Below are 57,671 nucleotides of genomic sequence, written 5' to 3'. Positions count from 1 at the left end.
CCTGCGTAAAAGCCACCCATTTCCCTTCTTCCGAAAAAACAGCGTTTTGCGCTTCTTCCGGGAGTTCGATGGAATATATCAGTGATTTTTCATTTGCATTTACCACGAAATAAGTACCGGAAGCCTGTACCAGCAAAGAGCCGTCTTTCAACCAATTGAAAGCAGGAAAATAACGCAACGAAGCATTGGTGATTTCTTGCAGTTCATTCGTCGTAAGCAGGCATTTTTCCTGGCCTGTTTTTGCATGGATGACCACCAGCGAATCGCTTTTTATCCGGGTGTAGTTTTCATCATCCTGCCACGAAAGTCCCCTGACCGATGCCGGGTTTAAATGAGTATAACGCCCCATTATGGCATCTTCGAGGCTCATTTGTTTGGTTTGGGCAACTACCGATAATTGTGCAAACAATAGAAATAAAAATACAATCCGATACATTTTCTGTGTTTTAATTTGGGCGACGAATGTACTAAAAGTTACGGACAGGGGCGATGAGAAATGGCAGGGATTCTGTTGTCCAACAACCACTGAACAAATCCCTGCCTTGAGATAAATCACGAAAGATTACTCTTTTTCTTCGGCCAGTAATTGCAGGTCATCCACCATTTTTACCAATTGGATAAACTCCGAACGATAGCCCTCCTCGTCTTCACCTTTTGCATCGCGTGCCAATTTCAGAACAGACTCGGTGCTGGCATTTCCGGCAAATTCGGAACGGCGCAACAACATTCCAAATTCGGCCACAGCTGCCGAGAAACGGAAATTATCCGAGGTATTTTCCTGCAAATTAGTTGCAACCGGAATTTCCAGCAGTTTGCTTTTGCCACCTTCGGGAGCTTTGTAGCGCAGCTTAACCGTCAGTAACTCCTCGCCCACCTGGCCCGAAACAGTTTTGGAAGTCTGGTATTTCAGCGGATCCACCAAAGGCTTGCGATCGTTATCAGCTGAGGTGGCCGGCACTATTTCGTACAACGCCGTTACCGTATGACCGGCTCCCATTTCGCCCGCGTCTTTTTTATCGTCGTTAAAATCCTCATCATTCAGCAAGCGGTTTTCGTAGCCCACCAAACGGTACGATCTTACCTGCTTTGGATTAAACTCCAGCTGAAATTTTACGTCTTTGGCAATCGTGAAAAGTGTTCCGCCAAATTCGGTGATGAAGACTTTCCGCGCTTCCTGAATATTGTCGATGTAGGCATAATTCCCGTTGCCCTTGTCGGCGATCGTTTCCATTTTATCGTCTTTTATATTGCCGCTTCCAAAACCCAGCACCGTCATAAACACGCCGTTTTCGCGTTCTTTTTCCACCAGCCGCTCCATTTCCGAAGTACTGGAAACACCTACATTAAAATCGCCGTCGGTAGCCAGGATGATCCGGTTGTTGCCTCCTTTAATAAAGTTTTCCCCGGCTATTTTGTAGGCCAGTTTCAGTCCTTCTCCTCCCGCAGTCGAACCTCCGGCATTCAGACGCTCCAGTGCATCCAGAATTGTTTTCTTTTTATTTCCGGGAGTGGAATCCAACACTTTGCCTGCGGCTCCGGCATACACCACAATGGCCACGCGGTCTTCGGGGCGCAATTCATTCACCAGCATACTAAAAGCGCGTTTTACCAGCGGAAGTTTGTCCGGCGACTCCATCGATCCCGAAACATCGAGCAGGAAAACCAGGTTCGAGGCCGGCAGGTTTGTTTTATCGATGTGCTTTCCCTGCAAACCAATGTGCATCAGGTAATGTTTCGGATTCCACGGGCAGGTTGAAACTTCGGTGCTCACACTAAACGGATGTTCTCCGCCGGGCGCGGGATAATCGTAATCAAAATAATTGATCATTTCCTCCACTTTCACGGCATCCACAGGCGGCAAATTTCCCTGATTGATATAGCGGCGCACGTTGGAATAAGCCGCCCTGTCAACATCAATCGAAAAAGTGGAAAGCGGATTGGCTTTCACATCCTTAAAACCGTTTTCGCGAATGGTTGAATAATTTTCGGTGTTGCAATCCGCGACTGCCCAAATATGGTTGGTGCCCCTTACTCTTGATACAGCACTGCAAAGATTGGCCTTTTTCTGCACCCCGTAACCTACTACCACTACTTCCTCCAAGCCCAGTTCTGAAGATTGCAGTACCACATTGAGCGTATTGTCCAGTGGTATTTTGATCTTCTGCGTATCCATTCCGACAAACGAAAATACCAGTCTTTTATCTCCGGGATTGACCGTAATCTTATAAAAACCGTTTGGATCACTTACCGTTCCCCGGCTGGTATTTTCAACAACAACCGTTACTCCGGGAAGCACAGCTCCCGATTCATCGGTGATTGTTCCGGAAATCTCTCTGCTTTCGTTTGAAAAAGCCATGGCAACAAAGCTTAGCGCCATCATCAGGATTAAAAATATTCGTTTCATAATTTTGAGTTTTAAATTTGCATTCACTAACAGGATGCACACACGAACTCAATTCCATAAAAAATTTTAAAGTTTTCTGAATTATTCTACTTTTAGGAGATTTTCACACCAGCATGAAGCTCATCTACAACCGCCACCGAAATTCAAAAAGCGATGAAGAATTGCTTGCTCTTTTTATTGAAGAAGGGCGTGTGGGTGCATTGGGTGAACTTTATGAACGGCACATTCACCTGGTTTTCGGATTGTGTCTGAAATACATGAAAAACACTCACCAGGCCAAAGATGCGGTGATCTCGATCTACGAAAAGGTTCAGACTGAGATAGATCGCCACACCATCAGGAACTTTAAAAGCTGGCTGTACGTAGTTAGCAAAAACCATTGTTTAATGGAATTGCGCAAGGCAAAACCGGGACAGGTTGTTTCATTAACCGAAGCGGAAAAGAGCGATTCGTTTATGGAATACGACGCCGAAATGCATCCTATTGACGGGGAACAAACCGAAGAAATGGAAAAAGCGTTACAGGAATGCATCGAACATTTAAAAACAGAACAACAAAAAAGCATTCGCTTGTTTTATTTCAGCAATAAATGTTACCGCGAAATTGCCGGGTTGATGCAAACGGATGAAAAAAAAGTAAAAAGCTATATTCAGAATGCAAAACGAAATTTGAAGATTTGTCTGGATAAAAAGAAATGAAGAAAGGGGAAAAACATATCGGGTTGAATGATTTCAGCAGGTACCGTGCCAACGAAATGACAGCGGACGAACGGAATGCGTTTGAAAAAGAACTGCAAAAAGATCCGTTTATGGCCGATGCATTGGAAGGTATGGAACAGCTTTCCCCGGAGGAAATAGCTCAGCACGTCAATGAGCTTTCTGCCCGGATTTCCAAACCCAAAAAAAGCCGGAAAATCAGGTTTATTGCTGCGGCGGCCTCCATTCTTATTCTTGTTTCGATAGGTATTTTATGGCTACAGATCAACCAGCACAACCCTGTTCCTGAAGTAACTCAAACCAAAAAAATGGAGCTCCCTCCCGAAGTACAGAAAAAGGGAGACTTGTCACCTCTAACAGATACAGATCTCTCAATCAACGAAATAGAAATAGAGCCACAACTGGATGAACCGGAAATAACAGCAACCGACATAGTACCTATTGTATCCAAACCGGAAAAAGCGGCCCGGGTTATGGCTCCGATTGAAAAGAAAGAGCCGAAAATGCTTGCGGAGGCTTTTGACAAACAAAAAAACCAGCCGGTTGAAATGTTAACGGGGCGTGTTGCGGGAGTAACTGTCCAGCGAAAAGATACCCCGAAAATAAGAGGTATCGTCAGTCATGTGGCAACGGAAGATAACATAAAGATAAGAGGTTATGCCACCATCGCAGCGCAACGCCCCCCGGCAAGGGGCAAAACACTACGCGGCCAGGTTATTTCGGGCACCGATAAATTGCCTTTGCCCGGCGTTTCACTTACTGAAAAAGGCACTGCCAACGGCACGCTTACCGATATCGATGGCAATTTTGTATTGCCCTTGAAAGACAGCCTTTCAACCGTAACGGTCAGTTTTATTGGAATGGTAAGCAAGGAAATTTCTCCGGCCGACAGCCTGAATGCAATCATTGAACTGGAAGAAGATGTTTTGGCCCTGGACGAAGTGGTGGTAGTAGGATACGGTACGCAAAAGAAACAAAACCTAACCAGCAGTGTTACCGAGGTAAGTCCTGCTTCCCAATCTCAAAAGCTGACGGCAGAACCTGTTCCCGGCTACAAGGCTTACCGCGAATACTTAAACACAGAAGCCATTTTACCACCCAATTACCCGGAAGATAAAGTGGTGATAAAGCTCCTCATCAATTTAAACAGAAACGGCGCCATTCAATCGATCGAAAACCTGAACCAGGCTGATGAAACGCTGTTTGAAAAAGCCAAACAAATCATCGCGGACGGACCTGCCTGGAATCCGGAACTGGTTGATGGGAAGAAAACAGATTCAAGTGTAAGACTGCGGATCGTATTCAGAAAGGAAAAGTAAAATCGACTAAAAACTCAATTTTCCGCACTCGAATGGTCGCTGATAATTTTCCATTCGCCTTCAATTTTCTGAATCACCAGGGTAAAATGCCCCGCAACATCACCAATCTCCCGCGTTAACTCAAAACGGCCAATCATCAACACGGTTTTTACATCAATTTGCGAGAGATTCAACACCTTCAAATCAAGGTGCCCCATGGCTTTTTTGTCGGGATAGCCTTTTTTGTAATTGTCCAGTGTTGCCTGCCAGCCGTACGTTGGGCCGCGGCTTCCGACAAACGAAAGCCTGTCCGATTTCCAGTAAGTTTCCATGAACTTCTCCAGGTTGCCTTCGTTCCAGGCATCCACCTGTTGTTGAATCAGTTTCCGAATATTGGTCTCGTCTTTTTCACTCAAACGATTTTCAGCCATTGCCCAAAAACCTAAAAAAAAGGTCATCAGAAGAATTATTGATTTTTGCATATTCAATTTTGAATGTTCCTTGCTAAATTAGCAAACCTGCCGTTACAGGAAGTATAAATTCAATTCTATGACAAAGAAATCGCTGGTAAAACTCTTTTTTGTTGTATGCCTGATTGGTTTTAGCCAGGCAGCAAAATCGCAAATTCAATTGGGAGTATTTGCCGATTGCCAGTATTGCGACTGCGACACCAAAGGCACGCGTTTTTACCGAAACTCGCTTCAGAAACTACACGATTGTATCGAACATTTCAATAGCCACAAGGTGGACTTTGTTGTTGGACTGGGAGACCTGATCGACAAGAATTTTTCCAGTTACGACAGCGTTTATCCGATCCTGGAACAATCAAAAGCAGAAATTTTCCAGGTAATAGGCAACCACGATCTATCGGTTAAAAGCGAATATTTTGAGCAGGTACCGCAAAAACTAAAGCTCGAAAAGAGCTGGTATTCGTTTGTACAGAAAGGGTGGCGTTTTATTTTTCTGAACGGAAATGATCTGACTTTTCAATCGAACGATCCGGAAACCGTAGAAAAAGCCAAGACGCTTACGTCAAAGTTGAAAGACGAAGGCAAACCCAATTACCACGAATGGAACGGAGGAATTGGAAAAGAACAACTTCAATGGATGGAACACGAGCTTCAGGAAGCACAAGCCGCCCGGCAAAAAGTAATTTTGTTTTGTCATTATCCGCTGCTCCCCTTCGAAGCACATGCGCTTTGGAATGCCGAAGAAGTGGTTGATATCCTGAAAAAATACGATGCGGTAAAGTGCTGGATGAATGGGCACAATCATGCGGGCAACTATACATTTTTGGATGGCATCCATTTTTTAAACATGAAAGGCATGGTTGAAACAGAAGCTATCAACTCATTCGCCATCATAAAACTTAGTGAGACTGCAATTGAAGTTACAGGTTTTGGAAACGAGCCACAACGTATTTTACCGCTCAATTAGTGGCCCGTGCAGCCATAACTTCTTCATCATTACTCTTTGTCAAACTCGTTAAAAGTCTTTTCCCCGATTGAACAAAAACGTTCTTGTTCAGGTTTTTATGGAAAATACTTTTCCATGAAACACCTAAAAAAAGAACAACTCGATCAGGGCGTATTTGACCTGTACGACGAGTACGCCCACAACAAGATCGATCGCCGGCAATTTATGGAACGACTTTCAGCCTACGCGGTGGGCGGATTGACGGTTTCGTCGCTGATGAGTTTTATAATGCCCGATTACCAGGAAAAAATCCAGGTAAAGGCCGATGACAGCCGTTTAAAAACTGAGACCATCGAATATACTTCATCCAAAGGTGGAGGAAAAATCAAAGGACAGCTTTCGAGACCTGCCGGTCATGCGAAAAAACTACCCGGAATTGTGGTGGTTCATGAAAACCGGGGTCTGAATCCACACATTGCCGATGTGGGACGACGCGCCGCTTTGGAAGGATTCATTTCGCTTTCGCCGGATGCTTTAACACCGCTGGGTGGTTACCCGGGCAACGACGATGATGGGCGTGAACTGCAAAGCAAACGCGACCGAAATGAGATGCTGGAGGATTTTATAGCTGCGTTCGAAACCCTCAAAAATCACCCCGAATGTGATGGAAACGTTGGCGTAGTTGGTTTCTGCTTTGGCGGCTGGATCTCGAACATGATGGCGGTGCGGGTACCGGATTTAAAGGCGGCCGTTCCGTTTTACGGAGGACAGCCGGAAGCCGGGGATGTTCCTCAAATAAAGGCCCCTCTCCTGCTCCATTTTGCATCGCTCGACCAACGGGTAAATGCAGGCTGGCCCGCCTACGAAGCGGCATTAAAAGCCAACGGTAAAAAATATACTGCCTACATGTACGAAGGCGTAAATCACGGCTTTCACAACGATACCACACCCCGCTACGACGAAGCTGCCGCCAAACTGGCCTGGCAACGAACCATCGACTTTTTTAAAGCAAATTTATCGTAAAACACCGCAGGCTTCATTTTCCAACGAAAAATAGAAAGGTCGTAAACAAATCAACAGCATCAACGTGAGTCAGCTAACTTCTGGCATTTATTTTGTATCCCTGCTGAGCCAGAACAGAAAACATACAACACAAATTATTAAAAAGTAAGTCATGAAAAAGATCCTATTAGTACTTGCTGTTATAAGTATTACAGCAACATCGTTTGCGCAGTCGGCGGCAACAGGCGCCCAAATGGCGGTGGAAGGAAAATCATCGGTTAAGCTGATGCCCGAAGATTTGTCGTTTACAGTGAACCTGAGCGTAAAAGACAACAACTATACAAAGTGTGCCGAAATGGCGGTTGAAAAAATGGATAACATAAAGAAACTCTTTGTAAAAAACGGCATCGACAAAGATTTGATTAAAGCCAATAATTATTCAATCCGCGAAATCCAGAAATACGATCCGGAACTGCGGCAGTCTGTTTTTGATGGTTACGAAGCCAATATTCCGGTGACGATCCGAACCAAACGGGATTACAAAAAGAACGATAAGATCTTTGAGTTGATAAAAGACAACCTGGAATCGAACTTCAACCTCAATTTTTCGCTTTCCGAAGAACAAATGGAAACAGTAAAAGAAAAGCTGATTTCGCTGGCAGTGCAGGATGCCCGTCAGAAAGCCGAATGGATTGCCAAAGCTTCGGGTGCCTCGCTCGGAAAAATCAAAAACATTCAGTACGGGGAACCCCAAAGACCTATTGGGCCGGTACAACCCGAACTGCGGATGTTTGCCATGATGGATCAGGAGGAAGCTGCAGCCAAAATTACGGATGTACTCAACCCGGATGAAGTGGAAATGCACACCAATATTTTTATTTCGTGGGAAATTAACCAATAATCAGCCACACAACAGATAAGAACGAAGGGGACCCGCAAAGTCCCCTTTTTATTTGTCGTTTCAACCACAACGCTTTCTTTTAACTGATAATTAAATTTTTACGCTGGCTTCATAAGGCAAGGTACTTCTCAGCGGCTTCTGTTACCTTTGCCGGCAAATAATTAAACATGGGAATAACAGTTCATCCGGAGGCAAAAGCCCTGATCTTTGATTTGGACGGGACACTGTCCGATTCACTTCCGGTCCACCTGAAAACCTGGGAGATGATTGCCGAACAATTCGGATTTAATTTCGATCCTCAGATTCTTTACGAATTAACAGGCCGGCCCACCATCGATTTTGCAAAGCGCGTGGTAGAAAAATACGGAGTAAACGAAGCACCTGAAAAAATTGTCAGGATGAAACAGGAATTGTTTTGGGAGCACGCTTCGCTGCTAAAGCCTCACAAACCGGTGCTTGATCTGGTATTTGAACACCACGGAAAGCTCCCGATGGCCATTGGAACAGGCGCCAGCCGGCGAAGTGCTGAAGTTCAGCTGGAAGCACTCGGATTAAACAAGTACTTTGAAGCCGTGGTAAGTGCTGACGATGTTACCCGTCACAAACCACAACCCGAAACATTTTTAAAATGTGCGGAATTAATGGGCGTTCAGGCACACGAGTGCCAGGTTTTTGAAGACGGCGTATTGGGGATCGAAGCCGCCAAAACTGCCGGTATGTTTATAACCGACGTTCGTCCGTACACCTACTAATCAGGCCTTTCATCACACAACTCGTTATGAAAGTATTTAAACAACTTTTTATTATTCTGGGGATTAACCTGGCGGGCGACTTGCTGAGCCGCTACCTCCACCTCCCCATTCCGGGATCAATTACCGGCATGATCTTACTCCTGGTTTTGCTGCTTACCGGCGTTCTGAAAGAAAAGCACATCCGCGAAACTGCCGACTTTATGATCCAAAATATGGGCTTCTTTTTTATTCCGGCAACCGTAGGTGTTCTGGTCTCTTACCACGCTTTAGACGGGTACTATTTTCAAACCGCGCTGGTGGTGGTTTTGTCAACAGTTATCGTTTTGTCGGTTACGGCCTTGTCTACCCAGCTCTTAATCAATCTGAAAGAAAAATGGAAACGATAACCAACGCACACCTTTTCGGTATTTTCCTGACAGTAGGCTGCTTTTATCTTATTTCGCTTGTCCGACGAAAATCGGGTTTTAACTGGCTCAATCCGCTTTTGTTATCGACCGTTATCATTATCTGCATCCTTGTTTTGGGCGAAATTCCTTACGAACATTATATGAAAGGCGGAGGAGTTATCCACGCGCTTTTGGGGCCGGTTACGGTTGTTTTGGCCCTGCCCTTGTATCGCCATCGCAGACTCCTGGTAGAACACAAATATTCGATCATCGGAGGCATTGTTTCCGGAGTTGTTTCGGCCATTGTTTCGGTGATTGTACTAAGTCGTTTACTGGGGATGAACGAATTTCTGGAGCGTTCCCTCATTGGCCATTCGGTTACCACACCCATCGGGATCGGGCTGAGCGATATGTTACAGGCAAACGAAGGAATCACCATCATTTCGATCATGATTACCGGCTTACTGGGCGCGTCCATCGCTCCTTTTATGCTGAAATTACTACGTGTAACACATCCGGTGGCAAAAGGACTGAGTATTGGAACCTCGTCGCATGCACTGGGAACCACCAAAGCCATTGAAATGGGTGAAACAGAAGGTGCCATGAGCGGACTGGCAATCGGAGTAGCTGCTTTAACAACTGTTCTGATAGTAATTTTACTGCAATTTATGGGTTGGTATTAATCCATTCCGAAACAAAACATTAAAACTGAATACCTTCCAGCTTCCCGATAAAAACGACTTTGCTTTCTCCCGGTTCAAGTACCAAATCTCCTTCTGTTAGTTCGAAGTTGCCACCTATTCCCTGCAAAATATATTCAAATGGTTCGTTCTCGAAATAGAGTATTCCTTTGGTTCGGTATATCAGACGCTTGTTTACATCCATTAAATAAGAAAACCAGCGTAGAAATTCGTTCTTGTTGATGGGCTTGTCGAATTCCATCAGCCTGGTTTCAATATGGCTGTGTCCTGTTCCGAAAGAGGCAAAGTCAAACGCTGTTCGCTTTTTTCGCTGAATGTTGTTTAGATCAATCTCGGCAGCGCTGCCATAATCCGAAAACATGATCCTGGTAAAAGGATTAAACGCCGCAATTCCGGTACGTTTTTGCTCTTTTTCATCATCGTTTAATCCCTCCGATTTGTTGACCAGCACGAGATCGGCCACCGCCAGTTGCTTCAGGCTAATCTCCTTTTCAGGTTGATTGTCAAAATGAAGAGCATCGTACAAACAAATGGTTCCGTTGTACGAATAGAGTTCCTTCAGGTTCTCGTCAGCAAAAAAAGGCTGAATAACAGGCGCCGGATCGGCCACACCTGTGGTTTCGATCAGTAAATGCTCCACCTCTGGAAAACGATCGGCCAATTCCTGTAACACCAGCTCGTATTCATCGGTAATGGTACAGCAAATGCATCCTTGCTTTAGTTCGAACATTTGACTGGCATCCACCCCTTTTATGAGTTGGGTATCAATCGCCACTTCGCCAAATTCATTTTCCACCAAAGCAAACTTGTTTTCAGCACATTGTTTTAGCAGCTGATTGATAAAGGTAGTTTTCCCGGCTCCCAAAAAGCCGGTGATAACAGTAACCGGTATTTTAGTCTTTTCCTTCAATTCGAAACTGTATTTAAAAGGTAATCACCCCTTCCCTTCGGGTATTCCCCTCAGAGAGGGGAAATTGTTCTTTTTCCAATAATACATTTTGCTCGAGGCTCACAGCTCATAGCTTTATTTTCCAAACACCCCAAACAAATTTAAAATCACAATAACCATGGCCAGAATCAATACATAGCGCACATATTTTGCCCCTCCTTTAACGGTGAAATTGGCGCCCAGCCAGGCCCCGAGCATATTTCCGGCAGCAAGTATTAGACCCGCAACAACATCAATTTGTTTATGAAAAATGAATATTCCGAGCGAAAAAACGGTATAGATCAACACAATAAAAACCTTTACCGCATTGGCGCGCACCAGGTTGTGCCCGCAGCCCAATACCAGTCCAGCCAATAGAAAAAACCCAACACCCATTTGAATAAACCCACCGTACAAACCTATTCCGAAGAAGATAATGTATTGCATCACCGATGGTTTTGCCTCTACCTTTCCAACCTGTTCTTTCACCCAAACCTCTGGCTTTAAAACTACCACCAGCAACAAAACCACCATTAAACCGGCGATGACCTTTTTTAACAGGTTTACATCCATTTCAACAGCAAACAATGCCCCGACAAGCGAACCTGCAACCGCCGGAACAGCCAGTCTATAATCAGTTTTAAGATCAAGTACGTGTTTGCTTTTAAAGGTGCTTACTCCGATAATATTTTGAAGTAAAATGGCGATACGATTGGTGCCGTTGGCAACATTGGCAGGTAACCCGATGGCCATCAGCAAAGGGAGCGTTAACATGGAACCGCCTCCTGCAGTAGTATTGATAAAGCCGGCAGCAATTCCGGTTCCGATCAGTGCCAAAACAAAGTACCACTCCACTGTAGTTCAGAGTTTAATGTTTAAAGTTCAAAGAAAACAAAAACCCTGAAGAAAATCTTCAGGGCTTTTGAGTTTTATTTTTTATTCAGAGTCTGATTGCTCTGAACTCTGAACTTTGGACACTAAACTAATATGCGAACAGCGGATAATCTTTCATCAGACTATGTACTTTTTCGCCAATTGAATGGATCATTTTTTCGTTTTCGATGTTGGCAATCGCATCGTCAATCAGCTGAACGATCACCGGCATCAAATCTTCTTTTACGCCACGGGTTGTAATCGCCGGAGTTCCCACACGCAAACCTGAAGTCAGGAAAGGCGAACGGCTGTCGAAAGGAACCATGTTTTTGTTCACCGTAATTTCGGCCTTCACAATGGTGTTTTCAACAATTTTACCGGTAATTTCAGGGTATTTGGTACGTAAATCGATCAGCATTGAGTGGTTATCGGTTCCTCCCGAGATCACCTTGTATCCCAAATCAACAAAAGCCTGGGCCATAACTGCCGCATTCTTTTTCACCTGGGCCTGGTATTCTTTGTATTCGGGCAGAAGTGCTTCGCCAAAAGCAACGGCTTTGGCTGCAATAACATGCTCCAGCGGACCGCCCTGTTGTCCCGGGAAAACAGATGAATCAAGCAGAGAAGACATCATGCGAACTTCACCTTTTTTCGTGGTAATTCCCCATGGGTTTTCAAAGTCTTTTCCGATCAAAATGATACCTCCGCGCGGACCACGCAATGTTTTGTGGGTGGTTGAAGTAACCACGTGAGCATATTTCAATGGGTTGTCCAGCAAACCGGCAGCAATCAGTCCGGCAGGGTGTGCCATGTCTACCATAAACAATGCACCAATTTTATCAGCAATTTCGCGCATGCGTTTGTAGTCCCACTCGCGGCTGTATGCCGATGCACCACCAATGATCAGTTTGGGTTTGTGCTCGATGGCCAAAGCTTCCATTTCGTCGTAATCCACCAGGCCGGTATCTTCTTTTACTTTATAAGCAATCGGGTTATAAAGGATGCCTGACGAGTTTACGGGCGAACCGTGCGAAAGGTGACCACCGTGCGAAAGATCCAATCCAAGAAAAGCATCACCCGGATTCAGAATCACACTTAAAACGGCTGCATTTGCCTGCGCTCCCGAGTGTGGCTGAACATTGGCCCATTCTGCACCGTAAATTTCCTTGATACGATCGATGGCCAGTTGCTCGGTCTGATCCACAAACTGACAACCTCCGTAATATCTCTTACCCGGATATCCTTCAGCATATTTGTTGGTCATTACTGAGCCCATAGCTTCCAGAACCTGCTCGCTTACAAAGTTTTCTGAAGCAATTAACTCGATACCACCTAATTGGCGCTCGTGCTCCTTCTTTATAATGTCAAATACCAAAGTGTCTCTCTTCATTTCCTTGAATCTTAAATTTTTAAAAGCCCAAAGTTAATATAAATAAAAGCAGTCGATAAATGACCGAACACAGAAATAGGATAATTTTTGAACAATTAATCTACAGACACAAAAGTGTCGTCCTGCTATTATTTTCTGAACAGGACGACATAACCTATATAGCATCCACTATTTCGCAGCAAGCTGACAAAATGTGCGAAAGTGATTTTCCCAACCGGGAAGCAGAAAATACAGCGATTACAGACCAATGTACTTAAGAAACTCTTCGCGGGTAGCGCGTTCTTTAAAGCGACCCGAATACTCGGCCGTTACCGTACTACTGCTTTCATCCTGAATACCGCGCGAAGAAACACACATGTGTTTGGCATCGATCACCACCGCCACATCTTCGGTTTTTAGAATTTCTTTTAATTCGTTGGCGATTTGCACCGTTAATCGTTCCTGTACCTGCGGACGTCGTGCAAAATAATCCACAATCCGGTTGATCTTGCTTAAACCGATCACTTCACCGTTTGAAATGTAAGCTACGTGTGCCTTGCCAACAATGGGCAAAAAATGATGCTCGCAGGTTGAATTCATGTTGATGTTTTTCTCCACCAGCATTTCACCATAACCAAACTTATTTTCAAATACTGATATTTTGGGTTTATTCGCCGGATTAAGACCATAGAATACTTCTTTCACAAACATTTTTGCCACCCGGTGAGGAGTCCCCTGCAAACTGTCATCCGTAAGATCAAGCCCCATCACTTCCATAATATCTCTGAAACGGTCTTCTATGACGGCCATCTTCTCTTCGTCCGAAAGCTCAAAAGCGTCGGCCCTCATCGGAGTGTCAATCGAAGTTCCTACGTGGTTGTCTCCCATTACATCGTAACCATTGACAATGTCGGTTGAATGACCGTTGGAATGAAAACCATTCTTCCCGTTCACCTTTGCGTTCTGTGTATCGATTTTCATTGTATGTGTATTTATTGTTTCCTGTTTATAACAAGACCAATAACAGACCTAATAGTATTTTGTTTAGACTTAAAACAAGATTTCTAAACAAGGATTACACAAACCCGAAGTAACAAGCATTAAATATGTCTTCGGAATAGTTGGCTTACGGGGGAAGTGAAAAAAAGATGAAAGGAGTATAAAAAATATCTTGACCGTTGTTGTAGTCCTAACAATTGATCTAAAATCACTTATCCAAGTTCTCGTGGAAAGCGGAAAAATGGAGGTCAAAAAAAGTTTTGGTTTTTTAGCCAAAAGCTTTGCCAATGTAAAAACAATTTCTACTTTTGCACGCACGAAAAAACAACGCGTTTTTTGAAATTGTGATAAAGTTAAAATGAATTCGCTGAGAGGCGAGATGAAATTTGGCAGCTTTACCATATTCAGGAGAGATGGGTGAGTGGCTGAAACCAGCAGTTTGCTAAACTGCCGTACGGGTAACCGTACCGGGGGTTCGAATCCCCCTCTCTCCGCGATACATAAATTCGGGATGTAGCGCAGTCCGGTTAGCGCACCTGCTTTGGGAGCAGGGGGTCCCAGGTTCGAATCCTGGTATCCCGACGAATAGAAAAATCACAATTCACCCTTAGCCTGTAAATCAGATGATTTGCAGGCTTTTTTGTTTTTACGATGTGAACGTACTCTTTTGAAAAGCATCAATCCTGAGAGTGTTCACTTTAGTAGCTTTCGTCATATACCCATACACAAATTTGTCTGAACTCTTCATCCTTAAAATTAAAGTTCAGTTTTTTGAACTCGATATTAAAGCCCCTGCAAGCAGTGCGTTTGAAACTTTTACCGTTGACCAACTGAATTAAGACTCCTCTTTTATGTTAGATTAAGTTTATTGTCCCAATAAACAACTTCAAGCTCAATCTTTAGTTGCACAATCCGCTATATATCAATCATATGTTATTTTTAAAATTCACACTTATTCGATGATTACTGACTATTTAAAGGAAACAGTTTGTTAATAAAGCAAGAACAAACTCCCCAAACAAGCGTTTATTTTTGTTTTGTTGTGTTTTGAAATTACATTTGCCCGGCGTTCATTCAAAAATCTGAGACGTAAGATACCCGGTAAAACGGGTTTAACAGGAAATCACGTGAAAATCGTGAGCTGTCGCGCAACTGTAAAGTCCAACCACAGTTTTTCATCATTATTTGCATCTGGTCTGTCCTAACTTTTCCAATGGAAGAGAATAATTCTCCTTTTCGGAAAATTAAGAAAGGCGCCCGGAAGCAGAAAAACGGACTAGCCAGAAAACCTGTCTTATATTTATTGAACGGCAATTGCTTTCGCGGTATGAAGCAGTAGTCTGGCACGAAACACACCTGTTATTTTTCAACCAACTATTTTTTTACTCGCAAAGCATTCGGTTTAAGTTTTATTAATTAGTGATTGCTGTATGCTTACACAAGACCTGGAGGGCACACATATTGTGTTCGCCCGGAAACCAGAAGAGGACTGCGAAGCCTATTTGAAAGGAGAGTTTTCGCAAACGAAGCTCAAACAAGGCGAAGAAATAGAACAATGCAAAAGTTGTACATTCAAATACGAACCGGGGATTGATTTCACTCCGTACAACCACATTTCGCTTTTAAAATTCAGAAACGAAAAGCTGGTGAAGGCCCCGACCACAAATGACCGTTGCAGTAAAAACACGATGAAAAAATACGGTTACTTCCATAAACTTTATTCATGTAACATGAGCGGTGCTGGCTGAATACCACATCTTCCTGCTACAAGCCGGAATAATTATTTCAAGGTTTAAAAAACATCAACATAAATCAGTGCAGATTTTATAGCTCGATACGGGGCAATGTCCTGTATGAAAAATATTTATCTGGGTACCAGGGGAGTATGAGGATTTATTTCCGATTGCTCCCCTTTAAACAAACAACAATGGGTATAATCAATTTATTTTCGCAAAGTGGAACTCCCTCTACTTTACTGTTTTTGAGTCTGGTGGGTATATCTGGTATCCTACTCGGAAAAATCAAAGTCTTCAACATAAAACTGGGTATTGCCGGCGTACTTTTTACCGGGCTTTTAATCGGGCACCTGGGAGCTCGCTCGAATGCCGAAACCCTACACTTTGTCAAGGAATTCGGGCTGATACTTTTTGTATATTCCATTGGTCTCGACGTAGGCCCCCGTTTTCTTTCATCACTAAAAAGCAACGGACTAAAGCTCAACTTGCTGGCCGTAGGAATTGTTGTGCTGGGTTTTCTTTGCGCCATTGGGCTAAAACTGGCATTTGATATTCCCACACCTGTAATTACCGGAATTATGTGCGGAGCAGTTACCAATACCCCGGGGCTGGGAGCCGCCCAGCAAGTTATTCAAGAGCAGCTTTCGAATCCTCAACTTACCGAGCTCGCCGGGATGGCCTATGCTGTAGCCTACCCTTTTGGCATCATCGGTATTATCCTCACCATGCTTATCATTCGGGGTTTCTTTAAAATAAAAGTTCAAAAAGAGGCAGAAGATTTTTCAAACAAAGTATCGGGCGTTTCCGGAAAGCTGGAAGCTGTTAACCTGAAAGTCAGCAACCAGGCTCTGGAAGGAAAAACAATTGCTTTTTTGCGAGAAACGCTGTCGGGCGAATTTGTTTTGTCAAGAATCTTCCGGAACAACGAATTCATTATACCCGAAGAGGACGACACCATCCAAACAGAAGATGTCCTCTACGGAGTTTCTACCAAGCAAAGCTTTAATATACTTGAGTTAAAGGTCGGGAAGCTCGAAAAGACCGGCGACTTAAACATTACCGGACGTTTGGGAATGCGGCATGTGGTTTTTACCAATAAAAAACTGGCCGGAAAAACCATCAAAGAAATTGGAATCTCCAGACGTTTCCCTGTGAACATTACACGTATTTTCAGATTCGGAAGTGAAATAATGCCCAGCGAAAACGATAGTGTTGAATTTGGCGACACCATTCGCATTGTAGGAAAAAGAAAAGCGCTGGACGAAGTAGCCAAACTTCTTGGAAACTCAATGAAAGAACTATCGCATCCCAACATTATTCCTATTCTTATCGGAATTTTTGCCGGAGTTTTGCTCGGTAGTATTCCTTTTGCCATACCGGGATTACCGGCTCCTGCCAAATTGGGTCTGGCAGGCGGGCCATTGTTGATAGCCCTTTTTCTGGGGCATAAAGGCCGAATCGGGAAACTTGATTTTTACATGACTCCCGGAGCCAACCTTTTTATCCGCGAACTGGGCATCATCCTGTTCCTGGCTTGTGTTGGGCTTGGAGCCGGAAAACATTTTGTTGAAACCATTATAAACGGCGGCTACATGTGGATGGCATACGGAGTGGCCATTACCGCAATTCCGATATTGATTATCGGTTTTACAGCCCGGTTCTTAAAATTTAACTACTTATCGATTTGCGGTTTGCTTGCCGGCTCTATGACCGACCCGCCAGCCCTTGAATTTGCAAACTCGCAGGCACCTGTTCAGGCCCAGTCAACAGCATACGCTACGGTTTATCCACTGGTTATGTTTCTACGGATTTTACTGGCACAGGCACTTGTACTCATCTTCTTATAAACCATTTTTTTTATCGTACTGTGAATGGTGGCGCTTTTTTCCCTGACTATAATCGGTCTGCTGATTTTCCACTTCTCGCTTCGTAAGGCGGGAAGTGGGAAATCAGGAAAGCGAGTCGCTCCATCCAAAAACATCCATCATCCTTAACTTTTGACAATTTCACCGATGAAGCGTAGTTTTATTCTTTTGTCACTGATTTGTTTTTCTATTCTATCCTCTGCCAAAACACCGGTAGATCATGAGTCGAAAATCGCCAATAATCTTCTGATTCCTTTAAACGATTCGGGATCGGCATATTCCAAACTATCATTTGCCACACAGTTTTGGGCGCGGCAAACAAAACTAAATCCCGGCAGTGCAACCATTTCGGGCGACCCGATAGCATCTGAGTTCGACTTTGCCCTGCGGCGCACCCGCTTCTCAATGTTCAATAAACTGAACAAAAAAACAACTTTTTACACCCAGTTTGGATTTAATAACCTGAATGCCTCCAGCTCAAAACCAACCATTTATTTTCACGATGTTTGGGCCATGTACGACCTGCTTCCAAAGTCATTAAGTCTTGGCTTTGGACTAAACGGATGGAACGGTATTTCAAGATTGACCAATGCCAGCTATCAGAAAACCTTGACTCTCGATAACCCGGGATTCAACATCCCATCCGTGAATCATTCCGATCTGGAAATTCGGCAATTCGGTATTTTTATTAAAGGAACTTTAAACCGATTGAATTATCGTGCAGTCATCTCCAAACCGATGGTCTACAACGGGGTACCAGAACAACCTGAAACAAAGAATGGCTATGAATTTCCGTCGACCCAACTGGCTTGGAAAGCTTATACTACCTGGAATTTTTGGGAGAGAGAATATTTCCAGACACCTTATGTTCCGATGACCTATTTTGGAGAAAAGAAAATCTGCAATTTGGGAATAGGGTTTGATTTTTATCCCGGCTCGGTTGCTGAATTCGACAAAAGCGGAGGCCGGACTTTGAAAGACCGAATGCTGCTTGGTGCCGACTATTTTATGGAACTCCCGTTTAAAAACAACCAGGCAATTTCGGTTTACAGTGTGATTTACAACTACAATTTTGGGACAAATTACCTGCGTACTTCCGGTACCATGAACCGCTGGTATGATGGCACAGCCACTGAAGGCGCCGGAAATACAGAGTATAAAATCGGTACCGGAAACATATGGTACAGCACCTTGGGTTATCTTCTCCCCCAGTCTTTTATGGAGAAAGCCGGGCGGCTGCAACTTTTCTGTGCTTATGCATTAAAAGATTTTGAAGCGCTCCCGCAAAAAATATACAACTACGATTTTGGTGCGAATCTGTTTGCAAACGGCCACAAGCTAAAGTTCAGTATGCAATATTCCCTTCGTCCGCTTGTAAAAAACATCGACGCGGGAGTTCCTTCCCAACATTTGGGAACGTTTATCTTTCAAACCCAAATTGTGATTTAAGAACCTTCCTCTATCAACGTTTGAGTCAGCCTCGACAAAAAACTGACAGCACAATACATTCGAAATATTAGTTGTGCAGCTCTCGTTGCCTCAAATAATCCAGCAACATTTGAGGACGGTCGGTTTGAATGATTCGGGCACCAAGGCTATCAACCAGGTAACCGTATCCTTTATCCGGGTCTTCCAGCGACATATCATCATCGTGGCCGCCTGCCATTGTATCCCATAGCGTGTTGTACCAGATCAGCGAATGGCCTTCCAGCATGGAAATTACTTCTTTGGCCAGTTTGTTGGAGTCGTTGGCAAATAACAATTCAAAAGCTACGGGCTGAAGATCCGTCTTAAACTGCTGAATTTGTTCGCGGGCATTCGATTTATCCAAATTTACAATGGGCATATATATCACCTCATCCAGGTAATCGCCATAGAGTAGCTTTACATCTTCCACGCTTTTACCTCCCTTCATAATAACCTGTTTTGTGGTTCCTGTTTTCTCAAGCAACTTGTACACCTGCTCAAAATAACGATCCGCCTTATCCAGATTCACCATAACCTTCCCTTTTGCATGAAGCAGGGCTTCTTCCAAAGTTGGTACTTTATGGATGGTTTTTATCGAACAGCCATTTCTGAGTTTTAAGCTGCTGATGTATGCCCAGTCCTGCTCCGAAACCCTCCCTTTTCCGGTAGTGGTCCGGTCAAGCGTTCCATCGTGCATCAGAATTATAACACTGTCTTTGGTCATCTGAACGTCTAACTCAACCACATCAACTCCCATCTTTACGGCATTATCAAGGGCTTCAAGCGAGTTTTCAGGAAAGTTTCGCCAATCGCCCCGGTGGGCAACAACAATCACTGTACTTTTGTCGCGATCTATAAGTTTCTGGCGAATACGGGTTACTCTATCGCTTGATTCCTGAACACTATTGGTTTTGTCTTTTGGTGTAACTCCGCAGCAAACCAAAAGAAATAAAAACGGAATGACTAGTAGTCTCATATTATTTGATGTTTAATTCGATTGTTACCGGATAATGATCAGAGTGGTAATGGGTAAACTGGTCTTTTATGATGGAGGCCGAAGAAACCTTACGTTTCAGATCCTTGCTGACATAAATATAATCAATCCGCCTGGAGGGAATTTTGCCATTCTCCGAAAAACGAAGGGTTAGCGCCGATGAATCATACACCTTGTGTTTTAATCTGAAAGCATCAATATAGCCGGCTTGTGTCATTTTCCGGTGCACCTCGTAATCCAGTTTTCCTTCTGCCAGGTTCTCAATAGCGGGCGACTTTTCGTCTGCTATTCTCAAACGCTCAAGCAATCTCCCATCCTGGTAAGCATCTGCATCCAGTTCTGAAACAGAGTTAAAATCTCCCATGATAATTGTTTTCTGAGCGCCTTTGGATTCTGAAATTGAGGTGTTTAAAATCAAATCGATTTCTTCTCTTCTTTTCCAGTATACATGAGGAGAAAGATGGATTACAAAAATATTATACCCCCGTATTTCTGCCTTTATAAATCCGTGCCACATATTATCCAGCACCTTTTCGACATTAATTATCGGATATTTTGACGTGATACCCACCGGATACCCCGTTTCTTTTAGCAACACGGCATACGGATGATTAAAACTCCGCGCCAATTGCTCAAGTTTCTTTTGGGTGAAAGAATTGAGCTCCTGCAAAGCCAGAATATCGGGGTCCTGCTCATTTACCCAGTCGGCAAACTTCTGGTGATTGGAAGTGGTATCAAGCTTGATCCCTTCCAATACATTGTAATTGATTATTTTCAGTTTTTTATTCTGGGCATGCAAATCCATTCCAATCCCGGAAACAAGAACACATACAATAAGCAGCAAATTTATTTTTACACTCATAATGACCATCACTTAACTTTTAATTTCTACAAATCTTTATGAAGTTCTAAAATGGCTTGTATTTTAGGCTGAACAGCATTGATTAAACGATCAAAGCCCAGGTCATTGGGATGCACACCGTCAACCGTCCCTTCGTGATCTGTACCCAGAAAGTCATCTTCTTCAATCAGGTACAGGTAAGGTATATTTTCGTTCTGCAAGTTTTTAACCACCTCGGCAATTGCCTCATTCTGCTGACGATTCCATACTTCCACTTTCGCATTAAAGTAACCTTTCTCACGTACCACGCTCTGAATAAAAATGATGGGAGTATTCGGATGCTTTTCACGAAGATGACGGATGGCATAGGGCGCTCTTTCTCTTATTTGTTCTGCGCTCGGGTTGGCAATACAGTCCATAATAAAAGCATCGCATTCAATATCAGCGAGCATGTCAATAACCGGCTTTTCCATTTTTCCGTTTCCACTCAGTCCCAAGTTGATAAAATTCAGCCCTGTAGCACGAGACATACGCGCGGGGTAAGCCATGCCAGCCCTGGAAGCCGAAGCTCCCTGCGTGATACTCGATCCGTATATTACATACTTGCCAACAAAAGGAGATGCTGCCGGGAGGATATAAGCAGCTTCATCTACCCCTATTTTCAATGAAACAATTTCGTCGTAAGTCGGTAAATAGAGCAAACACTCTTTGGTGCTCGTATCCATATCCGTTACAATGTATTTTTCTGAATACTTATCTTCCGGAATTCCGGCACCGGCAAACTGCCACTTTCCGTTCTTTTTGATATACAGATCAAGCCCCATAGAGCCTATCCGCGGAATATTCGGATACACCTGATTTTTTTGAACTTCCCATTTGGCCGAAATCACAGAACTGTTTGTTTGAAAGGCAATCGCAATTCCGGCAGAGTTGGTGTACAACGATTTAACCGGCGCAGGCATGTCCATGTACTTTTCCCCATCCACCCGGTGATATAATTTAGAAGTCGGCATTGCCTTTCCCACAATCGTCAGGCTGTCGGCATCCACAAACTTTCCTTTAATATCGGTAAAAATATGCCGGGCATAGTTGTAGTCCTGTGCCTTGTATATTTTCGTCAGGTTTTCCAACCGGATTAGAAAATCATCATAATCTTCAGTATCCGAAGACCAGCCTACTTCAGCAAGTGCAGCCAGTCGCGGCAACAACATGTACTGCAAATGGTCAAAATCTTTGATGTATTCTGTCCACAGATTTGCCTGGAGGCCTAAAACATTTTGTCCTTCCTGCTCATTCAATCCGGCGAGAGGATCAAAATCATAAACCTTTGAAACCGGAATGTATCCCCCGATCGCCAATGGTTCTGAATTTTTCTTCAGGCTTTGGTATTTATCAAAATAGCAATGAGTTCCGGGTGTCATAATTACGTTATTTCCTTTTTGTGCAGCCTTAATTCCTCCTTTGGTTCCCCGCCACGACATAATTGTGGCTGTTTGAGAGATGCCTCCTTCCAGGATTTCATCCCAACCTATAATTTCCCGGCCGTGCTCTTGTAAAAAAGCTTCAACCTGGCCTGTAAAATAATTCTGAAGACGTGATTCACCGTTAAGCCCTTTTGCTGCCATCAGCTTTTGGCAATCCGGACATTTCTTCCATCTTTCTGTTGGACACTCGTCTCCACCGATATGAATGTATTTTGAAGGGAACAAGTCCATCACTTCCAGTAAAACATTTTCTACAAACTCAAAAGAGGATTCCTTGCCAATACAAAGCACATCTTTAAATACTCCCCATTTTTCACCCACTTTAAACGTTTCATTCGCTTTGCAGGCAAGCTGAGGATAGGCAGCCAGCGCCGCCGTAACATGCCCCGGCATATCAATTTCGGGAATAATCGTTATAAAGCGTTTTTGGGCGTAAGCAACTACATCTTTTATTTGTTCCTGCGTATAATAACCACCATAAGGTTCCCCGTCATACAAATGAACTTTATCGTTGTAATGGTTAACAAGGGTTTGTGCCCTTACCGAACCAATTTCAGTAAGTTTAGGATACTTCTTTATTTCAATTCGCCAGCCCTGATCTTCGGTCAGGTGCCAGTGAAAGGTGTTGATTTTGTGCAAAGCCAGTATATCAATAAAGCGTTTCACTTCTTCCACGCTAAAAAAGTGCCGGCATACATCCAGCATGGCTCCCCGGTAGCCAAACCGCGGGTAGTCGTTAATTTTTACACCTTCAACAACCAGGTTGTCAGCTGAGGTTTTCGATAAGTAAGTACTTGGGATAACCTGTAAAAGGGTTTGAATGCCGTAAAAAACACCCCTGTCGCTCCCGGCAACCAGCCGAATGCTCTTTTGCGAAACATCAAGAATGTATTCATCAGTCCGTAAATCTGAGTCTAACGCAATGTTTATCGCGTCTTTCTGGGGTTTCTTATTCTGCTCTACCGTTAAAGAGAGATTATAATACGAAAGCAGTTGTTCGGCCAGGTAGTTACCATTTTGCTGCATTAAATCCGATGCATCCTGCAGGTTTATAGGCGTTGTACTTTTTAGGATAAAACTTGTGTTTTGCCGGGTTATCGAAACCGGTTTGGGCACAATCGTACTTGCGTGGGCGTCGGTAAAAAAGAGGACAAAACAAAAGAGGAATGCGGGAAGGCATTTACTGAAACTGGATAACTTCATATTTTCTAAATGAATTATTTGGAATAAAACAACTTTGGCTATATCCGCCAAAATAGCGAAAAACATGCGATTGGCTTCAAAAACCAACAAACAGAATGACTTACAGGACCATAATTTTAAGGTAACATAATTCAGAATACCGGGATTACCGCCTGCGGAAGATTTTTTGAGTCTCCTTCAGGTCGGTTAAGATACAATCTGTAAAAACTAGTTTGCAATCCTTTAAACGAAACCAATTGCTTATCCGAACCAAACCATTTAGCTTGATTGCGGATAAGCAATGTTTTAATACATTTTAAGGCGCAATATTATTAGCGGTATGTCAATTTCCGGATAAGGAAAGGTACTGTATCCGCCACATAAATGGTTTTACCATCTTCAGTTACCAAAACAGCATAAGGAGTATTGAACTTTGCCGATAGTGCCTTTCCGTTTTCAGTACCTTTAACACCGGTACCGGCAATTGTTTTGATAGTGCCTTTTGCGTAATCCCCGTTTTCACCCGGCGTAAACTTCTGGATCACATGATACAAAGCATCTGCAATGTAAATGTTTCCGGCAGCATCGCAGGACAAGCCAAAGATCTGCCCCACTTTTGCAGTCAATGGATTCCCGGGTTCCCCGTCGTTGTAATTTGTTCCTTTTACACCATCGCCTGCAATAGTAGTAACATCACCGGAAGAAAGAGTCAATTTAATCAAGGTATAATTCGCGCTTCCTCCGATAATCAAATCACCTTGCGGAGTAAACACCAAAGTGTTGGGTGTGATTCCAATGCCAAAGCTTGTCACCTGCCCGTCGGGAGTAATCTTCTTGATGGCCTTATTGTCTCTGTCAGCAACATACATATTGTCCTCGTCGTCAAAAACCAGCGACATCGGGTTTTTAAAGCCTGTTGCAAAAGTGCTTACTTCGTGTGTTACCGCAGTCACTTTCTGAACGCGGTGGTTTCCTTTGTCTGCAATGAAGTAATTTCCTTTTGAGTCGAAATTACCCTGCCACGGATGGAAAAACGAATCTGAAGTTGGACTCCCGGCAATGGTGGTTACATTTACATCGGGCGAGATGCGTCGTATTGCAAAATTTCCCCTGTCGCTAAACCAGATACTGCCGTCGGGAGCAAAACTCAAACTGGTGGGCAGCTTGCAAGTCGCCTGAGTTCCTATGCCATCAGTCATGGCCGGCACCCCGCTTTGCCCCACAATGGTTTGTACCACCCAGCCGTTGTCCGTAGGTTTTTTAAAGGTAAACGCGGGGCCTACAATTGTTTTATTGTTGATGGTAATTTCAATGTTGAACGTACCTTCGTCTATTTCCGGCAAAACAACCTGAAGTTCTCCCGCATTGGCCTCTAAAACAATGGCAGTAAGTCCGTTAAATTTTACCGTATTTTCAGATTTCACCGGACTAAAACTACGACCGTAAACCGTAATGATGTCTTTTGCGGTTCCCATATGAGTACTCAGCGAAACAATCATTGGTTCTTGATTATTTATTTGCTCATCCACGTCGTCAGAGCAGGATATGTTCATCAAAATGCCTGCTAACCCAAGCATAAAATATACTATCGTTTTCATTATCTCATCTTTTTTATTAATGTTTTATGGCTCGTTTAGCACCACCATCCATGAATTCACTACTGCGCGCTCACTTCCGTCCGAGGGTCTGTTTCTGATCTGGAAAACATCCGCTTCATAGCGCCTGATCATCATTTGCGAAGATCCTCCCCCGTCAAAGTTAACGGCATACTCGCACCCCAATGCCTGCATAACGCTTCCGAGTTCATGGTAAGACATTCCATTTGAGTATAGGGCACTTCGTCCATCCACCACCATAAAGTAGACAATATTATCACTGGTATAGCCCCAAACGGTTCTTGGATCAACCTGTGTCCACCCCGCAGGCAAACTGGCAATTTGTCCTTCCCGAACAACAATAGCGCCACCACCCGTTACTTCTTTTAAGTCATTCTTGATTGCCGGGTAATCTTCCTTGTCCCCGATCAACGGTTTATTTTCATTGGTTATGGCAGCAAAACTTAAAGCCTGCTGTGGGAGTGATGCTTTCGGAATAAAGTAATCTTTTAAAATTACGCCATTACGATGCAACGGCCCCCTAAGATCCATGTTGCCAACATCCCAAAAATCGGCGTTAATCATTGCAACCACCCGGTGCTCCGGCCGGTCTGTAAACCGGGCAATTTCAGTTAAAGTCTGTTTGGAAAAGTTCTCCGATTCATTGTTATCATAAGGCATTCCCACCTTCACCTGCAAGCCGGGAGTTGATAAGTCAATTTTTAAAATGTAAGCATGGGTAGTTAATCCATTCATCTTTAAAAAATGAATATCTGTTTCTTCCACTCCTTGGGTTACCGTAAAAGAAGTGTCGGAGAAAACTTGTGCAACGATGTCGGAATGCTCCAACAGGGCCTGCCCAACCGTTGTTTTGGGCTTATATTCAGGTGCGAAATTATCATTGTCTTTCTCACAACCGTAGTTAAATACTACAACTACGACTGCAAAAAACAGGGCTGTAAGATTCTTTATATATCTGTCCATTTCTAACTCTTTTTAATCCGTAATTGGTTATATCCACACTTAGTCAGCATTATTCCAGAGCGGGTTTTGCTGTAGCAGCTGATTTAATTCTATTTCGCGGGAAGGGATTGGCAGTACGTTGAATTTTGTTTCCAATTCCAGGTCAGATTCAATCCGGTTTAGGCGAACCAGGTCAAACCATCTGAATCCTTCACCCAAAAATTCGTGGTGACGCTCATCCACAATTGCATCCATAAACTCATCGCTGTTTGCCGGGTTAACCGGTTCCAGTCCCCTGAACTCGCGCAATTGATTTAAACGCCCTAAACCATCAGGAAAACCTTTTCCTTCGGCGCTGAGCAGATACATTTCGGCCAAACGGGTAATTATTATCGGGTCGGTACCTGTTTCCCCGCTCGGGTATTTGTTCAACACATTGTTGGTCGCCTGAACATCGATCGACATATCTTTTCGCTTGTCGTCGGGATGAAACATACTCATTACAGCATCGGTTGGAGCATATATATAACTCCCTCCCACCGAAGACTCCCGGGTGTAGAAATAAGTGCTTGTGCGAATAGCCGACTCCTCCGGAAGATTTGCAAACCGGAATATGGTCTCGTCGTTGGTCTGCGCACGGAAGATGTTTTCAAATTCATCCAGCGAAAAATGTCCGCTCAGGATCACCTCTTCAGCCAATGCCGCTGCTTCCGTTTTTTTGCCTAAGGCAATTTTCACCCTGGCCATTAAAGCCTTGGCGGCCTCTTTCGAAACATAATAATCGGAACTATAACCCTGGCAGTATTCAATGGCTGTTTCAAAGTTCTCTTCCACAAAACCCCATACTTCAGATTCAGGAGATGCAGCTACATCGTCGGTTGTGGGTTCGCGCAAAATAGGCACTGATCTCCAGCGGGTAACCAGGTTATAATAAATCAGCCCCCTGAAAAAGCTCGCTACTCCAATCAGCTCGTTTTTATGATTTGAGTCGGGCATTTTATTTACCGAAACCAGAAACTCGTTTACCTGGTATAAATTGGTATAATAGCCGTTCCAGGGGTCACTTATAAAACCGCTTTCAGTGGTAATTAAGTCATTTAGCAGTATTTTATACGAAGCATAACCAGAGGCTCCTCCCCGAATAAAGTTTCCGCCTAAAACATCCTGGGTAATGTACCCGTTTACCGTTGGTTTATTCTGGGTATAGAAATAAAGTCCGTTCAATAATAAATCTGCATCCTGTTCAGTCAGGTTGTCGGTAGCCACACTGTTGTGCGGAAATAAGTCCAACATACCGTCGCATCCTGAGACAAGCACCATCAAACTTATACTGAGAGCTATTGTGATTAAATTCCTTTTACACATGCGATTAAAGTTTTAAGTTAACACCAAAGTTTATAACAGTAGGCTGAGACGGCAACAGGAAGTCGTATCCCATTGTAACCGGCGAGAGGCTAACACTTACCTCGGGGTCCAGCAACGGATATTTTGTAAGCACAAACAGGTTATCGGCCTGCACATACAAACGGCAACTGGCAATGTTTAACTTGCTCACCCATTTTTTAGGCATGGTGTACCCCAATGTTATGTTACGTAAACGAATGTATGAGCCGTCGTGTAGAAACCGGGTTGAAGGAAATTTGGTTGAATTCCACGACACCCCGTAAATGGCGCGGGGAACCGAATTACTTGTTCCCGGTCCGGTCCAGCGTTTATCGGCTTCGTCCTGCAACATGGGCCAATAGCCGTTTCCTAAACGATATCCTCCGGTCCAGAGCTGGTATACTTTATTTCCGTACGAACTGTTAAAGAAGAAGCTTAAGTCGAAACTTCTGTATTTAAGCGAGTGGTTCCAGCCGGCCGTAAATTTTGGATTCGCCGATCCTACAATTTGCGAATCGTTTTCGCGGTCAATGTAACCGTCGTCGTTTACATCTTCGTATTTAACATCACCTGCACGCACTCCTTCGGCATATATTTTTTCCGGAATTTCATCATCACTCTGGTAGATACCGATCTGTTTTACCATGTAAAAGCTACCGACTTCTTCGCCTACTTTCAGGATATGCGTGGCATCCGGCCGGATAATAACATCGTCGCCCAGTAAAGAAGTTAAACGGTTTCGCACAAACGAGATATTAAAATCAGTTTCATAACTAAAACCTCCCCGGTTAAAATTATAACCGGCTGTGAATTCGATCCCTTTGTTTTGCATCGATCCAATGTTGCTCATGTAAGTTGTAAAACCGGTTGTGGCGGCAGTTGGTCTGCTGTACAAAAGATTCTTTGTGTTCTTAACAAAAGCATCGGCCGTAAAAGTCAACGCACCTTTCAGGAACGAAAGATCCACCCCAACGTCCGTTTGATTTGCTTTTTCCCACTCCAGGTTCCGGTTTCCGGCGGTCGCAATTCCCAATCCGTTTTTATTGTTGTAGTTATAACCACCGCCAGCCAGCGCCTGGTAAGCATATGTTGCTATTCCGGCCTGGTTTCCGGTTGATCCGTAGCTAGCCCGGACTTTGGCAGAAATTCCTTTCGCTTTCCAAAATCCTTCTTCCGACATAATCCATCCGGCCGAAACAGACGGGAAATAACCATACCTGTTCTCCGGTGCAAATCTTGACGATCCGTCGGCCCTCATCGACAAGGACAATAAATACTTGCGGTCGTAATTAAACTGCGCCCGGGTAAAGAACGACTGAAGCGCATACGCCGAGAGCCCCGTGGTAACATTCTGTACTTCAGCAGCCACCGAGTTTACATCGAACGAGCTGGATGGAAAGCCGATTCCGGTTTGTTCGGCCATGGAAGAACCATCGTGCTGAAACGAGTGACCGGCTATTACATTCACATACAAGTCATCAAACATTTTATCATAGGTCACCAGGTTTTCGGTTAAATAGGAAGTCAACCAACGACGTCCGTCAACCAGGCGCCCTACACTGTTCCCGTATGGATGTTGCGAAGTATAATAAATGTGCTCTTCGGTGTATCCAATATCAGCACCAAGAGTAGATTTAAACGATAAGGCCTCCGTAATTTTGAACAAGCCATACACCGAAGCAATGGTTTTAAAGTTGTTCAGATAAACATCTTCCTCGTTCAAAATCTGAACCGGGTTGTGGTTCAACAATTCCACTCCTCCCCTGTACCAGTTGCCGTCAGGCTTAACCGGCGAATCCCAGGTTCTTTGCTCCAAAGCACGGGGAATAAGGTTCGAGCCAATATTGTAACCCGTTGGCACCCGGTTGTTCTGACTATACCCTAAAGTAACGTTTGTTCCGAGGGTAAAACCATTGGAAATTTTTCTGTCCTGCTTTAATTTCAGGTTGTAGCGGTCAACAGCGTTCCCTTTGAACACACCTTCCTGGTGCTTAATGTTTCCTGAGATATAATAATTGGAGCTCTCATTCCCGCCGGTAACCGAAAGAAAAACATTTTGAACTTTTGCATTCCGGAGAATCAGGTCCAACCAATCGGTATCGGCTTTTCCCGGATAAGGATTATCGATGCGGGGAGTTTCATTGGTTCCCTTTTGAATGTTCCAGTTATCAATGGCTTCGTTAATCACTTCCAGGTAAGTTTTCGAATCTGCCATCTGCAGTTTATCGGTGCGGGGAAGCCACTGCATACCGGTAGACGCATTTACCGAAACCCGGGTTTTGCCCTGTTTCCCGCTTTTGGTAGTAATGATAATTACCCCGTTGGTGGCTCTCGATCCGTAGATGGCAGCAGAAGAAGCATCTTTTAAAACGTTGATCGATTCAATGTCTTCGGGGTTCAAAATATCCATGATATTCATTGACTGCCCATAATTGCCCAGGTCGGCACTTGAGGCTGAATTAATCGGGACACCATCTATCACATACAGAGGCTCATTACTTGCTGACAACGAGCCGGCACCACGGATATTTACCCTGCTTCTACTTCCCGGAATTCCGGATGAAGACGATATTACAACCCCGGCAACACGTCCTTGCAGCAATCCTTCCACCCCTGTCGTTTGCCGGGAAGTCATTTCCGAAGGCTTAAAATTACCGATCGAGGAACTGATATTGCTCTTTGCCTGGGTTCCGTAGCCAATCGCCACAACTTCCTCCAAACCAATCGACTCCTCAAGCATCGACACATTGATCTGACTCTTTCCCTTTACCGCAATCTCCTGTGTTTTCATCCCGATAAACGAGAATTGCAGCACAGCGCTCTCCGGAACGTTGGGTAAAGCGTATTTTCCATCCGCATCGGTAACAGTACCGCTACCCGTTCCAACTACCAGTACTGTCACGCCCGGAAGAGGAACTCCCGAAGAATCAGTCACTTTACCTGAAATTGAATTTTGCTGACTTAAAACAGACTCAGTTGACACATTTTTAAGTTCCACCAAAATCATATTGTTCCGTAATTCTTTAAAAGAATAAGGGAGCTCACTAAATGCCTGCATCAGAATATCGCCAATAACTTCGTTATCAGCCAGCACTGTAACCTTCTTGTTTACATCCACTTCATCGTTGCTGTAAAAAAAACGATACTCACTGTTGCTTTCAATGTAATTGAAAAGCTCCAGCAAGGATGTGTTTTTAAGGGTTACATCCATTTTGGTGTTTTGCGACCAAAGGCTTGCATTTACCTGCAAGGTTAAAGCCAGAATAAGAAACCACGTTAATTTCATAATTCTTACACACTTTTTTACTTCAATCCCCCGATAGGATCGAAGAAATAGTTTTAAATTCATAAATTTGAATACATTTTAAAGTTAAACTTCGGTTTAAATTTTACTAAAGGGGAAGTGGCCCAACACTTCCTCTTTTTCATTTTAATCATACTATTTCATTCGTTTGTAATTGTTTATTTTGAGTAGAATGTTATTTTATTGTCCTCAATGCGATAGCCGACGTATTTTGAGGTTCCGAAATAGGATATCGTTTCCAGGATGCTTTCGCGCTCCAGTATTCCTGTAAATCTGCGGGACTTTACCTCTTCGTCTGCAAATTCAATATCCACGTCAAACCACCGTTCAAGCTTTAATTCCAATTCTGCCAGCGACTCGTTTCTAAAGGCCAGTCTGCCTTCTTTCCATTCTGTCTCGGGTGTTATATCATTTAAGCTGAACAGCTTCATTTTACTGTCTGCCGTGCTATAAACCACTTTCTGAAAGGGTTTCATGATTATCTGCTGCGACTTGCCCGCCATATTAACACTTCCCTCCACCAGCGTAGCCACAATCTCCTTTTCGCCCGGATAGGCTTTTAGGTTGAACTCGGTACCCAGCACTTCAATTGTAACATCAGAAGCCTTCACAATAAAAGGAATACCGGTATTTTTTGTGACCGAAAAATAACCTTCTCCCTCCAGCCATACACTCCGCGATTCTCCCCGGAAATTAGTATTGAAAACCAGTTTGCTGCCCGAGTTTAAATAAACCAGTGAACTGTCGGGCAAAACCACGGTTGATTTGTCTCCCAACGCACAGGTAATGGTAGTATAGGTATCTTCTGAATGTAGACTTTCTTTTCCGAGATAATAGAACACCGGCAAGGATATAAGAAGCATCACGATGGCGGCATATTTAATCAGTTCATTGATTCGGTAGATCCGCGCCTTTTTCTTTCGGATTCTCCCGAAAAACTGTTCCATCGCATCCTGCTGGTTGTATTCCGAATAACTGCCGCCCGACAACCAGATTTCCTGCAGATCGGTATACAACTTTCGGTTTTCGTTGTTTTGGTTAAGCCACTCCCCGACTTGCCTTTTCTCGCCAGGGGTAGCTTCACCACTGAACAATCGGATAATAATGCTATGAGTATTTTTCTCCATTTAATTTTACTGTATCCTTAACTAAGATGCAGCAAAAAGTAAAAACCCTGTATTGAAATGTGATTTTTTATTTCAGAAGCAGAAAAAGCAGAAAGGCAGGTAGGTAATCTTTCAAGTCGTTTCGAAGAGACAACATGGCTTTCGACAAGTGCATTTCAACGGTTTTTACAGCAATTCCCATTTCATCTGCAATTTCTTTGTTTGTCTTCCCTTCAAATCTTTTTAGCCGAAAAACAGTCTGTTGCTGCGGCGGCAGTTGGTTAACCGCATCTTCAATTCGTATGGAAAGCTCTTGCACCAAAAGGCTTTGTTCCGTTAAATTCTCGGCCACTTCTTTAAACCCGATATTCGAACCATCGGTAGACGAAAAGTAATCTTCAATTTTTTTCTCGCTTTTTAACTTGCGTAAATATTGAAGCGAATTGTTTGCCACCGCTTTAAAAAGATAGGCTTTTATCGACGAAACAGAACCAAGTTTTTTTCGGTTATTCCACAGGTTAAAAAAAGTTTCAGATACAATTTCTTCTGCAATATCCTTTCGGCCTACATATCGTCTCGAATAGGCACACAACAGCGAATAATAATCATTAAACAATGAAATATAAGCAGCCTCATTTCCTTGCCTGAGTTTTTCGATAAGATCATTTGATCCATCTTTCATTGAATATTTCTGCGACACGAATGATTGGCTCATACACTGAGGACTACCTGTAATTACTCGATTATAACCAGCTCAAGCCTGAACTTTACGGACGCTAAAGGTAATTAATTTTTGAAAAGCCGAATGAACATAACAGAAAGCCCGCAAATCATACTACGCTATTAATTTTGCCTTCAAGGTTCTTCGAGCTAAGTTTCTACTTCCTCGTGGTTTTTAAAAACGACTTGGGGTTTTCGCCGATGTGTTGGGTGAATAGCCTCGAAAAATAAAACGGATCTTTATACCCCAGTAGAAAGGCGACTTCTTTTACATTCATCGATTGATTGGTTAACAAACGGATTGCTTCCTGCATTTTCAGCTTGATAAAATAATCGAGCGGCGACGCCCCGGTTTTGTTCCGGAATAATTTGGAAAGATGCGATTCGGACAGGTTTACATGGCTGGCAATGTCGCGAATTGTCAAGGTTTCTTTTAACTGGTCTGCCATAAAAAAAATGGCCCGGTCAACCGGGTCCGAGCTCTGAACTCCTTTTGCAGCCCGATAGGTGTTAACATAAAAAAACGAAGCCAGTAATCCATTCAGACACAAATTACCGTACTCAATGTTTTCGTTAATAAAGCCTGCTTCCAGTACCGTCAGTATCTCGTTAAACAAACGAATCCGGTCCTCGGTCCGGGAATCAGAAGAATGGGGCAAAGCGTTTATTTTGCCAAAATAATCTTCGAAAGCGGAGCTTCTTTTTCCACCAAAATGAAGCCAGTAAATCGACCACGGCGATTGGGAGGAAGACCAGTAAGAATGCGGCAATTCAGCGGGAATCACAAAAAACGAATTGGGCGAAATCGAAAATACCTGGTTGTTTACGTCTATCGTACCAAAACCGTCGACACAATAAATCAGAATATGCTCCCCAATGCCTTTTTTTCGCTGTCGAAAATGATTTTTGGCATTCGGATAAAAACCAATATCACTGAAATACAGCTGGCCAAGTCTGGCATTTCTTTTCACATATTCGAGCTGATTTTTTGACAATACCACACTCCGGTCGCCAAAAAACCGGTCTTCTTTGCCCATCTTAGGACTTGTTTCAAATTTACCGTGAGTCATTTTCCATAACTTTTAGTGCGACTAAAACTAAACCGAATCATCCATCAATTGAATCTAACACTTCATTCAAGTGCCATTATTTACCTTATGAAAGCAATCTAAATCTGCAATATAAATCAATTCAGAAAAAATGCCCTCAAATATTACAATAATCGGATTCTACATGAAATAATAAAATTATCCATTGAAGAAAATGCAGCAGATCACTACTTTCGACAAGTTGATTATCCGTCACTTTTGGAAGTATCTCAACACCGAAAAGTGAGCAAATAAAACGTGCATGATTTCAGGAATCACGAACCTGCAATGATAAAATACTAAACGAATGAATAAAACCAGCCTGCTTTTGCTTATTGCATTTTTAGCGGCCTTATCGTGCAGCAAAAATGTACAGACCGAACCTTCCGCACAACAAAACCTGGTGTTTAACGAATTAGCCCAAAAATGGGATGAAGCCCTTCCTTTGGGCAACGGAATGCTGGGTTGCCTGATCTGGGAAAAAGAAGGCAAACTTCGCATGTCGCTCGACAGGGCCGACCTTTGGGATCTTCGCCCCAAGGAAAACATTGATTTTGACAACTGGAAATTCAATGATGTTTACAACTACTGGAAATCGGACAACTACCAAACCGTTCTTCAGGAATTCGATCGTCCGTCGAATAACTATGCGGCCCCTACAAAAATTCCGGCGGCGGCATTGGAAATCGACATCAGCAAACTGGGAAAAGTAAAACAGGCAACACTCGATTTATCCACCGCCAGCAGCATTGTTGAATGGGAAAACGGTGCAAGATTCACCGCATTTATTCATGCCGACAAACCCATTGGCTGGTATCGTTTTGAAAATGTTCCCGAAGGCCTGGAGACAGAGCTGATCGCCCCCGACTACCAGGGAGAAAGGGAACAACAGCAAAGCAACCAATCGCTAAGCAAATTGGGATACCCGCCGGGAACCATCCAAAAGGAAACAAACAACATTACCTATACCCAGGAGGGTTGGAACAACTTCACCTACGAAGTACACGTTCAATGGCAAACCGGGAAAAACAAAATGGAAGGCTGCTGGTCTGTTTCCTCGTCGAAAAACAAGACAGCGGGCATTTCTGCTTCCGAGGTAGCTTCCGCCGAACAATTAAACGGCTACAACAAAGCATTTGAAACCCATAAAAACTGGTGGAAAAACTACTGGAGTGCATCTTCGGCAAGCATTCCGGACACTCTTCTGCAGAAACAGTACTACCTGGAAATGTACAAATTTGGGGCGGCGGCCCGTGCCAACACCCCTCCTATTTCATTGCAAGCGGTCTGGACTGCCGACAACGGCCAGATACCACCGTGGAAAGGTGATTTCCACCACGACCTGAATACGCAACTAAGCTACTGGCCTTCGTATGCGGGAAACCACCTCCAGCTTGAAAACGGATTTGTTGACTGGCTGTGGAACAACCGCCCGGCTTTTAAAAAATACACCCGCGATTATTTTGAAGTCGATGGATTGAACGTTCCGGGAGTTACAACGCTCGATGGAGAACCCATGGGTGGCTGGATCCAGTATTCGATGGGACAAACCGTTGCTGCCTGGCTCGGGCATAATTTTTACCAGCACTGGCGCTACAGCATGGATCGGGACTTTTTGGCAACCAGAACCTATCCTTGGCTAAAAGAAGTCGCCTTGTTTTTTGAACAGGTTTCGGTGACTACCGAATCGGGAATGAAAAAGCTGAAAATGAGCTCCAGTCCCGAGATTTACAATAACTCAGCCAAAGCATGGTTTGCTGAAACCACAAATTTTGACCTCGCACTGATTCGCTGGACCTTTGAAAAAGCACAGGAATGTGCCCAGGAACTTGGGCTCAACGACGAAGCACAAAAATGGGGAGATGAACTGAAAAAGTGGCCCGATTATGCCACCGATCCGGAAAGTGGATTTATGTTTGCTCCCGGCTTTCCGTACAACCAATCGCACAGGCATTTTTCGCATCTGCTGGCTTTTCATCCGCTGGGATTGGTTGACTTCTCAAACAGCGAAAACGACCGGACATTAATCAAGAATACCTTAAAAAACCTCGAAGCCAATGGCTCTTCTCAGTGGACTGGCTACTCCTTTAGCTGGCTCGGGAATTTGTATGCACGGGCTTTTGACGGAGAAAAAGCTGCCGACGCCCTTCGGATTTTTGCTGAATGTTTCTGTTCTAAAAATTCATTTCACCTGAATGGCGACCAGTGCAAAGCCGGGCATTCCAATCTCACCTACCGGCCGTTTACGCTCGAAGGAAATTTTGCTTTTGCCTCCGCCATCCAGGAAATGTTACTGCAAAGCCACACCGGAAAAATAGCGGTATTTCCCGCCCTGCCTGCCGACTGGAAAAACGCTGGCTTCGACAAACTCAGAGCCAACGGAGCTTTCCTTGTATCGGCTCAAATGAAAGACGGCAAAACGCAGCAGGTAACAATTGTAGCAGAAAAAGGCGGTAACTTGTTACTTAAAAATCCCTTTGGAGATGATGAGTTCAGTGCCTCTACTGACTATTCATTCGAAAACAACACGATCAAAGTTGACACAAAAGAAGGCGAAACGATACGTTTGACCAGAAAAAATTAATCTTATGAATCAGTCAATAAAATATGCAATACTGTCAGTTGCAATTGCTATTCTCTTCGGGTGCTCCGCCCAAAAGAATCAGTCAAACGAGCAACGTCCCAACGTTCTTCTGATCGTTTCCGACGACCAGGGTTATGCCGACTTTTCGCCTTTCCAGAACCATTCGCCTGAAGTTTCAACCCCCAACCTGGAACGATTGGCCGAAAGCGGCATGATATTTCCGCAGGCTTACACCACTGCTCCCGTTTGCAGTCCGTCGAGAGCCGGTTTAAATACGGGGAAATACCAGTTCAGATGGGACGAAAAAGCCAGCTGGGGGCCGGGTTTGCCCGACACGGTAAAAACCATTGCCGAATACCTGAAAGAAGCCGGTTACACAACGGCCCGGATTGGCAAAAGCGATTTTGGCACCAATTACCACAGGTTCGATGTGCGCGAATACCCACTCAACCACGGTTACGACGAGTTCTTGGGTTTTAGCGCTCACGCCCACGATTACTGGCTGAACTCAGAGGAAATAGCCCAACGAACTCCCGATCCCAACGGAACCAGCGCCCACCTGGGGCCACTGATGCACAACAACACGTACAAAAGCTATCCGAAAGGTTACCTCACCGATATCTTCACCGATGAAGCCATTCAGTATGTGAAAACCAAGCGGGACCAGCCATTTTTTCTGACACTGGCCTACAATTCGGTCCACCACGTTATTCACGAGGTTCCGCAAAAGTACCTCGACAAATACCAGGTAAAACCTATTCACAACTACGATCCTGACAGCATGGAAACGTTTGGCAACCAACCTCCGGGCTCGTATTCTGCTTATTACGAAAAATACACCCGGCTGGGCGCAATTCAAGACGAGGATATGCGCAAATACTACCTCGCCAACCTGAATTGCCTTGACGACAACATTGGCCGTATACTGGATGCACTGAAAAAGGAAGGGCTGGACAAAAACACGCTGATCGTTTATATTTCGGATAATGGCGGCTCGCCCATAACCGGTGCACTGAATGCCCCGCTTTCGGCAGGAAAATACTCGTTGTGGGAAGGCGGTATACGTGTCCCGATGGCCATTTCGTGGCCCGCCAAAGTAAAAGCCGGCAGCACAAATACCGGCTATGTTTCGGCAGTCGACATCCTTCCAACAATTGCGGAAGCTGCCGGAGTTACCCTAACTGACGGAACCATTGACGGCAAAAATCTGCTCGCTGACGCCTCCGGTTCAGATCGTTTGCTGGTTTGGAAATGGGGAAACACCTGGGCCGTGCGCTCAGGCCCCTGGAAACTGACCAACACCAACGAATCGTGGGGAAAAGGACGTCCTTCCAACTATTACATCAAACCCATTTCCAACGACTTAAGCCTGAAACTTTTTAACCTTGAAAATGATCCCGGAGAGCGGATAAACCTGGCAGAACAAATGCCCGAAAAAGTACAGGAACTTCAAAACGCCTATACAAACTGGTGCAGTGAAAACATTGGAAAATACTAATTTAATTACCTGAATAAACTGATATTTAAGGAATCAACCGACAATAAAAACACGAACATTTCAAATGAAGACCAAGCGAATTTCATTTTTTTCAAACCTTCGGAAGCCTCTTTCAAAAGTAAAATTAATAGTGATTGCACTCTTGCTACACTGTTCGGGTTATGCCCAAAGCCAGCCGACCGATCTTTCCGGAGAATGGCAGGTAAAGCTCGATCCGGAGAACGAATGGGTAAAAAAAGCCAACGGTGAATGCAAAACCGAAGGAAGCATAACACTCCCTGCATCACTTGCCCAATTTGGCTATGGCTTTAAAACCGACTCCTCCGATTTCGGGATACTCACTCCCTCTTACAAATACATCGGCAAAGCCTGGTACACAAAAGAGATACAGGTACCTGCGTCGTGGAAAAACAAGGATATTGAATTGTTTTTGGAGCGCGTACTTTGGGAGTCCCGGGTGTTGATCGACGGCGAAGAACGAAGCACCGACGATGCACTGGGAACGCCACATGTTCATCATCTTGGAAAATTATCGCCTGGCAGTCATCAGCTTACCATTGTGGTTGACAATGAAATGATTCACAACATTGGCGACAAAGGCCATGCCTACGGAGAATACACGCAAAGTATCTGGAACGGCATTGTTGGCCGCATGGAAATGAAGGCGGTTGATCCGGTTCATATCAGCGCAGTCCGCACTTTTCCGGATATTGAAGAAGACATATTAAAAGTGGAAGTTACGCTCAATACTCCGTCGCAAAAACCGCTTGCCCTGAAATATGCCATTAGCCCGGTTTCAGAAAAAGTGAATGTATTGGAAGGCGAAGAAATTTTCCGTCCGAAAAAAGGACAGCAACAGTTTATAATCCAGATACCGGTTCAGGGAAAACTAAAAAAATGGAGCGAATTTACCCCTGAAGTTTACCAGCTGGAGGTAGCCTTAAACAGCGGCAAAAATTCGGATAATTACAGTACAGAATTTGGTTTTTATGAAGTTACCGCCGGCAAACACAAAATACTGATTAACGGAGATCCCGTTTTTCTGCGTGGTAACCTCGACTGTGTTCATTTTCCGCTAACCGGTTATCCTTCGTGCAAGGTGGAAGAGTGGGAACGTATTTTCCGCATCTACAAAGACTATGGTTTGAACCACGTTCGCTTTCACTCGTGGTGCCCGCCCGAAGCTGCTTTTAAAGCTGCCAACCGTGTGGGAATTTACATGCAGGCCGAGGCATCGATCTGGATCGATTGGTGGATGAGTGTGGACAACATCGAAAGAGGGCGGCCCGAAATGAACACCAAAGGCTTTCCCAAAGGCCTGGGGCACAATGCTTCGCGCGACAGTTTTGTGGTAAAGGAAATGAACCGCGTGGTTGATTTTTATGGAAATCATCCTTCATTCACCCTGTTTTGCATCGGAAATGAACTGGGAAACTCCGATTTCGATGCAATGAAAAAGTGGGTGGCCGACCTGAAAGCAAAAGACCCGCGGCGCTTGTATTCGGTCTCAACCGCCCGGCAGATTACCGAAGTAGACGATTTTAACGCCACCCACAATATTCCGGGAGTTGGGCGTACCCGCGGCCTAAACGGGCCCCGCACCAACTGGGACTTCAATGAAAACTACGGCAAACTCGACATTCCCGTAATTGCGCACGAAATCGGGCAATGGCCGGTTTACCCGCGCTGGACAGAAATCGACAAATACACCGGTACTTTAAAAGCCCGAAACCTTGCCGAGATGAAAAAACAGGCCGAAGAAAACGGGATTGCCGGGCAAAACGAAAAGCTGGTGCAGGCATCGGGCGCACTCAACCAAATCATGTACAAATACGAAACCGAGTCGTTTCTGCGTACCGAAAAATGCGCCGGTGTACAGTTGCTCAGCATTCAGGATTACCAGGGGCAGGGCGAGGCGCTTATCGGCTGGCTTGATTGTTTCTGGGACAGCAAAGGCATTACAACTCCTGAAAAATTCAGACAGCATTTTAATACAACAGTCCCGCTCCTGAGGATGGAAAAAATGGTTTGGCAAAGCAACGAAACATTTACGGCTCAAGCCCAGCTGGCGCATTACGGAAATGCTGACCTTCGCGAGAAATGCCAGTGGCAGATCACCAGCAAATCAGGGAATAAACTCGCCGGTGGCACTTTTCTGCCCGGCAATTTCCAACAAGGTTCGCTTAGCGAACTGGGAAATATCTCTTTCAACCTAAACCGGTTTGAAAAAGCAGAGGAGTTGCAGATAAGCATCAAGGTTGAAAACACGGGCTTCGAAAATTCCTGGAACATTTGGGTGTATCCCGAAAAGCTCCCGGCTGTTAACAACGGTGACGACATTTATGTCTGTTCGGAGCTGGACAGCGTGGCCTTTCAACAACTTCGCAACGGCGGAAAAGTACTGCTGAATGCCAACGAACTGGGAACAGAAGAGAACGCGGTAAGCGCACATTTTTATCCGCTGTACTGGTCGCTTACCTTTTTTCCCGGCCAGGGAAAAACCAACATTGGCCTGTTGGTCGACAACTACCATCCGGCCTTTACCGAATTTCCAAGCTCCTATCATTCCGACTGGCAATGGGAAACCATCAGCCAAAATGCCAAAGGCTTTATACTAAACGACCTGCCTGCCTCTTACCATCCGCTGGCCCAGCCTGTAGACGATTTTCACCGCAATAACAAGGTGGGTTCGGTTTTCGAATTAAAAGTTGGCAATGGAAAGCTGCTGGTTTGCGGATATAATCTCGATGCGGATTTACCGGTTGCCCGTCAACTCCGGTTCAGTTTGCTGAAATACATGAACTCTGAGGATTTTCAACCCGCAGAACCTGTAAGCGAAACCTGGCTGAAAAAGCTGTTTCCGCTTATTCCCAAAGCCGAAAAATTAGATGTTCCGGACGACTTTGAAAGTGCCCTGTTTTATCTGGATGCAGCAGCCAGGCTATCGGCTAACAATGAAAATCTCCCCTGGAAAAAAGAACTCGACCATGTTATCGTTGCAAAAAATGTCAGCTATTCGGTAAAAGCCGACGGAGTATGGAAAGATGATCATGTTTCGGCCTGGCACGGGAAAGAAATGGAACTAAACATCCAGTGTCCCGACGGAATTTTGGGAACCTTGCTGGTTCATTTCAGCGACTGGAACCAAAACGGGCGCACCGGCCTGCTTGAATTCGAAGGCCGCAAAACCAAACTCGAAAACCACACCGGCGAAGGTCAATGGGTAAAATTTCATGTGATGCGCGAAGACAGTAACGATGGTAAACTCAGACTAAAAACCAAAGTACTAAGCGGTCCCAACCTGATGATTTCAAAAGTTGTATTATTAAAAGAATAGAACCGGCAAAACAGTAAACCAATGATGAACGATCAAAAATTCAATAAAAAATTTATCCTGGGGATTACCCTGGTATCGGCCATGGGCGGCCTGCTGTTTGGGTACGACTGGGTGGTAATTGGTGGTGCCAAACCTTTTTACGAGCGCTTTTTCGACATCACGCAATCGGCTAACCTGCAAGGCTGGGCCATGAGCAGTGCCTTGATCGGTTGTCTGTTCGGTGCTTCCTTATCCGGCTGGCTGGCCGACCGTTTCGGGCGTAAGCTGCCGCTTATTTTTGCCGCCCTGCTGTTTACCGTTTCGGCCCTTGGAACAGGTGCCGTTAACCAATTTGCACCCTTTATAGTTTTTCGTGTGCTGGGAGGTTTGGGAATCGGCATTGCTTCCGCCATTTCGCCCATGTACATTGCTGAAATTTCTCCCGCTCCCATGCGTGGCCGGCTGGTGGCAGTCAACCAACTTACCATCGTAATCGGGATTCTGGCCGCCCAAATCATCAATTACCTCATCGCCCAAAAGGTACCGACCGGTGCCAGCGATGAATTTATTGCCCAGTCGTGGAACGGACAAACGGGCTGGCGCTGGATGTTCTGGGCCGAAACCGTGCCTGCTGCGGCCTTTTTCATTCTCGCTTTTTTAATTCCTGAAAGCCCGCGTTTCCTGGCCAAATCAGGTAAAAATGAAGCTTCTCAAAAGATTCTTGAGAAAATCGGAGGCGCCGTGTATGCCCAAGCCGTTGAAAAAGATATTGCCGAAACCCTGAAAGACGCTTCCCGGAAAATCGACTGGAAAACCCTCAAGGGAAAAAGAATCAGGCCCCTTTTGCTGATCGGTATCGTACTGGCGGTTTTTCAGCAGTGGTGCGGCATCAACGTCATTTTTAATTATGCTGAAGAAGTGTTTACCTCAGCCGGGTATTCGGTTTCCGACATGCTGCTGAACATTGTCATCACCGGTTCTGTGAACCTCGTGTTTACACTGGTGGCCATGCGAATGATCGACAGCTGGGGCCGCCGAAAACTGATGTTGCTCGGGTCGTTGGGGCTGGCGGTGATTTACCTTTTTCTGGGAGGCAGCTATTTTTGGGAAGTTCAGGGCCTGCTGATTTTAATCCTCGTGGTTTTAGCCATCGCAGTTTATGCGCTTACTTTGGCTCCGGTTACCTGGGTAGTGCTCTCCGAAATCTTTCCGAACCGCGTGCGCGGAGCCGCCATGGCCATCGCCACCACCTCGCTGTGGATAGCCTCTTTTATCCTCACCTACACCTTCCCCATCCTGAACAAGGCGCTGCATGCCTCGGGAACCTTCTGGCTTTATGCCGGTATCAGCGTTGCCGGATTCCTGTTTATCCTGAAGAAACTCCCCGAAACCAAAGGGAAAAGCCTCGAAGAAATTGAAAAAAACATCCTAAAATAAAAGCCGGCATGAAAAAAACAGTTTTGCTTATCACCTGTATTTTCCTCATTTCCTTCGCTTTTGCCAATGAGTATGCATTGCAATCGCCCAACGGAAAGTTACAAGCCAAAATCTCTGTCGCTGAAAGTATCTCGGTACTTCTGAGCGAAAATGGGAACAACCTTCTTACACTCGAAAATCTTTCGATGGAAACCGACAAAGATCTGCTAAGCACCCCGGAATTTAAAGGCTTAAAAACTACCCGTAGATCGGTTGATGAAACCATACAACCGTTTATCCGCGAAAAAGCTGCCACTATTCAAAACACATACAACGAGCTCGAATTTAGATCCAAAAACAAAAGCGGAATCACTTTTCGTTTGTTTGACGAAGGACTTGCCTATCGTTTTTTTACTTCCACAAAAGACAGCTTAACCGTTTACAGCGAAAACCTGTCGCTTGTTTTGGATGAAAAAGACTCGATCCGCTTTCAGGCGTCGGGCTCGTTTAACTCCTCGTACGAAACGCCTTACGAGCACCGAGCTGTTTCAGCAATCGAAAACGAACAACTGTGCCATTTGCCCTTGCTGGCCGAAAAGCAAAACGGAACCTTTGTGCTCGTAACCGAAGCCGATCTGTACAATTACCCGGGCTTGTGGCTAAAAGGTACAGGCGGAGCGCAGCTAAACAGCACCCATCCGCCTTATCCGAAAAATTATAGGACCACCGGCAGTGTGTATGTGCACGGACAAATTACCGAAACCTTCGATTACATCGGGAAAGTAGCCGGAAACAGAAGCTACCCCTGGCGTATTTTTGCCGTGGCTGACCATGAAGCCGGCCTGATCGACAACAACATGGTTTACCTGCTTTCGTCGCCCAATGCGCTTCAAGATACGTCGTGGATAAAACCCGGCGTTGTAATGTTCGACTGGTGGGCAAAAAACAATATCTACGGAGTTGACTTTAAAGCGGGAATCAATACCGAAACAGCCAAATATTTTATTGATTTCTGTGCAGAACACGGTTTCAGGTATTTTCTTTTTGACGATGGCTGGAGCCCGCAAGACAATTTACTGGCGGCAGTACCCGGACTGGATATGGCCGAAGTAACCGAATATGCCCGCACGAAAGGTGTTGACGTTATGCTGTGGGTAATCTGGAAAACCCTCGAAAAACAATGGGACGAAGCTTTCGACCTGTTTGAAAGTTGGGGAATACGCGGAATAAAAATGGATTTCATGAACCGCGACGACCAGGAAATGGTGGAATTTTACGAGGCAGTTGCCCAGAAAGCGGCTGAAAAAAAGATGGTGGTCGATTTTCACGGAGCCTACAAACCATGCGGATTACGCCGGAAATATCCGAACGTGCTAACCCGCGAAGGGCTAATCGAGTTTGAATACAACGGCTGGACAACCGAGGATTCGCCCGAGCACCACAACATTCTGCCGTATATCCGAATGTTTACCGGCCCCATGGATTACATTCCGGCAACCCTGCGAAATTCAACCAAAAACAACTTCAAAGCACTGGGCGATTACCCGATGGGACAAGGAACAAGAGCACATGCCATGGCTTTGTTTGTGATACTCAGCAGCCCCATGACCATGTTACCCGATTCGCCCTCAGACTACTACCGGGAAAAAGAATGTACGCAGTTTCTGTCGCAAATTCCGGTGGAATGGGACGAAACCAGGCTTCTCGACGGCAAGATGGCCAACTACACCGCGTTGGCAAGACGTTCTGGTAACGACTGGTACATCGGGGCCATCACCAATTGGGACGAACGCACGCTTACCATAAACACCGACTTTCTGGCGCCCGGGAAATACCTGCTCGAAGCTGTGCAGGATGGACTAAATGCCAATACCCGCGCAGAAGACTACCAGCTGATCCTAAAAGACATAACAGCAGGCACGCCAATTACCATCGAAATGTGTTCAGGCGGTGGCTGGGTAGCACGAATTACTCCTTCTGAAAATCAATAAGAACTGGAAAAATGAAAACTTTATTCTTTTATACTCTTATCATACTGGCCAGCTTTACCGGCTGCTCCCAACGTTCTGCTTCCACCATCGACCTTTCGGGCGAATGGCAGTTCCGGACCGATCCCGATGACCAGGGAATCAATGAGAAATGGTACACTACCGATTTGCCGGAAAGTGTGCACTTACCGAGATCAATGGTAGAAAACGGCAAAGGCGATAACATCACCTTTGAAACACAATGGACAGGCACTTTAAAAAACCACTTCTGGTTCAATGACGAGAATTATGCGCCTTATACCAGTGCTGAAAATGTCCGCATTCCGTACTGGCTTCAGCCCGAGAAAAAATACACCGGCGCAGCATGGTACCGAAAAACAATTGTTATTCCGGAAGACTGGGAGCAACAACACGTAAAACTCAACCTCGAACGTCCTCACTGGGAATCGGATGTGTGGATAAACGGAGAACATGTTGGAACTCAAAACAGCCTGGCAGTGCCTCATGTTTTCAATGTCACGTCCTTTCTGAAAGCCGGCGAAAATACGCTGGCCATCCGCATCGACAATCGTGTAAAAGAGGTTGATCCGGGCATCGATTCACACAGCATTACCGACCACACCCAATCCAATTGGAACGGCATTGTTGGCGATCTTTCGCTCAATGCCAGCGGCAAAATATTTTTTGACAATGTGGCTGTATTTCCTGATGTGGAAAACAAACTGCTTCACATCAAAGCTACCGTCGTCAATACATTGAAAGAACCTCAGACTGCAAACCTCAGCGCAGGTGCAGTGCTTAAAAATACAGGTGCTTCGGTCAGCAAAAAATCAGAAAACTACCAGCTTACCCCCGGAACAAACAAGCTCACCATGAGCTATCCACTGGGAAAAGATGCCCTGCTTTGGGACGAGTTCAACCCCAACGTTTATGAACTGATTTTACAGCTAAAAGCAGGAAAGGAGACCGATCATAAAACGATCGATTTTGGCTTGCGCGAATTCAAACCGGAAGGCACACGTTTTACCAACAACGGCCGCCCCGTTTTTTTGCGCGGAACACTCGAATGTGCCATTTTCCCGCTAACCGGCTATCCTCCAACCGGAACAGAATACTGGGAAAAAATATACTCCGCGGTTAAAGCACATGGGCTCAACCATGTCCGTTTTCACTCGTGGTGCCCGCCCGAAGCCGCTTTTAAGGCAGCCGACGAAATGGGTATTTATCTGCAGGTGGAGTGTTCGTCGTGGGCCAATGTCAGTACGCAACTGGGCAGCGGCCTGCCCATCGATCAGTACATTATGGACGAAAGCGAACGAATTGTGGACGCGTATGGCAACCATCCGTCGTTTGTAATGATGGCATACGGCAACGAGCCCGGCGGCCCGCACCACGCAGAATTTCTCACCGGCTTTGTGAAGCATTGGGCAGAAAAAGATTCACGCCGGGTGTATACCAGCGGAGGCGGCTGGCCGGCACTGGTAGTCAATCAGTACCACAATATTCCTCAGCCGCGTATTCAACGCTGGAACGAAGGGCTCAACAGCATCATCAATTCCGAACCTCCCCGAAGCAATTACGACTGGACGGATAAAATAGCGCAATACGATATCCCCGTGGTCAGCCACGAAATCGGACAGTGGTGTGTGTATCCCAACTTCCGGGAAATTGAAAAATATACAGGCGTACTAAAAGCCAAAAATTTCGAGCTTTTCCGCGAAAGCCTGAAAGCCCACCACATGGAAGAACTGGCCGACAGCTTTTTACTGGCCTCCGGAAAACTGCAGGCACTTTGTTACAAAGCCGATATTGAAGCGGCCTTGAGAACACCGGGCTTTGCCGGTTTCCAGTTGCTCGACTTACACGATTTCCCCGGACAGGGAACTGCACTGGTGGGCGTTCTCGATCCGTTCTGGGAAGAAAAAGGCTACATTTCGCCCGAAGAGTACAGGCGTTTTTGCAATACCACCGTGCCCCTGGCAAGGCTTCCGAAACGAGTTTTTAACGAAGGCGAAAGCCTGACTGCCGCGATCGAAGTGGCTCATTTTGGCGAAAATCCCATTTCAGCCAACCCGGCATGGAAACTTACGGAAGGCGACAAAACAATTGCCGAAGGTACACTGGGGCAACAGAATATTTCCATTGGCAACGGCCTTCAACTGGGACAAGTCGTTTATGAATTTCAGGCTGAAAACCGCCCACGAAAAGTAACACTCGAAGTAAATATTGATGGTTTTTTCAATAGCTGGGACTGCTGGGTTTATCCGGCTCAGGTGCCTTCGGTTTCAAAAAATATCAGGGTGGTTAATACGCTTGATAAAAGAACCATCGATGCCTTAAAGAATGGCGAGGATGTACTTCTGACAACCTTAAAAGGCAGCACAAACGCAGCATACGGAGGAGATATTGGCATTGGCTTTTCCAGTATTTTTTGGAATACCGCCTGGACAGGAGGTCAAAAACCGCACACACTGGGGATTTTGTGCGATCCTGAGCATCCGGCGCTGGAACAATTCCCCACCGAATACCACTCCAACTGGCAGTGGTGGGATGCCATGAGCCATTCAAATGCAATCATGCTTGAAGCTTTTTCACAACCACTGCAACCCATCGTCAGGGTTATCGACGACTGGGTGACCAACCGCCAACTGGCCCTACTTTTTGAGGCCCGTGTGGGAAAAGGAAAACTGCTGGTTTCGGGCATCGATTTAACTTCCGACCTGGAAAACCGGCCGGAAGCCCGTCAGTTAAAATACAGCCTGTTGCAGTACATGAGCAGCGAGAAATTTGCACCGGCCAGCGAACTGGCCCCCGAAGAAATACAAAAAATGTTCAACTAGTTTTTTCAGAGAATGATCAACCAAGTAATTTGTAAGCGAGAGGAAATAATAGTACCGACTTATGGCTTGGGGAAACCTGAGATTAACCCGATGTTTTTTGAAAAACGGGTTTACCAGGGATCTTCAGGCAAAGTATATCCGGTTCCGTTTATCGATAAAGTTTTCGATCAGAAAAAGGATAAAAAATACGATTCGGTAAGGCTTGAAAACGATTTTGTGCGCCTGGTAATGTTGCCCGAAATAGGCGGACGTATTTTTGAAGCACAGGACAAAGCCAACAACAACTACGATTTCTTTTACAAACAACACGTGATAAAACCGGCTTTGGTGGGGCTTGCCGGCCCCTGGATTAGCGGCGGCGTTGAGTTTAACTGGCCCCAGCACCACCGTCCGGGAACCTACCTGCCAACTTCAGTACACATCGAAGAGGAAGCAGATGGCGCACGCACCGTATGGATGTCGGAATACGATCCCATGAACCGTTTGAAAGGTATGCACGGCATACGGCTCCGTCCCGACAGTTCATTGATTGAGCTGCGCGGAAGATTGTACAACCCGACACCCGTAACCCACACGTTTCTTTGGTGGGCGAATGTAGCCGTTCGGGTGCACGATGATTACCAAAGCTTTTTTCCGCCCGATGTAGATTATGTGGCCGACCACGCTGTACGTGCGATGAGCAGTTTCCCGCTGGCAGAAAACGATTATTACGGAGTTCCTTACCACCGGCGCCCCGGAAAAAACGATTTGCGTCGTTACCAGGACATTCCGGTGCCAACCAGCTACATGGTTTGCGACACGCGTTATGATTTTTTCGGAGGTTACGATTTTAAAGCCGATGGTGGTTTTGTGCATGTGGCCAACCGACACATTGCCCCCGGCAAAAAGCAGTGGACCTGGGGTAACGAGGCTTTTGGCAAAGCCTGGGACCGCGAACTGACCGATGAAGACGGCCCTTATTTTGAACTGATGGCAGGCGTTTATACCGACAATCAACCCGACTTCACCTACCTCCTGCCCTACGAAACCAAAACATTCTCGCAGTTCTGGTGGAGCTACAAAAACCTGGGGCCGGTTCAGAATGCCAATAAAGATATGGCCGTGCGTTTGCAAATCCGGCAAGGCAACAAACTGGATTTTGGAGTAGCTGCCAGCAAGCGTTTTGAGAACCTGCGCGTAGTGCTAAAAACCGGAAATGAAACAAGCATTTTTGAACACATCGAAATATCTCCCGAAAAAACATGGAAAGGCCCGGATATTTCAATAACGGCCGGACAGGAAAACATGCTTTCGGTGAGCGTGGAAACCGCCGAAGGACAGGAACTGATTTCGTACCATCACCGGGAAACAAGGGCTGCCAGAAGCCGAAACCTGGCTTTTGAACCCAAACAGGCAAATGAAATTACCAGTGTTAACGAACTGGAGCTTATCGGAGAACACCTTGAACTGTACCGTCATCCTACCCGGAAAGCGGAAACCTACCACGAGGAAGCGATCCAACGCGATCCGGACAGTTACCGGTCGCACATTGCGCTGGGGCGCTCGGCTTGCAAAATCGGGAAGTTTGCTAAAGCAGAGGATCATCTGAAAAAGGCCATAAAAATCATCACCCGCTATCATCCGAACCCGGCAACCGGCGAAGCACATTATTACTGCGGACTTGCCTGTGTGAAGCAGGAAAAAACGGAAGAAGCTTACGCGTTCTTCTACAAATCAACCTGGAATTACGAGTGGCGCTCGGCCGCCTATTACCAGCTGGCATTGCTGGATTGCCGGAAATCGGACTTTGAAACCGCGCAGGAACACATCGAAGCTTCGCTTGACACCAACCGGCAAAACAACAAAGCACTGGTTTTAAAAGCCATCCTGCAACGAAAAGCCGGGCAACCACAGGAAGCCGCCGCAACACTCGATGAACTAAGAAAAAAAGATGCGCTCGACCAATGGGCCAACTACGAACAATCGGTATTGACTGGAAACTTCCAATCTTTTCTGAGCTCCGGCGGCAACGATGCACAGGTGATCATCGACACGGCTTTTGATTACGCCGATGCCGGGTTTTATGCAGAGGCCATCAGCCTGATTAAATGGCATCACCAAAACGCAGTAACAGAATATGCAGTTCCCACCCCGATGAATGTATCGCCGTCCACGTATTTTATGCAGGCCTGGCTATACAGCAAAGCCGGTGAGCATTCAAAGTCAACCGAACTTTTAAACAAGACAGAAAATCTTTCGTACGATTATTTCTTTCCATCAAGAATAAATGAACAACTGGTTTTGGAATGGGCGCTGGAAAAAACTGGGAATAATCCGCTTGCGGCTTATGGTTTGGGAAATTATTACTACAACCTGAAACGCCATGCCGATGCCATTGAAACCTGGAAAAAAGCGGCCAACAACGGCTGCAGCTATGCCACCCTGTACCGCAACCTCGGCATTGCCTGTTGGAATTATTCTTCCGAAGGGGAAAAAGCTGCACATTGGTACCGGAAAGCCATTGAGCTTTCGCCCGGAGACATGCGCATCCAATACGAATACGACCAGCTCAGAAAAAAACAAAACGACGATCCGCTTACACGTTTGGCAGACTTGGAACCTTTCCGGGAAAAAATAACTTCCCGCGACGATTTTAGTGTGGAACTGGCTGCCTTGTACAATTTTACCGGACAGCACAAAAAAGCGCTTCGGCTTCTTGAAAGTCACAACTTTCACCCCTGGGAAGGCGGCGAAGGACAGGTGCTGAAACAATACACGTACAGTTGCTTAGCCCTCGGGCAGGAAGCCCTTCAAAACAAGCAGGCAGACCAGGCACTTGACTGGTTTCAGCGCGCCATCAACACCCCCGACAACCTGGGAGAAAAATACCACCCCTTACAGGCTGTTGCCCATATAAATTACTGGTTGGGCAAAGCGTACAAAACATTGGAAAACGACGGGCTTGCCAGCAAGCACTTTGAGGCAAGTGCCAGCGAAGAGGGCGACTTTATCAATATGGAGGTAAGCGCTTTCTCGGAGCTCACGTATTACAGCGCCCTTTCGTTAAGAGAACTGGGCCGGGAAACCGAAGCCTGTGAATTGTTGCAAAAGATGAAATTATACGCCGAACAGAAACTGCAGGAAGAAGTAAAGATCGACTATTTTGCTACCTCACTGCCGCTGCTGTTGGTTTTTGACGACGACCTGCAAAAACGCAGCAGTTGGGAAAACAAATACCTTATGGCACTGGCAGAAAAAGGCCTGGGAAACATTTCTGAATCAAAACGGATTGCTTCGGAAGTGGTACAATTGAACACCATGCACACCGGCGCCCGTGAATTGGTAAAAGAGATGTAAGAATTTAAGAAGAAGGGTGTTTGCGTGATTTGGAGAGATCTCGAATCAAACAACAAAACCATCATGATTTTGGGGAATCACCAACAAAAATGAAAGTTAAGATGGATACTTCTATTCGGGATTTGTTTTTTTATGCAGAATATCCAATGTAGAATTCGCAATATTCAATTTTCCGGATTTTGTTGGATGTTTTACATTCAAAATTGAGAATTGGATATTTTTAAAAATTGACTTTCAGAAAAAAAGCAGAATACTTCCGTTATAAATATGGAAATATTCTGCTTTCTGTCAATTGCCTATTTTAATTCCAGCGCCTCCACTTTCGGATTAGATGCGCCAATAATTGCTTTGTAAGCATCCAGCATCTCCTGCAATTTTTCAGGGTTTTCTGTTGCCTGATTATTCTGCTGTCCCAGGTCGTCGCTTAAATTGTAGAGTTGAAATTCAGGCAAATTTCCTGTTTCAATGTTCACCGACGAAATAACAGCCGGACCGTTGTAAGGAGGGATCATCAACCAGTTGCCTTCACGATAGGCGGTACGCGAAGTTGCTTCCAAAACCAGCGAACTGCGCCCCTCTTTGCTGGTTCCCATCAGCACATCCAGCAATTCTTCGCTGTCGGTGTTATCAACAGTAGTTCCGGCCAATCTGGCCAGCGATGCCAGCAAGTCCATCTGACAAACCAGCGCATCCGATGTTCCGGGTTCGATTTTTCCTTTCCAATAGGTGATGAAAGGAACGCGTGTTCCGGCTTCAAACAAACTGTATTTTCCACCTCTGAGTGGCCCGGCGGGTGTATGATCTCCGTTCCGTTCAACGGCATCGTCGTAATACCCGTCGTTTAGTACCGGCCCGTTGTCGCTCGAGAATACAATCAACGTATTTTCCAGAATTCCTTCTTCTTCGAGTGTTTTTATGAACTCACCAATACACCAGTCGGCTTCCACAATAACATCGCCGCGCGGCCCCAGATCGGTTTTACCTACAAATCTTGGGTGCGGCGTACGCGGAACATGCGGCTGCTGCAAAGCATAATACAAAAAGAAAGGCTCATTTTTATGTTGCTTTACATAGGCTTGTGCCTTGGCAAGAAAATGATCTGCCATATCCACATCGCTCCATTTGGCCTTTTCGCCACCTTTCATAAAACCAATGCGGGGTACACCGTTTACAATTGAGTTGTTATGCCCGTGCTCCCATCTCATCGTCAATAATTCCGGGTTGTCTTTTCCGGTTGGTTCTCCTTCAAAATTCTGGCTGTAACTCACCTCAATCGGATCATTCGGATCAAGTCCTTCCACCAGGCCATTTTCAAGATAAACCGTTGGCACCCGGTCTTGCGTGGCTGCCATAATATAGGAATAATCAAAACCGATTTCGTTGGGTCCGGGCGAAACGTGCTGGTTCCAATCCACATGGCCGCTTCCCAAACCAAGATGCCACTTACCCACAACACCTGTGTAATATCCCTGCTCTTTCAGCATTTTCGGAATGGTTTGCTGCGCGGTATCGATAATAAGCGGAGCTGTTCCGGGTAAAATTTTGGCATCCTTGTTTCGCCAGGGGTAAACACCCGTAAGCAAGGCATAACGACTGGGTGTACATGTAGAAGACGACGCATGTCCATCCGTAAAAAGTACTCCCTCGTTTGCCAGGCGGTCCATATTGGGCGTTTGAATTTGGGTAGCCCCGTAAGCCCCCACATCGCCGTAGCCCAAATCGTCGAGGTAAATAACAACAATGTTCGGCTTGGCGCTTGCAGCTTCTTCGGTTGCAACTTTTCCTGACTTCCCTGCACATCCACTGAAAACCAGCGCAATGGCAATGACTCCAAGAAAAAATAATGTAATCTTTTTCATATGATTTAGAATTGTTTGTTTTTAACGGTTCTTCAGCCGGCTGATATTCATCCTGGTTTCAGAAAGCCTCCAGCTGCACAGACATGGTCGTTTTATTTGTAGTATGCTAAAGTATTAAACAATCATCAATTGCCCTGAGATTTCCGGGTAAATATTGGATGAAATCGAGGTAAAACTAGAATCTTATTCTGGTTGCGACAACTGATACTCCTTATCGTACAGGTGCAATTGCCGGACACGCCACTGAGGGCCTTCCAAAAATACAGGGTGCGGCAACGATACATCCCAGTCGCCCAGTTTTTTCAGAAGCGATTTTGTAACATCCAAATGATCAAGAGCGACATCATTCTGTTCAGAAATATCTTTTGATAAATCGAAAAGCATGGGCAAACGATCGGGCAAACGCACCAGCTTCCAGTTTCCCTGCCGGATAGCGGCGCTAATGGTAAACCGCCAGTTGAAAAACTCATGCGGTTCCCCGGCCTTCTCGTTCAGCAGAAAAGGCACAAGATTAACTCCGTCGAATTTTACATCCGGGTTTTTCTCTCCACCTGCGAGTTCAAAAAAAGTAGCCGCCAAATCGAGCGAAATAACCGGGTTTTCGTAGCTTAAACCCGCAGGCAGTTTTCCCTTCCAAGTCATTACAAAAGGAACGTGAATTCCACCTTCCAGTAAAATCCCCTTTTGCCCGTTGAAAGGGGCATTAATGGACCCATTCGAATCGCAGGGACCGCCATTGTCACTCAGAAAAACCACCAGTGTATTTTCAGCGACTCCGTTCTCTTCCAGCGCCTGCATTATCCGTCCAACATTTACATCGAGCCGGTGAACCATGGCACAATAAGTACGGCGTTTTTTGTCAGCAATGTGTTGAAACAACTCCAGATCGGCCTCGGTAGCCTGCATAGGCGCATGCGGCGCATTAAACGAAGCATACAAAAAGAAAGGCTCCTCTTTATGCCGCCGAATAAAATCAACACATTCGTCCCCTTTATCATCGGTTATATAAGTGATCGGCTGAGGCGTTTTATAATTACATTCAATCGGACACTGGTAGCCTTTTCCATCCGGTTTTGATGAAAAGTAATCGTGTCCGCCACCTGTATAGCCCCATATTTCGTCGAATCCACGCTGGAGCGGATGAAATTTTGGCAATTCGCCCAAATGCCATTTCCCGATTAATCCGGTTGCGTAACCAAGCTTTTTCAAACGGGAGGCAATGGTGGTTTCGCTTAATGGCAGACCGTTGTATTCTTCGTCGAAGCCCGGTTGAACAGAGCTCAGGTTATTGTCGTGCCCAAAGGTTACCTGGTTTCTTCCGGTGAGCAAACCCGCCCGCGACGGACTGCAAACCGGTCCGGAAACATAACCGTTGGTAAAGTTTACGCCGTTTTCTGCCAGGCGGTCAATATGCGGTGTGGGTATTTGCTTGCTTCCGTTCAGACTTAAATCAGCAAAGCCCAGGTCGTCTGCCAAAATAATGATAAAGTTTGGCTTCTGGGCCTGCGCCCAAAGGCTGATACCTGAAAAACAAAGGCTAACCAGCAGTAACAGTATTTTTGATCTCATAATGATTGGTTTATTCGTTTAATCTCTGTATTCAAAATTATTGGGGACCAGGTTTAAACTGCCCAGAAAATCCATACAGGCAGCTTTTACATGGTAGTTTCGTTCCGGCATTTCATGTACCTTTTTTATCGTTTCGATAAAAGGAGCTTTGTTATCCGTGTACATCAAAAAGTTGATCGCCAGCAAGGCTACATCCATGTTTTCCGACTCACAATTTTTGATAAGAATATCCTCCGCCGTTTGATTTCCCCAAAACTGAAAAGCAATGGCTGCCGAGGCCAGCGAAACCAAAGGATACGCATCATTCATGCTTTCCGTTATCGGCTCCCGGAAATTATCAAGTACTTCCCGGGGCTGACTCCGCAATCCCATTACCGCCCAATATCTTACAACATCGTTTTTGTTTTGAAGCAATTTTACCTGCTCTTCGGCCATATCTTTTCCTCTTTTTCCTGAAAGAGAGGCCGCCTTGTATATTTCGGCAAACGGATATTTCTGCGCATCCAGCCTGAATTCGTACGGAGTTTCGCGTTCTGAAACCAGGCCAATTTCATACTCGGGCAAAAACATCACATCCCGGGCTTTCAGAACTTCCTCATCCAGCTGCTTTCTCATTTTTTCAAGCACTGATTTGTAGTCAGGATCATTTGCCAGATTTTTAGTTTCCCACAAATCATTTTCAATGTCAAACAAATATTCAGCGGGTCTTTCTTCAAAATAACTCCTTTGCAGCGGGTCGAGCAAATCAGCCCTGTAATCGCTTCGCATTTGCTGAACGATTTCAGAAATGTACATGTAACGGATGTATCTTCCCTGCGGAATAAACGGCAGGTAATTGCGCGAATACATGTACTTTCCATCGCTTATGCTGCGTACCATATCGATTCCGTTATCCGAGCGGTCGGCCGATAAAAGCAAATGACCGGCAGGCTGGGAACGCTTCTCTCCCATTAAAACCCGGCCTTTTAAATGCTCCGGCAACTCACCCCCGGCCAGGCTTACCAGTGTTGGAGCCAGGTCTTCAAAATCAATCAGTTCGTTGCTTACTGCACCTGCTGTTCCCCAGGGCGATAAATGCCGGTACATTTCGGGAAACCAGATAACAAAAGGCACGCGATAGCCGTAATCGATCCCGTTGGTTTTCCCGCGGGGCTCGCCTTCTCCATGATCGGCATAAAAAAAGATGATGGTGCTGTCGCGCAGGTTATCGGCACTAAGCCGGCCGAGCAACTCGCCTATCCGTTTATCGGTCAGCGAAATGGAATTGTACACACGTGCAAAATGTTTCCGCATTTCCGGGCTTTCGCGGTAAATGGGCGGCATCCGGAAATCGTCCTCCGCAATGCGCTCTTCCTCCAACAACTTCTCCCAAACATTTTTGACGTACCACTCGTAAGGCATGGTCATGGTGCGCGATTGGTGCGAATCTTCAAAATTGAAAACAGCAAAAAACGGCTGCCCGGGTTGGCGGTTCCACCAGCCGGCCTTCCCCGAACTTTCGTTCCACGCTTCCTGTGTAAAGGCTTTGGCGTTGGCTACGTTATAGTCGGTTTTTGCATTGTTGGTAACATAGTATCCCTGCTGCTGCATGTAAAAAGGAAAGCCCTTGATATATTCGGGGATGGGGTAATTGCTCCGGTGATTTCCGGTGCCCATTTTAAAAGTTCTTACCCCTGTGATAATTGTATTTCGGCTTGGAGAGCAAACCGTTCCGGTAGAAAATGCATTGGTAAAGCGGATGCCTTCTTCAGCCAGTTTATCGATCACCGGTGTTTTTGCGTTTTTATTTCCGTAACATCCAAAAAACTGAGGAGACGAATCTTCAATGGTAATCCACAAAATATTGGGTTTGCTTTGTGCTGTGCCAATCAATACGGCCAGCAGAAATGATAAAGTCCACAAAGTTTTCTTCATTCGTTCAGATTATTGGTTTAATTACACGCGAAAACTGCACGTAAAGATAAAAATTAGACCAGCAAAGAGGAGCAGTGTTTAATTCATTTTAGGAGTAATTTCCGTTCAAAAATGTGCATATGCAGCGTAAAATCAGAAATGGTAATTATTGCTTAATTCCTGCAAATGTTTGCAAACAAAACAATATCAAATATTTCTCGAGATTATCCTATTTTAAAATACATTACTCACCCTGATTGCGATCCGTCAATTGACGGACACAATCGTCCCTCTCTTCGCGAAGAGAGGGAATGAGGGAGAGTTCTTTCGATCTGAAAAATTCATTTTGTGGTATTATTTCGGATATGCATTTATTCATAGAAAAAATTGGATGAAAGACTACGAAGTTTCCTAAAAACCATTATTTGCTGAATTAAAACAAGTAGTTTTAAACGAAATTTCAATCAAGCTGATCAACTTAACTCAAATCTAAGCCAAAGGAATCATGTACAAATGGATCGTTTTTTCTCTTCTGCCCCTGCTTTTTGCCTGTTCTCAACCTGACAACAAAGACAAACAACAACCCAATGTTCTTTTTATTGCGGTCGACGATCTTCGGCCTGAGTTGGGATGCTACGGAGCCTCTTACATTCAATCTCCCAACATCGATAAACTGGCTGCTTCCGGGGCTTTGTTTATGAATCATTTTGTCCAGATTCCAACCTGCGGGGCATCGCGTTACAGTCTGCTAAGCGGTATGTTGCCCACAACAAAAAAACATTTGAGCAACGAGGCCGCCCGTACTTTTATTTCAGGAAAAGCGGAAACCGAACAGCCGGAGACTTTTATTCACCACCTGCGCAGGAATGGTTATTACACGGTTGGCGTTGGGAAAATAAGCCATTATGTGGATGGCTTGCTGTATGAATACGAAGATTCAGTTGGTACCGAATACGAATTGCCACACAGCTGGGATGAAATGCTATTCAACCCCGGAAAATGGGGAACCGGATGGAACGCCTTTTTTGCCTATGCCGACGGAAGCAACCGCCAAAGCCGGAAGCGGCAGGTAAAACCTTACGAGTGTGCCGATACCGGTGACAACGGTTATCCGGACGGCTTGACCGCAGAACTGGCCCTTCAAAAACTGGAGGAGTTGGCTCGCAAAGACCAGCCTTTCTTTTTGGGCGTAGGCTTTTTTAAACCGCACCTTCCGTTTAACGCCCCCAAAAAATACTGGGATTTGTACAACGAAGAAGAGCTTCCACTTTCTCCCAACCCCTTTATTCCGGAGAATGTAAACAAAGCCAGTTTACACACCAGCGGCGAGTTTAACGGCTATTTGCTGGGCGATGAACAGGCTACGCTCGATGGGCCAATATCAGATGCTTATGCCCGCAAACTGCGGCATGCGTATTTTGCCTGTGTGAGTTACACCGATGCCCAGGTTGGAAAATTACTCGACCAGCTGGATAAACTCGGACTTTCAGAAAACACGATTGTGGTTCTTTGGGGCGACCACGGCTGGCATTTGGGCGATCAGCTTGTATGGGGAAAACACACCATTTTTGAACGTGCGCTGAAAAGTGCCTTTGTTGTCCGTGCACCGGGAATGAAACCGGGTTCTGAAATTGAACAGGTGGTAAACTCGGTCGATATTTATCCTACCCTGATGGATTTGTGCGGCGTTGAAATGCCTTTCCCCACCGACGGCAAAAGTGTTGTTCCGCTTTTGAATGATCCGGAAACAGCATGGACCAATGTTTCCTACGGGTATTTTCGAAATGGGATCTCCCTGCGAACCGAACAGTACCGGCTGACCAAATACTTTCGGAATCAAATGCCGGACATCGAACTGTACGATCATAAAACAGACCCAAACGAAACCCAAAACATTGC

At 45.2% G+C, this 57,671-nt stretch carries 40 protein-coding genes, 2 tRNA genes and 1 riboswitch (2 of these 43 cut by a window edge); of the genes, 22 read left to right on the top strand and 20 right to left on the bottom strand.

Translation table 11 applies throughout. From position 1 onward, the window contains the following. Nucleotides 1–436: the start of a S9 family peptidase gene (locus D1614_RS01470; RefSeq protein WP_119436099.1), read on the bottom strand. 1,688 nt of this gene lie to the left of the window's left edge; 436 of the gene's 2,124 nt are visible here — the first part of the coding sequence; its start codon is at nt 434–436; the stop codon falls past the left edge of the window. Nucleotides 437–562: 126 nt separating this feature from the next. Continuing rightward, nucleotides 563–2,404 carry a vWA domain-containing protein gene (locus D1614_RS01465; RefSeq protein ID WP_119436349.1) on the bottom strand — a complete coding sequence of 614 codons (1,842 nt, stop codon included), beginning with the start codon at nt 2,402–2,404 and terminating at the stop codon, nt 563–565. A 113-nt stretch (nt 2,405–2,517) separates the two neighbouring features. Between D1614_RS01465 and D1614_RS01460 the strand changes: the two genes are divergently transcribed. Beyond that, nucleotides 2,518–3,102: an RNA polymerase sigma factor gene (locus D1614_RS01460; RefSeq protein WP_119436098.1), complete on the top strand. Its 585-nt coding sequence runs from the start codon at nt 2,518–2,520 to the stop codon at nt 3,100–3,102. Beyond that, a complete protein-coding gene (locus tag D1614_RS01455) occupies nt 3,099–4,439 on the top strand; it encodes a carboxypeptidase-like regulatory domain-containing protein (protein ID WP_119436097.1) in 1,341 nt (446 codons plus the stop codon). The genes D1614_RS01460 and D1614_RS01455 overlap by 4 nt, the downstream gene beginning before the upstream one ends. A gap of 14 nt (nt 4,440–4,453) precedes the next feature. Here D1614_RS01455 and D1614_RS01450 read toward each other — a convergent pair whose 3' ends face one another. Beyond that, on the bottom strand, nt 4,454–4,900 hold the full coding sequence (locus D1614_RS01450) for a YybH family protein (RefSeq protein WP_206609892.1): 447 nt from the start codon (nt 4,898–4,900) through the stop codon (nt 4,454–4,456). A gap of 67 nt (nt 4,901–4,967) precedes the next feature. Here D1614_RS01450 and D1614_RS01445 point away from each other — a divergent pair, with 67 nt between their 5' ends. From D1614_RS01445 to D1614_RS01415, 7 genes are all read left to right on the top strand, one after another. Next, the gene (locus D1614_RS01445; protein ID WP_119436096.1) at nt 4,968–5,855 is read left to right on the top strand and encodes a metallophosphoesterase; all 888 of its coding nucleotides are present in this window, start codon (nt 4,968–4,970) and stop codon (nt 5,853–5,855) included. 114 nt (nt 5,856–5,969) lie between these two features. Continuing rightward, on the top strand, nt 5,970–6,857 hold the full coding sequence (locus tag D1614_RS01440) for a dienelactone hydrolase family protein (protein WP_119436095.1): 888 nt from the start codon (nt 5,970–5,972) through the stop codon (nt 6,855–6,857). 49 nt (nt 6,858–6,906) lie between these two features. Beyond that, complete coding sequence (locus D1614_RS26450; RefSeq protein WP_119436094.1) at nt 6,907–7,005, top strand: T9SS type A sorting domain-containing protein; 99 nt, start codon at nt 6,907–6,909, stop codon at nt 7,003–7,005. 3 nt (nt 7,006–7,008) lie between these two features. Then, the gene (locus D1614_RS01430; protein WP_119436093.1) at nt 7,009–7,737 is read left to right on the top strand and encodes an SIMPL domain-containing protein; all 729 of its coding nucleotides are present in this window, start codon (nt 7,009–7,011) and stop codon (nt 7,735–7,737) included. 167 nt (nt 7,738–7,904) lie between these two features. Next, nucleotides 7,905–8,489 carry an HAD family hydrolase gene (locus tag D1614_RS01425; RefSeq protein WP_119436092.1) on the top strand — a complete coding sequence of 195 codons (585 nt, stop codon included), beginning with the start codon at nt 7,905–7,907 and terminating at the stop codon, nt 8,487–8,489. Between the two features lie 26 nt (nt 8,490–8,515). Further along, on the top strand, nt 8,516–8,875 hold the full coding sequence (locus D1614_RS01420) for a CidA/LrgA family protein (RefSeq protein WP_119436091.1): 360 nt from the start codon (nt 8,516–8,518) through the stop codon (nt 8,873–8,875). Next, a complete protein-coding gene (locus D1614_RS01415) occupies nt 8,863–9,558 on the top strand; it encodes an LrgB family protein (protein WP_119436090.1) in 696 nt (231 codons plus the stop codon). The genes D1614_RS01420 and D1614_RS01415 overlap by 13 nt, the downstream gene beginning before the upstream one ends. Nucleotides 9,559–9,577: 19 nt before the next feature. On the opposite strand, the gene D1614_RS01410 is transcribed toward D1614_RS01415, so the two are convergent. From D1614_RS01410 to folE, 4 genes are all read right to left on the bottom strand, one after another. Continuing rightward, nucleotides 9,578–10,486 carry a CobW family GTP-binding protein gene (locus tag D1614_RS01410; RefSeq protein WP_119436089.1) on the bottom strand — a complete coding sequence of 303 codons (909 nt, stop codon included), beginning with the start codon at nt 10,484–10,486 and terminating at the stop codon, nt 9,578–9,580. Nucleotides 10,487–10,600: 114 nt separating this feature from the next. After that, nucleotides 10,601–11,359, bottom strand: a complete 759-nt coding sequence (locus tag D1614_RS01405) for a sulfite exporter TauE/SafE family protein (protein WP_119436088.1) — start codon at nt 11,357–11,359, stop codon at nt 10,601–10,603. Nucleotides 11,360–11,486: 127 nt separating this feature from the next. Beyond that, complete coding sequence (gene glyA / locus D1614_RS01400; protein WP_119436087.1) at nt 11,487–12,767, bottom strand: serine hydroxymethyltransferase; 1,281 nt, start codon at nt 12,765–12,767, stop codon at nt 11,487–11,489. 237 nt (nt 12,768–13,004) lie between these two features. Further along, nucleotides 13,005–13,727, bottom strand: coding sequence for a GTP cyclohydrolase I FolE (folE, locus tag D1614_RS01395; RefSeq protein ID WP_119436086.1), 723 nt, complete (start codon nt 13,725–13,727; stop codon nt 13,005–13,007). A gap of 425 nt (nt 13,728–14,152) precedes the next feature. On the opposite strand from folE, the gene D1614_RS01390 reads away from it, so the two are divergent. From D1614_RS01390 to D1614_RS01370, 5 genes are all read left to right on the top strand, one after another. Beyond that, nucleotides 14,153–14,239 (top strand) — tRNA-Ser (locus tag D1614_RS01390). 13 nt (nt 14,240–14,252) lie between these two features. Then, nucleotides 14,253–14,327: transfer RNA gene (locus D1614_RS01385), tRNA-Pro, on the top strand. 493 nt (nt 14,328–14,820) lie between these two features. After that, a riboswitch (cobalamin riboswitch) is annotated at nt 14,821–15,056 on the top strand. Nucleotides 15,057–15,175: 119 nt separating this feature from the next. After that, a complete protein-coding gene (locus tag D1614_RS01380; RefSeq protein WP_119436085.1) occupies nt 15,176–15,493 on the top strand; it encodes a hypothetical protein in 318 nt (105 codons plus the stop codon). Between the two features lie 179 nt (nt 15,494–15,672). Continuing rightward, the gene (locus tag D1614_RS01375; protein WP_162304374.1) at nt 15,673–17,328 is read left to right on the top strand and encodes a putative transporter; all 1,656 of its coding nucleotides are present in this window, start codon (nt 15,673–15,675) and stop codon (nt 17,326–17,328) included. Between the two features lie 165 nt (nt 17,329–17,493). Beyond that, nucleotides 17,494–18,795: a hypothetical protein gene (locus D1614_RS01370; RefSeq protein ID WP_119436083.1), complete on the top strand. Its 1,302-nt coding sequence runs from the start codon at nt 17,494–17,496 to the stop codon at nt 18,793–18,795. A gap of 67 nt (nt 18,796–18,862) precedes the next feature. On the opposite strand, the gene D1614_RS01365 is transcribed toward D1614_RS01370, so the two are convergent. From D1614_RS01365 to D1614_RS01320, 10 genes are all read right to left on the bottom strand, one after another. Beyond that, the gene (locus D1614_RS01365) at nt 18,863–19,789 is read right to left on the bottom strand and encodes a glycerophosphodiester phosphodiesterase family protein (protein ID WP_119436082.1); all 927 of its coding nucleotides are present in this window, start codon (nt 19,787–19,789) and stop codon (nt 18,863–18,865) included. A gap of 1 nt (nt 19,790) precedes the next feature. Beyond that, nucleotides 19,791–20,669, bottom strand: a complete 879-nt coding sequence (locus D1614_RS01360; protein WP_206609891.1) for an endonuclease/exonuclease/phosphatase family protein — start codon at nt 20,667–20,669, stop codon at nt 19,791–19,793. Nucleotides 20,670–20,695: 26 nt separating this feature from the next. Continuing rightward, nucleotides 20,696–23,335 (bottom strand): family 20 glycosylhydrolase, encoded by a 2,640-nt coding sequence (locus tag D1614_RS01355; RefSeq protein ID WP_162304373.1) that lies wholly within the window; start codon nt 23,333–23,335, stop codon nt 20,696–20,698. Between the two features lie 311 nt (nt 23,336–23,646). Beyond that, nucleotides 23,647–24,912, bottom strand: a complete 1,266-nt coding sequence (locus D1614_RS01350) for an IPT/TIG domain-containing protein (protein ID WP_119436080.1) — start codon at nt 24,910–24,912, stop codon at nt 23,647–23,649. A gap of 24 nt (nt 24,913–24,936) precedes the next feature. Beyond that, nucleotides 24,937–25,893 (bottom strand): phosphodiester glycosidase family protein, encoded by a 957-nt coding sequence (locus D1614_RS01345; protein WP_119436079.1) that lies wholly within the window; start codon nt 25,891–25,893, stop codon nt 24,937–24,939. Nucleotides 25,894–25,932: 39 nt separating this feature from the next. After that, nucleotides 25,933–27,165 (bottom strand): RagB/SusD family nutrient uptake outer membrane protein, encoded by a 1,233-nt coding sequence (locus D1614_RS01340; RefSeq protein ID WP_206609890.1) that lies wholly within the window; start codon nt 27,163–27,165, stop codon nt 25,933–25,935. Nucleotides 27,166–27,241: 76 nt separating this feature from the next. Then, the gene (locus D1614_RS01335; RefSeq protein WP_162304372.1) at nt 27,242–30,541 is read right to left on the bottom strand and encodes a SusC/RagA family TonB-linked outer membrane protein; all 3,300 of its coding nucleotides are present in this window, start codon (nt 30,539–30,541) and stop codon (nt 27,242–27,244) included. Nucleotides 30,542–30,717: 176 nt separating this feature from the next. Beyond that, nucleotides 30,718–31,686, bottom strand: coding sequence for a FecR family protein (locus tag D1614_RS01330; protein ID WP_119436076.1), 969 nt, complete (start codon nt 31,684–31,686; stop codon nt 30,718–30,720). A gap of 67 nt (nt 31,687–31,753) precedes the next feature. Next, nucleotides 31,754–32,380, bottom strand: a complete 627-nt coding sequence (locus tag D1614_RS01325) for an RNA polymerase sigma-70 factor (RefSeq protein WP_119436075.1) — start codon at nt 32,378–32,380, stop codon at nt 31,754–31,756. Nucleotides 32,381–32,543: 163 nt separating this feature from the next. Beyond that, on the bottom strand, nt 32,544–33,455 hold the full coding sequence (locus tag D1614_RS01320) for an AraC family transcriptional regulator (protein ID WP_119436074.1): 912 nt from the start codon (nt 33,453–33,455) through the stop codon (nt 32,544–32,546). A 325-nt stretch (nt 33,456–33,780) separates the two neighbouring features. On the opposite strand from D1614_RS01320, the gene D1614_RS01315 reads away from it, so the two are divergent. The 7 genes from D1614_RS01315 (at nt 33,781) to D1614_RS01285 (ending at nt 50,451) form a co-directional block, all read left to right on the top strand. Next, nucleotides 33,781–36,057: a glycosyl hydrolase family 95 catalytic domain-containing protein gene (locus D1614_RS01315; protein ID WP_119436073.1), complete on the top strand. Its 2,277-nt coding sequence runs from the start codon at nt 33,781–33,783 to the stop codon at nt 36,055–36,057. A gap of 4 nt (nt 36,058–36,061) precedes the next feature. Then, nucleotides 36,062–37,555 carry a sulfatase family protein gene (locus D1614_RS01310; RefSeq protein WP_119436072.1) on the top strand — a complete coding sequence of 498 codons (1,494 nt, stop codon included), beginning with the start codon at nt 36,062–36,064 and terminating at the stop codon, nt 37,553–37,555. Nucleotides 37,556–37,619: 64 nt separating this feature from the next. After that, nucleotides 37,620–40,892: a DUF8487 domain-containing protein gene (locus D1614_RS01305; RefSeq protein ID WP_119436071.1), complete on the top strand. Its 3,273-nt coding sequence runs from the start codon at nt 37,620–37,622 to the stop codon at nt 40,890–40,892. Between the two features lie 21 nt (nt 40,893–40,913). Then, nucleotides 40,914–42,308 carry a sugar porter family MFS transporter gene (locus D1614_RS01300; protein WP_206609889.1) on the top strand — a complete coding sequence of 465 codons (1,395 nt, stop codon included), beginning with the start codon at nt 40,914–40,916 and terminating at the stop codon, nt 42,306–42,308. Between the two features lie 8 nt (nt 42,309–42,316). Then, the gene (locus tag D1614_RS01295; protein WP_119436070.1) at nt 42,317–44,278 is read left to right on the top strand and encodes a glycoside hydrolase family 97 protein; all 1,962 of its coding nucleotides are present in this window, start codon (nt 42,317–42,319) and stop codon (nt 44,276–44,278) included. An 11-nt stretch (nt 44,279–44,289) separates the two neighbouring features. Then, a complete protein-coding gene (locus tag D1614_RS01290; RefSeq protein ID WP_119436069.1) occupies nt 44,290–47,115 on the top strand; it encodes a DUF8487 domain-containing protein in 2,826 nt (941 codons plus the stop codon). 12 nt (nt 47,116–47,127) lie between these two features. Continuing rightward, nucleotides 47,128–50,451, top strand: a complete 3,324-nt coding sequence (locus D1614_RS01285; protein WP_119436068.1) for a DUF5107 domain-containing protein — start codon at nt 47,128–47,130, stop codon at nt 50,449–50,451. Between the two features lie 296 nt (nt 50,452–50,747). Here D1614_RS01285 and D1614_RS01280 read toward each other — a convergent pair whose 3' ends face one another. The 3 genes from D1614_RS01280 to D1614_RS01270 all read right to left on the bottom strand — a co-directional run bounded on the left by D1614_RS01280 (nt 50,748) and on the right by D1614_RS01270 (nt 55,793). After that, on the bottom strand, nt 50,748–52,310 hold the full coding sequence (locus tag D1614_RS01280) for a sulfatase family protein (RefSeq protein WP_119436067.1): 1,563 nt from the start codon (nt 52,308–52,310) through the stop codon (nt 50,748–50,750). A gap of 183 nt (nt 52,311–52,493) precedes the next feature. Continuing rightward, nucleotides 52,494–53,879, bottom strand: a complete 1,386-nt coding sequence (locus D1614_RS01275; protein WP_119436066.1) for a sulfatase — start codon at nt 53,877–53,879, stop codon at nt 52,494–52,496. 18 nt (nt 53,880–53,897) lie between these two features. Beyond that, nucleotides 53,898–55,793: a sulfatase family protein gene (locus D1614_RS01270; RefSeq protein WP_119436065.1), complete on the bottom strand. Its 1,896-nt coding sequence runs from the start codon at nt 55,791–55,793 to the stop codon at nt 53,898–53,900. A 484-nt stretch (nt 55,794–56,277) separates the two neighbouring features. Between D1614_RS01270 and D1614_RS01265 the strand changes: the two genes are divergently transcribed. Next, on the top strand, nt 56,278–57,671 hold the 5' portion of the coding sequence (locus D1614_RS01265; RefSeq protein ID WP_119436064.1) for a sulfatase. Its footprint extends 76 nt past the window's final position; only the first 1,394 of its 1,470 coding nucleotides appear in the window; the start codon lies at nt 56,278–56,280; its stop codon lies beyond the right edge, outside the window.

Origin of the sequence: Maribellus luteus, from assembly GCF_003576475.1 — a bacterium.
Taxonomy (GTDB): domain Bacteria; phylum Bacteroidota; class Bacteroidia; order Bacteroidales; family Prolixibacteraceae; genus Draconibacterium; species Draconibacterium luteum.
The sequence above is the reverse complement of the archived record's forward strand: the minus strand, read 5'-3'. Positions and strand labels throughout refer to the sequence as shown.

Excerpts from the sequence above, each read along its gene's own strand:
- D1614_RS01465 (WP_119436349.1), bottom strand. The coding sequence starts at position 2,404 with ATGAAACGAATATTTTTAATCCTGATGATGGCGCTAAGCTTTGTTGCC.
- D1614_RS01460 (WP_119436098.1), top strand. The coding sequence starts at position 2,518 with ATGAAGCTCATCTACAACCGCCACCGAAATTCAAAAAGCGATGAAGAA.
- D1614_RS01455 (WP_119436097.1), top strand. The coding sequence starts at position 3,099 with ATGAAGAAAGGGGAAAAACATATCGGGTTGAATGATTTCAGCAGGTAC.
- D1614_RS01450 (WP_206609892.1), bottom strand. The coding sequence starts at position 4,900 with ATGCAAAAATCAATAATTCTTCTGATGACCTTTTTTTTAGGTTTTTGG.
- D1614_RS01445 (WP_119436096.1), top strand. The coding sequence starts at position 4,968 with ATGACAAAGAAATCGCTGGTAAAACTCTTTTTTGTTGTATGCCTGATT.
- D1614_RS01440 (WP_119436095.1), top strand. The coding sequence starts at position 5,970 with ATGAAACACCTAAAAAAAGAACAACTCGATCAGGGCGTATTTGACCTG.
- D1614_RS01430 (WP_119436093.1), top strand. The coding sequence starts at position 7,009 with ATGAAAAAGATCCTATTAGTACTTGCTGTTATAAGTATTACAGCAACA.
- D1614_RS01425 (WP_119436092.1), top strand. The coding sequence starts at position 7,905 with ATGGGAATAACAGTTCATCCGGAGGCAAAAGCCCTGATCTTTGATTTG.
- D1614_RS01420 (WP_119436091.1), top strand. The coding sequence starts at position 8,516 with ATGAAAGTATTTAAACAACTTTTTATTATTCTGGGGATTAACCTGGCG.
- D1614_RS01415 (WP_119436090.1), top strand. The coding sequence starts at position 8,863 with ATGGAAACGATAACCAACGCACACCTTTTCGGTATTTTCCTGACAGTA.
- glyA (WP_119436087.1), bottom strand. The coding sequence starts at position 12,767 with ATGAAGAGAGACACTTTGGTATTTGACATTATAAAGAAGGAGCACGAG.
- folE (WP_119436086.1), bottom strand. The coding sequence starts at position 13,727 with ATGAAAATCGATACACAGAACGCAAAGGTGAACGGGAAGAATGGTTTT.
- D1614_RS01380 (WP_119436085.1), top strand. The coding sequence starts at position 15,176 with ATGCTTACACAAGACCTGGAGGGCACACATATTGTGTTCGCCCGGAAA.
- D1614_RS01375 (WP_162304374.1), top strand. The coding sequence starts at position 15,673 with ATGGGTATAATCAATTTATTTTCGCAAAGTGGAACTCCCTCTACTTTA.
- D1614_RS01370 (WP_119436083.1), top strand. The coding sequence starts at position 17,494 with ATGAAGCGTAGTTTTATTCTTTTGTCACTGATTTGTTTTTCTATTCTA.
- D1614_RS01365 (WP_119436082.1), bottom strand. The coding sequence starts at position 19,789 with ATGAGACTACTAGTCATTCCGTTTTTATTTCTTTTGGTTTGCTGCGGA.
- D1614_RS01360 (WP_206609891.1), bottom strand. The coding sequence starts at position 20,669 with ATGAGTGTAAAAATAAATTTGCTGCTTATTGTATGTGTTCTTGTTTCC.
- D1614_RS01355 (WP_162304373.1), bottom strand. The coding sequence starts at position 23,335 with ATGAAGTTATCCAGTTTCAGTAAATGCCTTCCCGCATTCCTCTTTTGT.
- D1614_RS01350 (WP_119436080.1), bottom strand. The coding sequence starts at position 24,912 with ATGAAAACGATAGTATATTTTATGCTTGGGTTAGCAGGCATTTTGATG.
- D1614_RS01345 (WP_119436079.1), bottom strand. The coding sequence starts at position 25,893 with ATGGACAGATATATAAAGAATCTTACAGCCCTGTTTTTTGCAGTCGTA.
- D1614_RS01340 (WP_206609890.1), bottom strand. The coding sequence starts at position 27,165 with ATGTTGGACTTATTTCCGCACAACAGTGTGGCTACCGACAACCTGACT.
- D1614_RS01335 (WP_162304372.1), bottom strand. The coding sequence starts at position 30,541 with ATGAAATTAACGTGGTTTCTTATTCTGGCTTTAACCTTGCAGGTAAAT.
- D1614_RS01330 (WP_119436076.1), bottom strand. The coding sequence starts at position 31,686 with ATGGAGAAAAATACTCATAGCATTATTATCCGATTGTTCAGTGGTGAA.
- D1614_RS01325 (WP_119436075.1), bottom strand. The coding sequence starts at position 32,380 with ATGAGCCAATCATTCGTGTCGCAGAAATATTCAATGAAAGATGGATCA.
- D1614_RS01320 (WP_119436074.1), bottom strand. The coding sequence starts at position 33,455 with ATGACTCACGGTAAATTTGAAACAAGTCCTAAGATGGGCAAAGAAGAC.
- D1614_RS01315 (WP_119436073.1), top strand. The coding sequence starts at position 33,781 with ATGAATAAAACCAGCCTGCTTTTGCTTATTGCATTTTTAGCGGCCTTA.
- D1614_RS01310 (WP_119436072.1), top strand. The coding sequence starts at position 36,062 with ATGAATCAGTCAATAAAATATGCAATACTGTCAGTTGCAATTGCTATT.
- D1614_RS01305 (WP_119436071.1), top strand. The coding sequence starts at position 37,620 with ATGAAGACCAAGCGAATTTCATTTTTTTCAAACCTTCGGAAGCCTCTT.
- D1614_RS01300 (WP_206609889.1), top strand. The coding sequence starts at position 40,914 with ATGATGAACGATCAAAAATTCAATAAAAAATTTATCCTGGGGATTACC.
- D1614_RS01295 (WP_119436070.1), top strand. The coding sequence starts at position 42,317 with ATGAAAAAAACAGTTTTGCTTATCACCTGTATTTTCCTCATTTCCTTC.
- D1614_RS01290 (WP_119436069.1), top strand. The coding sequence starts at position 44,290 with ATGAAAACTTTATTCTTTTATACTCTTATCATACTGGCCAGCTTTACC.
- D1614_RS01285 (WP_119436068.1), top strand. The coding sequence starts at position 47,128 with ATGATCAACCAAGTAATTTGTAAGCGAGAGGAAATAATAGTACCGACT.
- D1614_RS01280 (WP_119436067.1), bottom strand. The coding sequence starts at position 52,310 with ATGAAAAAGATTACATTATTTTTTCTTGGAGTCATTGCCATTGCGCTG.
- D1614_RS01275 (WP_119436066.1), bottom strand. The coding sequence starts at position 53,879 with ATGAGATCAAAAATACTGTTACTGCTGGTTAGCCTTTGTTTTTCAGGT.
- D1614_RS01270 (WP_119436065.1), bottom strand. The coding sequence starts at position 55,793 with ATGAAGAAAACTTTGTGGACTTTATCATTTCTGCTGGCCGTATTGATT.